This window comes from Priestia sp. P5 (assembly GCF_029522155.1).
Taxonomy (GTDB): domain Bacteria; phylum Bacillota; class Bacilli; order Bacillales; family Bacillaceae_H; genus Priestia; species Priestia megaterium_E.
In genome coordinates this window covers 2,227,845-2,285,515 of the sequence record NZ_JAKWFJ010000001.1, presented here as the reverse complement: position 1 = coordinate 2,285,515, position 57,671 = coordinate 2,227,845, and the positions used below count along the sequence as shown (strand labels likewise).

Below are 57,671 nucleotides of genomic sequence, written 5' to 3'. Positions count from 1 at the left end.
AAAGAAGCGGAACAAGCGGGCGTAGATTTACTTCTATGCGGTCATACTCACAGAGGACAAATGGCACCTAATCATTTGATCACAAAGCGGTTATTTGAAATTGATTGGGGCTACAAGCAAACTAATCAACTGCATACCATTGTCTCTTCAGGATTTGGCTTTTGGGGTCCTCCGCTTCGAATCGGAAGCCGATCAGAAATTATTCAAATTGATATTACATTTGCAAAATAGAGAAAGCCCTAGGGCTTTCTCTATTTTAATGTACGCAGCAGCTTCGGAAGCTCTGCGTAAATAGCCACTACTTCATCTACTTTCATCCGAACGAGTCCGCTTGAAGACGGGGCAACAAAATCCATTATTCCTGATACCATCGATTCCTCTTGTTTGCCCCACTTTACTTGCTTGCGTCTGCTGTACTGCTGATAAACGCCTTTTCCAACAAAACAAACGATTTTAGGCGTGTATGTAGCGATTTTTTTCTTTAAGATTTCTCTGCCTTCCGCATATTCTTCTTTTGTAATCTCATCAGCTGCCTTTGTAGGACGCTCTACAATATTTGTTAAACCGTATCCTAGCTGTAACAACGAGTGATCTTCCTCGGGATGGTATTTACGATCTGTTAAACCTGCTTTATGAAGAATCGTCCAGAAACGATTGGTTGGATTAGCAAAATGATGACCCGTTTCACCGGAACGGATGCTTGGATTAAAACCGACAAATAAAATATCTAAGTTGGGCTGTATATGATCAAAAATAGAGTTCATAGTCATACGCTCCTTACAATGTAAAAAGAAAACATCCAAATTGGATGTTTTCTTTTTACTATACCCTATTAAATACGAACTACGCGTCCGTTGAATTTTTGTTTCCAGTAGCCGCTGCTCATGTTTGCAATTGCAACACCTGTTGAGCTTTGAGCACCAATGAACTTGCCGCCTCCTACATAAATGCCAACGTGGCCGTCTTTTTTATATGTATCGAAGAAAACAAGATCGCCAGGCTGCATTTGACTAGAAGACACTTGTGTTCCAGCATGCTTTAACGTCTCTGTACTTACAGATCCAAGAGGTCCAAGGTTAACGCCTACTTGAGAATATGCCCAGTGTACAAATGACGAGCAGTCAAATAAACCGTGGCTAATATCAGACTGGCTGCGTCCTCCGCCAAATACGTAAGCAGAGTTTCCAATCCAGCGGTTTCCTACTGTTACAACATTGCTAGCTTTTGGAGCCGGAGCGCTTGTAGGTGCCACATCATTGCTGCTTGCTTTTGGTGCTTCTGCCTTAGCAGAAGATGAATCGGCTTTTTCAGCTGGCGCAGCCGCTGCTTTTTGAGCTTGTTCGGCTGCTTTCTTAGCTGCCTCTTTAGCCGCTTGTTCAGCTGCTTTTCTTGCTGCTTCTTCTGCAGCTTTTTGATCTTTAATATTTTGTTCAAGCGTAGACTGTTCATTTGCAAGAGAGCTGTCTTTTGCTTGTAGAGAAGCTTTTAGTTCTTCATTTTTTGCTTCTTTATCTTTTAGTTCTTTTGCCAGTGCATCTTTTTGTTTCTTTTGAGCTGCTAGCTGGACAGTCATTTCATCCAGTTCTGCCTTCATGTCTTCTAAGCTAGCAAGCTTAGATTTAACATCAGCTTGTTTTGTTTTTAATTCGTCTTGCATATTTTTAGTTTCTTTTAAAATACCACGGTCTGCATCTACAATAGTTGAAACAGCTAACGCGCGGTCTACAAAATCACTGAAGCTTGAAGAACCAAGTAGAACTTGTAAATACTCTACGTTACCGCCGCTTTCTTGCAGAGAACGTGCACGATCTTTTAAAATATCGTTTCGCTTTTCAAGTTTTTCTTGAAGCAGCTTAATTTCTTTTTCCAGCTGCTCTACTTGTTTAGACGTTTCTTTAATATCGGCTTCTGTTTTTTGGGCTTTTTTATTGTTTTCTTCTTCTGCTATTGTTAAGCGCTCAAGCTGTGCTTTCATTTGATCTTGCTCTGCTTGAAGGCGTGTTAATTCATCAGAAGCTGCTTTGATGTTAGATTGCACATCTTGACGCTGATTTTGAATTTGAGATTTTTGTGATTCCATATCCTGAATGGTAGAGGCATACGCTGGAGTTGATAAAACTCCTCCCAAGCCTAATAAAACCGTTGTGTTAAGTAAAAGCATTTTCTTTTTCAATATGAATTCCTCCGCTTTCTCGCTCTGTTAAACTAGTAATTTCTAATTATGTATCAATATGTATAAAAGTCTGACAATTTATGTAAAGTTCACTGTATTTGTCGATAAATAGCTAAATATGCTAATGAAAATCTACGAAAATTATACCACGATAAACGTTCAAAAAAAGAATAACAATATTACAATTGTATTTCAGTAATGTAACATTTAACGCTTGTGTATACATTCATCTTTCACCTGCAAAAATATACCTTTATATCCCTATTAAAACAAATAATCCACTGGGCTTTACACAGCACTGTTTTTAACATGATAAAATAGTCAATCAAGATTTTTTAAGATGGTTGGATATAAGTTATTACTAAAAAGAACGTAACAATTTTTTAACATCCACGTCTGTTTTTTACCTTTTTCTACTATTTTTACAATATTTGAAAATGATTTTCTAAAATAGTAACAAATCTATGTTTATCTGTCGTTTGCACGTGTTTAAAAAAAGGGCGATAGGTAATTATCAAACAATATTCGACAACGTTTGGATGAAGTCATACAAAAGACCTTCTCGCGGTGAGGCGAGAAGGTCTTTTGTTAATCATGCTGCTGATAATAATGTTCTAAAGCTACAATTGCACTTCCCATTCTTTCTTGATCAGGAATAACAATACGATCTACTCCTTCTTCTTTTAAAGCAGCAGCGGTTACTTTTCCCACGGATACAGCTACTACAGAGCTTTTAAAGAGTTCTCGAATATGATCGGCTTGTCCGTGTTCTCTTGCAAACGAAAATAAAAATCGGGCTTGGGGAGCACTTGTGAAATTAACTGCATCAACTTTCCCGCTTATTAATTCGTTTATAAGCTGTTCCATGACTTCTGCTTTTGGAGGAATATGCTGATACGGTAAAATCTCTTTAAATTTGGCTTTTTGATTCGAAAGAAAATCAATCAATTTTGGTGCAGGATCTCCGTGAAGCTGAAGCGCTACATGCTTTCCTTCAAAAGAAAACGAATGAAGCGCCCTGACTAGTCCCGCTGTACTTCCATCATCATCTCGAACGGTTGGAGTAACACCGAGTTTTTTTAACATATTTACGGTTTTATACCCGCGCGCAGCAATATTGGCTGCTTGTAAAGAAGAAAGAAATTCATCCGCCAGTCCTAGCTTATCTGCTGTTTTATATAAAATTTCCGTCCCGACGCCTGTTGTAAAAATAAACCAATCATAATTTCCTTTTACCAGTTCTTTAATATCTGCTTCTAAGTGTGTGTCATCTAAAAAGATTGTTCCTTGTGCAGGTCGTACAAGCGGGGTCCCGCCAAGGTTTTCAACAATTTTGCTGATTTCTCCTACTTTACGCTGACCTACGAGTGCGACTGTTTTACCTTCTAATCGTTTCAATGGTCTACCTCCATTTTTCTATGTATGCTACTTTAATGATCCTTGATAACCGAGTTTTTCAGAAATTAGGCTCGCCGCTTCTGTTACTTTTTGAATAATGAACGGCAGTCTGTCCCCTTGAAATCTCGCTTCAATTCCCGCTACGCTAATGCCTGCAACTACTTCATTTTGATGATTTACAATCGGGGCGCTCACGGATGTTGTAAAGTTTTCTAATTCAGAGGTGCTAATGGTATACCCTTTTTCTTTTGCTTCTTTTAATACATTTCTTAGTTTCTTTTGATCTGTAATTGTTCCAATACCTATTGGATTTAGCTCCGTTTGAGTAATATACTCCTCTTGTTCTTTTTCGGGTAAATGCGCCAAGATAATGCGTGAACAAGCTCCTGCATAAAGAGGTGAACGCCTTCCAATTGATGTATAGAGGCGCACTGGATGAAGCGTATCTACTTTTTCAATATACATAGCTTCATTCCCATCTCGTACAATTAAATTAACCGCTTCTTCTACTTCGTCTCGGAGCGTTTCCATTACAGGCTTTGCGATATTTCTAATATCTAAGCGATTAGCCACTAGCTGACCAAATTGCAAGAATAAAAGTCCTAGCGAATAGTATCCTTGCTCATCTTTTGTTAAAAATCCCATTTCTTCAAGCGAACCAACCATCCGGTGCAAAGAAGTTTTTGGAACGCCTGAATATTCCATCATTTCTGTGAAGGTAAGCTTAGGGTGCTTGATAAAAAGCGTGAGAACCTGCATGGATTTAACGACTGTTTTATTGTTAGCTTGCATAAAACCTTCTCCCTTATTTGTGCGAATACATGTGTTTGATAGACGTATAGCTTACTAGCTAATCATATGTTCTTTTTATTATACATGAAGAAAAAAAGGAAAGCACTCCCTTATAAGAGCACTTTCCTTTCTTACACCGTTTCTAGTTCTTTAATTGAAATAGGGTTACTTTCTAGAAATTTGGTTGTAAAATCCCCTTCTTTAAAAGAAGGATGGTTCAGTAATTCTAAATGAAAAGGAATGGTTGTATGAATGCCTATAATAATAAATTCTTCGAGCGCGCGTTTCATTCGTTGAATCGCTTCATTTCGATCTTTCCCCGTTACAATTAATTTCGCCACCATTGAATCATAAAAGGGGGAAATTTCATAGCCTGGGTAAACGGCGCTGTCTACACGAACTCCGTAGCCGCCAGGAGGTAAATACATCTCGACTTTTCCAGGAGAAGGCATAAAGTTTTTAGCCGGATTTTCTGCATTGATCCGACATTCAATTGCCCATCCCTTTAAGTGAATATCCTGCTGAGTAAATGATAGCGGGTAGCCTGCCGCTACTGAAATTTGTTCTTTAATTAAGTCAATGTTTGTTACAAGTTCTGTAACAGGGTGTTCAACTTGAATTCGCGTGTTCATTTCCATAAAGTAAAAATGCCCGTGCTTATCTAACAGAAACTCAACTGTTCCGACACCTGTATAATCAACTGCTTTAGCTGCCGAGACTGCCGCTTTGCCCATTTTAGCACGAAGGTTTTCGTCTACCGCAGGAGATGGAGCTTCTTCTACCAATTTTTGATGACGGCGTTGAATCGAACAATCTCGTTCCCCTAAATGAACCACACTCCCTTCTTCATCAGCAATGATTTGAATTTCGATGTGTTTTGGCTCTTCTAGGTACTTTTCAAGATATACGCCGCCGTTTCCAAAGGCTGTTTCTGCTTCATGCTGAGCTTGACGAATTGCTTTTTCTAGCTCTTCTTCGCTATGAGCTAAACGCATTCCTTTTCCACCCCCGCCCGCTGTAGCTTTCACAATGATTGGATAGCCTATTTCTCGTGCTACTGGAATAGCTGAGCTGCTATCTTTAATCAGCCCTTCTGTTCCAGGTACAATAGGCACGCCTGCTTGTTTCATTGTATCTCGTGCTACAGCTTTTGCTCCCATTTTACGGATGGCTTCCGCTTTTGGACCAATAAAGGTAATATCATAGGATTCACACATCTCAGCAAAATCAGCATTTTCAGCTAAAAATCCATAGCCGGGATGAATAGCGTCTGCCTTGGTTACTTGCGCTACGGTAAGCAAATTACGAATGTTTAAGTAGCTTTCTTTAGAAGACGTTTTGCCAATACAAAATGACTCATCTGCTAGCTTCACGTGAAGTGCATCTTTGTCTGCTTCTGAATAAACCGCCACGGTTGCAATACCCATCTCTTTACAAGCTCGAATGATCCGAACTGCAATCTCACCGCGGTTTGCGATTAACACTTTTTTGAACATAGTGGCTCCTCCTGACAGTATGTATACTTTAGTATGATTTTACGGTAAATAGAGGCTGTCCAAACTCAACAACATCTCCGTCCTTCACAAGAATTTCAAGCACTTCTCCTTCCATTCCTGCATCTACTTCGTTAAACAGCTTCATCGCTTCAATTACACATACAACATCTTTACGTTCAATTGTTTGTCCTACTTGAACAAAAGGATCGGCATCTGCTTCTGGCTTAGCGTAAAAGGTTCCAACCATTGGTGATAAAATTTGCTTTTCAAGATTCTCTGCTGCGTTTACAGACATAGAATCTTGAGGCGCTTGCTCAGCGGCAGCGGCTTTTACTTCCACTGTTTTTACTTCTGTAACAGCTGTGTCTTCTAAAGGAATTCCTGCTTTATCAATGACAACTTTTGTTCCTTCGTGTTCAATATGGAGCTTTTGAATACCAGATTCATTCATTAATGAAACAACTTCTTGCAATTCACGTACGTTTATCATTTCTTGTCACTCCCGTTTTGTGTTATTTAGTTGACGCAAGGTTAATAGCAATCTTCAATTCTTGAAGCAGCTGTTCTTTTTCTAAATAGATTTTTTCTGCTTCATGAAGCGAAATATGAGAAAAGTAAATGGATTCTCCAGGTTTTACTTGAGCTAAAAGCGGTAAATCTGCTGTGATGACTTGAGCGATTTTAGGATATCCTCCTGTAGTTTGACGGTCTGCTAACAGGATAATGGGATTTCCATCTGGCGGGACTTGAACAGAACCTTGTGAGACGGCTTCAGACAATAGCTCTTTTTTTTCTTGAAGCTGAAGAGAAGGTCCATCTATTCGATAGCCCATTCGATCTGATTGATTTGATACTTTAAAGGGCTCTTTCATAAAATGACTTTTGCTTTCCGCTGTAAATAAATCAAATTGACTGCCATTCATAACACGGACACTTGGTTTCTTTGTAAAATGAACAAATTCTTTATAATTTACGGACCATGAAGAAGTATATACTCCGTTTATCAGTTCATTTGAAAGAAAAGCAGGCTTTGAAGCAGCAGGAACAGATAGAGGTAAAACGTCCTCTGTTTGTAATGCTCTTCCTTTATAGCCACCAATTTCGCCTCTCAAATACGTGCTTTTACTATTTAACACTTCATCAATAGAAAATCCTCCAGCTACAGATAGATAGGAACGACAACCGGTTCTACAAGGACCAAATGCTAAAGTGCTTCCTTTTGGAATAAATAAAGGTTTCCACATAGGTACTGGCTTTCCGTTGACCGAAGGAGTTAAATCTCCCCCTGTGATCGCTACTAAACAATCGCTTTCTATTTCAAGGGTAGGCCCCATTAGCGTAACTTCAAGTCCCGCTTCTTTTTCATCGTTACCAACTAGTAAATTAGCAATTCGGAGGGAATAAGAGTCCATTGCTCCGCTTACAATCACACCGTGCTGCTGAAATCCTCTTCTTCCTAAATCTTGAATGCTCGTTAATAAGCCGGCTTTACTTACTCGCATACTCATTTCCCCTCCTCCTTTGCTTTCATTTCTTGATACTCTTCTTTAGAGATAGGTTCGAATTTCACAATATCTCCAGCCTGCAGCAAACTTGGAGGATTTTGCTCCGGCAAAAACAATTTAACGGGCGTTTGACCAATTAACTGCCATCCTCCGGGAGTGGAAATAGGGTACACTCCTGTTTGCATTCCCGCAATACCAACCGAGCCGGCAGGAATAGAGGTGCGAGGAGACGACCGGCGAGGAGTAGCAATCTTTTCAGATAACCCTCCGAGAAATGGAAATCCAGGAGCAAATCCAATCATGTACGCTAAGTATTCGCCTTCAGAATGAATACTTATTACCTCTTCAGGTGTTAAGTTATGGTGACGAGCGACATATTCAAGGTCAGGTCCATACTCTCCTCCGTAGCAAACTGGAATGGAGACCGTACGATGGTTTAACTCTTTTTCTGTCTGTTCGTTTTCTAGTTTACGTTGAATGATAGAAGACACTACTTCAAAAGGAGAAACAAATTCCTTCTTCTGCTTTTTTTCCACGGCTGCTACAACTTCAAGAGGGTTATAGAAAATTGTAAGATTTGTAAATGCCGGCACGCACTCAACAAATCCAGGGAAAGGGTTTAATTCTATCGAATCTTTACACGTTTTAATTTGTTTATGAATGTCGTACTGAATACTATCTCCAAACGTTATTACAAGCGCTGAATCACCAAGCGGAGAAATAACAGCCGATGCTTTTGTTGCAGTTTGATTCATATCTACACCTCTTTCTTTTATAAAACACCTAGTTTTTCATCTCGAATATCTGTGATAAACATATGCCCCGGAGCATGTGTAATCATAATAGAAGGTTTTGTTTCCATTGCTACTGCTTGAGGAGTTACACCACAAGCCCAAAATACGGGCACTTCCCCTTCCTTAATCGAAACAGCATCACCAAAATCCGGAGAGTGAAGGTCTTGGATCCCTATTGCAGCGGGATTTCCAATGTGAATAGGTCCTCCGTGCACAGCTGGAAAACGTGAAGTTACTTGGGCTGCCCGTACTACATCTTGCTGAGGAATTGGACGCATACTAACCACCGTTGAGCCGTGAAATATTCCTGCTTCAGCGCATGAAATATTTGTTTTATACATAGGAACATTACAATTTTCTTCAATGTGACGAACAGGTATATCGTTGTTTAAAAGCGCGTGCTCAAATGTAAAGCTGCAGCCAATAAGAAAAGCAACCATATTTTCTGTCCAGTAATCTGTGATATCGGTTACTTCTTTTACTAGTTCCCCATTTTCATAGATTCGATACTTTGGAATGTCTGTACGAATATCTCCAGATGGAGCTGCAAATTTTGGTATCGGGGATCCAGCGTCTGTGACATCTAAAAGAGGACACGATTTAGGGTTACGCTGACAGAACAATAGAAAGTCAAAAGCTTGTTGCTTTGGTAAAATAGCTAAATTAGCTTGAGCATAGCCGTTTGCCATGCCTGCTGTTGGTTGAATAAGCTGATTGTTACGGATTTGCTGACGAAGTTCAGCTGGAGTTAGTTGTGAAAGGGTTATCATGTTTCCATCTCCCATCATTGCCCGCACGCAACTTACGTGCGGGCACATTGTTTTATTTAAATAATTGAGGAAGTTGATCCATTAACGTATAGCCACCCATTAAAGCCATTACAATAACGACAAGCACACCAGAAATGGTAAGCCATAAAGGGTGTTTATACTCGCCAACGATGCTTTTTTTGTATGCAGCAACCAGTAACGTCCCAAGAGCGATCGGCAGAATTAATCCATTGATTGCTCCAACTAAAAGAAGAACTTTTACAGGTTTTCCAATTAAGACAAACGATAGAGTTGAAATAATAATAAATCCAATAATAATCCAGTTTGAGTTTTTATTAAGTTTTTCACTAAACGTTTGAATAAAGGAAACAGATGTATAAGCAGCTCCTACCACAGATGTAATAGCGGCAGACCACATAACAATACCAAAGATTTTATAACCGACGTTTCCTGCTGCGAGCTGAAACACGGATGCCGGAGGATTGGCTGGATCAATTTGTAAACCTTTAGACACAACGCCAAGTACAGCTAAAAACAAAGCGATTCGCATAACAGAAGTGATGAGAATTCCTGTTACAGAACTTTTGGTTACTTGAGGTAAAGAATCGATACCTTTTACGCCGGCATCTAAAAGACGATGTCCACCAGCAAAGGTGATATAACCACCGACTGTTCCTCCAACAAGCGTAACGATTGCAATAATGTCAATTTTGTCAGGAGCAAAAGTTTTCACTACAGCTTCTCCAACGGGAGGTGAAGTGGTAGCAGCTACATATAGCATCAGCCCAATCATGATAAAACCTGCAATTTGCGTGAAGCGATCCATTGCTTTTCCCGCTTCTTTTACAACAAAGATTAGCACGGCAATAACTGCACTAATTGCAGCTCCGGCTGTTGGAGAAATACCCGTAATCGCATTTAATCCAAGCCCGGCACCGGCAATATTTCCAATATTGAAAGCAAGTCCGCCAATAACAATTAAAATAGCGAGCACGTACCCTAATCCCGGAAATACCATGTTGGCGATTTCTTGTCCTCGTTTTTCAGAAACGGCAATAATTCTCCATACGTTGGTTTGAGCAAAGATATCAAGAATAATTGAAATTAAAATAACGAATCCGAAGCTTGCAGCTAAATTTTGTGTAAATACGGTAGTTTGAGTTAAAAATCCTGGTCCAATAGCCGATGTGGCCATTAAAAAAGCGGCTCCAAGCATTAACGTCCAGTTTACTTTAGGCGCAGCCGAAAGCTTTTGCTGAGGTGTTGATTTTTTAATTGGCTCCAATATCATCTTCCTCCTGATTATATGTAGTTTTTATTTTGAAATAGCCTTAACTACCACTTCTGATGCTCGTAAAGAACGGTTGACATGACGGGCAAATTCAAGTGCGTGAGCTCCGTCTCCATGGATGCAAATCGTATCTGCCTGCAATTCTACATCCTTGCCCTGCTGAGATTTTACCTTCCCTTCTTTCACCATTGTAATAACTTGAGAAACAGCTTCGTCATCATTTTCAATTAAAGCATTTGGTTCTGTGCGAGCAGTGAGAGAACCGTCTAACTGATAGGTACGGTCTGCAAATACTTCGTTAGCCGTTTTTAAACCAATTTTGTTACCTGCTTGAATCAGCTCACTTCCAGATAACCCAAACAAAATCAGCTCAGGATTTACGTTGTAAACAGCTTTTGCTATTGCTTCAGACAACGCTTTGTTTTTAGCAGCCATGTTATATAGTGCACCGTGAGGTTTTACATGCTGCATCGATAGCCCTTCTGCTTGCAAAAAACCGTTTAATGCCCCAATTTGATAGACCACAATATCGTAGGCTTCCTGAGGTGAAATATTCATGTTTCTGCGACCAAAACCAATAAGGTCCTGCAGACCAGGATGAGCCCCAATTTGCACTTTTTTTTCAGCGGCCAATTTTACCGTTTTTCTCATGACGCTCGGATCCCCTGCATGAAATCCACAGGCTACGTTCACAGACGTCACGTGCTCTAAAATGGATTCATCATTGCCAATACGATAAGCACCAAAGCTTTCCCCTAAATCACAGTTTAAATCTACTTTACTCAATGCATTCTTCCCCCTTAACCCCTTTAATGTAAGCGTAATCATTTGCAGATAGTAAATAAAATTCAATCTTTATTATCTGCATCAATACTTTAAGTTCCGTTTTTCGGAACCACAGTACCGTTTTTCAGTTATATTTGGATTTTAGCACGAGATGATGAATTGAACAACAACATTGTCAGAATATTTGACATAGTCATTATTTTCACTTGGATAATAATCCCTTATTTTATTGCTATCTTCTATCTATTGCCTTAATATAACGCAGCCGCTCAATGTCATTAGACGCAGTAAACAAACAGGTTGTCAGAAAAATTACTAGTTCAAAATAATCAAAATGAAATTTTCGTTGTAATCGTTTTCAAATAGGTGCTATATTTCAATTGTAGTCAATTTATGCAAACGATTGCAAAAAAAGGGGATGAAACGATGAAAGGTAAAAAATGGACAGCTTTAGCTCTAACACTGCCGCTGGCTGCTAGCTTATCAACAGGTGTTCACGCCGAAACCGTACATAAAGGTAAAGCTCCAACAGCAGATAAAAACGGTGTCTTTTATGAGGTGTATGTAAACTCTTTTTACGATGCAAATAAAGATGGACATGGTGATTTAAAAGGTCTTACACAAAAGCTGGACTATTTAAATGACGGAAATTCTCATACAAAGAATGATCTTCAAGTAAACGGGATTTGGATGATGCCAGTCAACCCTTCTCCTAGCTATCATAAATATGATGTAACGGACTATTATAACATTGATCCGCAGTACGGAAATCTGCAAGATTTTCGCAAGCTGATGAAAGAAGCAGACAAACGAGACGTCAAAGTCATTATGGACCTTGTTGTGAATCATACGAGCAGCGAACACCCTTGGTTTCAAGCTGCGTTGAAAGATAAAAACAGCAAGTACAGAGATTACTATATTTGGGCTGATAAAAATACCGACTTGAATGAAAAAGGATCTTGGGGACAACAAGTATGGCATAAAGCTCCAAACGGAGAGTATTTTTACGGAACGTTCTGGGAAGGAATGCCTGACTTAAATTACGATAACCCTGAAGTAAGAAAAGAAATGATTAACGTCGGAAAGTTTTGGCTAAAGCAAGGCGTTGACGGGTTCCGCTTAGATGCTGCCCTCCATATCTTTAAAGGTCAAACACCTGAAGGCGCTAAGAAAAATCTCCTGTGGTGGAATGAGTTTAGAGATGCAATGAAAAAAGAAAACCCTAACGTATATCTAACGGGTGAAGTATGGGATCAGCCGGAAGTAGTAGCCCCTTACTATCAATCGCTTGATTCTTTATTTAACTTTGATTTAGCAGGGAAAATTGTCAACTCTGTAAAAGCAGGAAATGATCAAGGAATTGCCACTGCAGCAGCGGCAACGGATGAGCTTTTTAAATCATACAATCCAAATAAAATTGACGGCATTTTCTTAACCAACCATGACCAAAACCGCGTCATGAGTGAGCTGAGCGGCGATGTGAACAAAGCAAAATCAGCTGCTTCTATATTACTTACGCTTCCTGGAAATCCGTATATTTATTACGGTGAAGAAATTGGCATGACTGGTGAAAAGCCTGATGAGTTAATCCGTGAACCGTTCCGCTGGTACGAAGGAAACGGACTTGGACAAACTAGCTGGGAAACACCTGTATACAATAAAGGCGGCAACGGTGTGTCTGTAGAAGCACAAACCAAACAAAAGGACTCTTTGTTAAATCATTACCGTGAAATGATTCGCGTGCGCCAGCAGCATGAAGAGTTAGTAAAAGGAACGCTTCAATCTATTTCAGTAGACAGTAAAGAAGTTGTTGCTTATAGCCGCACATATAAAGGCAACTCCATTAGTGTGTATCACAATATTTCAAATCAACCTGTAAAAGTATCTGTAGCAGCGAAAGGTAAATTGATTTTTGCTAGTGAAAAAGGTGCTAAGAAAGTCAAAAATCAGCTTGTGATTCCGGCGAATACAACGGTTTTGATAAAATAATAGAAAACACCTTCAAGTGATTACCTGGTAATCACTTGAAGGTGTTTTTTCATAAAAAGTTAGCATGAGAACATCATCAGAAATTAGTGTAAACATAATTTCTACTGCTAATCTAATTAGTTCATAAATCTTCATAAATAATCTCTTTCTTTTCTTTATCATGAGGAAAAGGCAACGCAACATACATCGTTATCTTTTCTTTCTCACTTTCTGCCCATATTTCTCCTTGATGAAGTTCAACAATTCGTTTGGCAATGGAAAGACCAATGCCCGATCCTGCCACTTCGCTAGAACGTGCTTTATCCATTCGATAAAACTTATCAAACAGATGGCTTAATTCCTCAGAAGCAATTTGATCAGTTGTATTAGAAATACGTGCAATGACTTGTTTTTCGTTAGTATAGAGGACTATCTCAATATCTCCACTTTCATGACTGTATTTTTCAGCATTCGAAAGTAAATTATCGAAAACGCGAATCATTTTCTCAATATCTATGGAGATAAAAACAGCCTTATCAGGAATCTCTACTTTTACGGAAAGCCCACGATTTTCAAACATAGGGGTATACTCTCCTACAAGCTGATATAGGACTCCACCTAAGTCAACTTCTTGAAATTGCATGTCTACGTCAGGTAAAGACAACTTTGTATATTCGAATAGTTCATCCAATAAATTTTTCAATTTGAATGAAATGCCGTAGGTAGTCTGAATGTATCTTTCCAGCTCCTCACTATTTTTATACTGTTTATCTTTCACGAGTGTCAGATATCCAATAATGGAGGTCAGTGGAGTTCGTAAATCATGCGAGAGATTCGTAATTAATTCATTTTTTGCTTGTTCAACTTTACGTTCTTTTTCAAACCTTTTCCGCATTTGTTGTGTCATCCAATTGATGTTTTTAGCTAAGAATGACAGTTCATTTTTACCTTTCACGGGAATGGAATACGTCCAATCTTTGTTCACAATCCTGTTGATTCCTTCTTCAATCTGCTTAATGTACCGTGTAATAGGCCTTGTCCATAATAAAAACAAGACAAAAAAGATGAGCACACTACCTCCAAGTCCCATATAGACTTGATAAATATATCTATTCGGACTGAAAATAGGATCAAAAGAAGGTCCCTCAATAATGAGGTATCCGATATCATCTTGAAGTGAAAGGAGCGATATAAAAGAAGAATAATGTGCATTAAATGATTGATTACCCGTAGATTCAGCTGCAAGCTTTTGTTTGAGTAAATACTTTATATTGGTACTTTTTATTTTTTTGTTATTTGAATGAAAAAGAACGTCTCCTTTGGCATTTGCTACTAAGAACCCTAAATTAGGATGAGCATCCGTTATAGGATTTAGCATTGAAGCAATGTTATCTATATCATCTAAGCTCATGCGCTTCTCTTCCAAGGAATGAGTGAGTTGGGCAAGGAGCTTTCTAATGGTCTCTTCCTCTTTTTGTTGCTCTATTTGTTGGTTACGAATATCCCCAAATTGAGGATTGATAAAGATAAAAAGAAAAAAGCTAAAAATAGATATGACCAAGGAGAGAATAAAGATAAGGAATAACTTTGTGTTCAAATTGACTGATGGGCGTCCAATCTTATCTGCATTATTTTTTGTTTTCATGCTTTATAGCCTACGCCCCATACTGTCTGAATATAGATTGGTTTTTTAGGATTCTCTTCTATCTTGTCTCTGATTTTTGTCATATGGACCATAATCGTATTATCCGACTTATAAAAGGGTTCTTTCCATACAGTTTCATAAATCTGTTGAATACTAAATACTTGTCCTTGATGCTGAAGTAACAAAGAGAGAATTTGAAATTCTTTAGGAGTTAGACGCACCTCCCGATCTCTTACAAACACTTCATTTGTTCTTCCATCTACTTTTAAGTCTCCCTTTTCTAAGAAGTTGGAAGAAACCTCTCTTTCAGGGGGCATATAGTATCGACGAAGTTGAGATTTTACACGCGCCATCAGTTCTAATGGGTTAAAGGGCTTTGTAACATAGTCTTCTGCTCCACTGGCCAGACCATGAATTTTATCCATGTCTTCTGATTTAGCTGATAAAAAAATAATGGGCATGGTATATTCTTCTCTGATTTTCAAGCAAGTATCTATCCCATTCATCCCTGGCATCATCACATCTAGAATAATCAGGTCAATTTTTTGTTTTTTTAACATATCCATAGCTGTTGCAGCATCCGGTACATCTACTACTTGATATCCTTCATTTTTTAAATAAATGGACATAAGATTTCTGATTTCGTCTTCATCGTCCACAATAAGGATGGTTCTTTCTGACATGTTTCTTCACTCTTTCTATTCTTAAATTCAATATAAACTAGAGAACAGGAGTAGGATTAGTTATTACATACGAATACATAAGCTGGTGGAACATTTCTATACACTTTTTCATACTGAATCGTAGTAAAAAAGGATTCAAAGAAAGAGCGTTTTACTTTCGAATATTGGAATGTAATGAATTTGCCTTCTGGTCCCAGCAAAGATCCTGTCTCATTTAAAATCTGTGTAGAAATAGTTCCAGGTAAGCTTGTAAAAGGCAATCCAGATACGATATAGTCTACTTTTTCAATGCCATATTGTTTTAAATAGTCACTTATATTCTCAGCAGAGTCATGAATAATGTACACATTCTCGATATGTCCATATTTCTTCTCTAATATGTTATAGAATGTTTCATTGGCTTCTATCGCTAAGAAAATGGTGTCTTTCCGTTTATTTTGAACAATTTCTTCTGTAAATACGCCTGTTCCTGGACCATATTCAATGATACACGTTATTTCCTCAAATGGTATAGGCTTCATCATTTTCTTAGCTAATGATTTAGAGCTCGGCATAATAGCTCCAACTGCACGCGGGTGTCTCATATATTCTTGAATGAAATGCATGGCATTCATCTATTTCTCCTCGTTTCTTCAGGTGATAGGTTATAAACAGTAGTTTAATGCTAAAATCTTAATACGATACGAGGAAAAACCTTAACAATTCTTAAGAAATACTTATGAAAAGATAACTTTTATAAAGAATCTAAAAATAAGCGTGATATGCTGTTCTTAAGAACGGGATACCATTGGCTCTTTTCTTTTAAGAACTAACGGTACCCCTTTTTTGATTTTATAACTGTTAACATAAAACATTTTATCGGAAATCTAAATATAAAAATAAAGCCTCTTCTAGAAGTAGAGGCTTATTAAGCTTACCTTTAAAACTGTATACATTAAATCTGATTAGGTTTTAGAACCTTTGCATAAATACAGGTGTCTCTCAAGTCTAACCCAGTAGCTGATACATCATCATTTTCTAAAATACCTTCTAGCCTAAACCCTAGTCTTTCAGGTATAGCACGACTTTTAATATTACTTGAGTCACATTTAATTTCTAACCTTTTGGCCCCTAATTCTTTTAGAGCAAAATTCATAATTCCTTCAACAGCTTCAGTCATGTATCCTTTCTTACTAAAGCGAGAATTAATCCAGTAACCAATTTCAAATTTAGGAACATTCCAATTTATACGATGTAAACCAGAAGATCCAACGAAGTCACCCGTCTCTTTGAGAAAAATTAAAAGCCTTAAGTCTTCTCTTTGTAAAAACTCTGTATGAGATTTTCGAATACTTATTTCTGCTTCTTCTACGGTTTGCTTATTTTTAGCAAAAGGCAGCCATGGTTTTAATTCTTCAATAGATTCATTTATTGCTTGAGATACAACTTTTCCATCCCCAGGAAGAGGCAGTCTTATAAAGAGCCTTTCAGTATAAAACTTCGTAGGGAAATCTAATAACAGTGGATTCACTTAAACACTCCCCAACTTTTCTTCATTTATTAAAATAAGTCTATATTATTAATAAAAAAATGCAAAGAAAGCATATATATGATGTGCATTGCTAGTTTACATAGTCACAGTTATCCGTAGAAAAAGTACTTGAATTAATTCAAGTACTTTACAAATAGAATCTTATCTTGATTTGGTTTATTCCCCTGTTCAATTTCAAAACCCATTTTAGTATGATAAGCAATTGAAGCTTTATTCACAGGAGAAGTCACACAGCGAACAATATTGCGGCCATTTTGTTTAATTACATCGAAAAATTGATTATATAATTGTTTCCCAATACCTTTTCCCCTGTACTCCGGATCGATTCCAACAAAGTGAATATATGCTTCATTCGAGTAGGATTGAGATAAGAATCCAATTAAAAAACCTATGATTTTACCTTCTTCTTCAACAATAAAGCTAGTATTTTTAAAATGATCAAAAAAAAGCTTTGGCAACAAGTCAGACATTTGTCTTCCATTCCACCAATCGTTAATTAACGGAGATATTATATAATAATCTGATCCTTTCACTAAACGAATTGTCATTGTGATCTCTCCCTAATTTATTTATGAATTCACTTAAATTGATGCTATCACAGGAAGAAAATGTTATGTTGTTCTTTCTCTTTTTTTTTAATAAATTCCAATGTGAAAAGTGAATAGAATATACAAAATCAGTTTACATAATGTTTTTTTATGGGCAGCAATAAAGAGCTTGGATCAATTGATCCAAGCTCTTTACCAGTTATACCAAATAAAAATTCCGACTATAATTAAAGGCACACAGGCCATTAAGACTCCATAAAGCGAGAACTCGAATTTCTCTGGGTTACCCATATAAGATCTTATCCCTGCTCTATCTAGGCTAGGCTTTTCAATTTCCGATTCCTCTTTCTCTTTATCAGACATACTAATCCACTCCTCCATCAGGAAATAAAATTCCAGTTAAAATAATTACTAATCTAGAAATCATGTATTCTATACATATTTTTAATGTTGTAAGCAACTTTTTATAACTGTCCGGCTACTGATAACAGTAAAATTAAAAGAATCACAAATACTAATAAAATTGAGCCTCCTATTATTAGCAAAGTCTTTTTGGTGTTTAAGTTGTAAGCTTTTCGTAGGAATAATCCAAGAAAAGTTATCGCTAAAAACATGGACCAAAACCCTAGCCACTCTAGATGTATATATTCTAAAATTGAAAAATTAAATATAAATGGCATAAAAAGAAATTCGTGCAAAAAAAGAAATGTAAAAAATATAAATAAAAAAAGGTATGTAACAGATGACAAGCTTTTAAACAAGTTTATTTCCTCTTTCCTAAACAACATTAGAAGTTATATAAACTAGATAATATTGCTTTATTATTTCTCTTCCTTTCTAATTAATTTTACCATAAAAGGTATTTAGAGGTAATTTATTAGTGTATATACCGTGCATTTTTAGTTACCATAATCCATATTACAGGAACCAAAAAGCTGAAAGAGCCCAATAGTTGGTCTTTCAGCTTTTACTTTTATTAATTAAGTTAACCTCCAAGGAACGTAACATATAAATACCATTTCTTCTAATTCTGGTCGTACAGTAGCTTCTTCATGAAAAAAATAGCCATGTTTATATACTAAGCCTATCCTTTTCTCGCTTAAAAAATTAAGTATTCCATCTGCTTCTTTATTTCTCCAAAGTTGTAATTCCTCATTTTTTAAATAATTGACCATTAAATTATTAGAAATATCTTCTTCAGAAAATAAAATAACTGTATCCGAACTTTCGTTAAATAGATCAAGAGTGAATTGTTCCTCATCATACTTAGTTAAGTTTTTATAAAAGTATTTAATAGTTCGAATCTCTTCTGATACAAAAGGTGTGTAATCCTTTTCGTCTTTCACATAAGAATAGTTTAACTCTTTAAATCCCTTCTTTTGAAGGTTTCTTTCGCATAACAGTTTTTGTATTTTACTGTGGCCCTCAATAGGCTTCAAAATATAAAAATAGTGACCTTTATTATTCAAAAACGAGAATAGCTTATTTTTGTTAATTAGATATCTATTTATTAGTCGCATTGCCTCAATGTTATTATCAAATTTGTAGTCCCACTTATAAGCCCCCACGTTGGATACAGGTTCATATTTAGCTAAAAACCATTTATTATTTGCAATCATCTCTACATTTCCCTTTACAAGCTTTATATTTCGCCATCTAAATAGACTAAATGACAGGTTTATTCTCTTTTAATTATATATCAAAACTGAGTTAGAAAACTTGAATATTCTATACATTTCTAGTTAACATAATCACTATTTCCGGAAGACAACACAAAAAAGAACCCTTGTCGCAGAACGGTTCCGCCGAGGGTTCTTTTTCCGGAGTATGCAGCTTTTTATACATCCTTGATAGACCAACGTTTTTTCAGTAAGCGATTAGTGAAAGAATGTATAAAAAGTGCACCTTTTATTCATATGCTTGTACGGTAAAATATAGTCTATATGGAGACTGAACCCCAAAAAGAATTGATATTTAACATAAGTTTCATTAAAAGAAATACTTACTCATGCCATTTTTAAATATAGGTAGGGTCTTAGTCACTAGCTCTTCTGGTGAAATAGGTCTTCCATCCTTATTCCATGAGTATGTAGCTCCGTATATACTCCAACTCAGTATAGTAGATAGGGTCGTTACCAATTGTTTGTCCTCTAATACAATAGTATTTTTAGTGCCTTTTAGCACAAGATCAGCTATTAGCTTTTGTAACTCTTCTTTAATTTTACTTTCTATAATAGTTCCTAAAGAATTGTAACCTTTAGGACATAAGTCACTTAACTCTTTATGGTGATCACACATGGCTAGAAAAACATTTGCAATGACTTCTTCATTGAATCCCCCGTGACCATTCAGTCCTTTTTTCAATTTGTCTGTAAAAGTATTCGTGATAGTGGAATGTAATAAATCAAATTTATCGTCAAAGTGCGCATAAAATGTAGCGCGGTTAATAGTAGCCTTTTCAGTGATATCACGTACCGTTATATTGTTGAAATCTTTTTCACTAGCTAACGAGATAAAAGAGTCTACAATCAATTGTCTTGTACGAAGTATTCTCGGATCTTTTTTTTGCATAATCAGTTTTTTCTTCTCCTTTTTAGGCTACACAATGGTGTTTAAAAACGACAATTCAATAGAAGTGTTGTGTAAACAACATATTAGCCATTTTGGTGGTTGTTAATAGTTCTTTTTCATCTTATCATCAATTATACAACGCGCGTTGCTTAAATAACACATGTTTTTGTGGAAGGTTTTCGATCAAGTAAATTGTTGTGATCATTCAGAATCACACCCAAAAGATTGAAAATGCGATTGGTTCTTAATAAATAAAGTAGTACCTATCGTAACAAATGAACTCTCTTAGAAAAAAGAATTAGCTAAGAAGTTATGGAGGGAATTATATTATGAAAAATATTGTAATTGTTGGGGCAGGACCAGGATTAGGAATGTCTATTGCGAAGAAGTTCGGAAAAAACGGATTTCGTGTAGCGCTTATAGCCCGTAATGAAGAAAAGTTGAATCAACTGGTTATTGAACTAGAACAATTAGGCATTGAAGCAGCATCATTTCAAGCTGATATATTAAATAAAGACCAAATTAGTTTAGCTTTCGCAACGATCAAAGAGAAATACGGATTTATTGACGTGGTTGAATACAGTCCAACTCCAAGTATCGATACAGTAACAAACGCATTAGATGTAACAGAAGAAAATGCGCTATACCAATTTCAATTCAACGTTTTAGGTGCGATATCGAGCATTCGAGAAGTGCTTCCGGATATGTTGGATAAACAAAGTGGAGCTCTGTTATTTACGACAGGTGGAGCCGCAGTCAATCCAGTACCAATGATGGGCAATGTCGGAATTGCAGTTTCCGGTCTTCGTAATTATATCTTCAATTTGAATAGTGAATTAAAGGACAAAGGTATTTATGCAGGGCACATTTCGATTGGAATCTGGATGCAGCCGAATTCGGGAGTTCAAGACAAAATCGCCGACATTTGGTACGACATGTACACCAAAAGAGATCGAGTCGAAGAATTTATTACGGGAGATAAAGTATGAATCGGGTAGATTAAAAATCAATCATCTCGGGTATAAATCTGGCATCGATCACCAAAAAGGTAGCCGTTTTTGATGTGAGAAACGGCTACGCTGATCCAGGAACAGAAATGGGTGGATTAACCCCAACTCTACATGTAGAGTTGGGGTTAATCCGTTTTTATATGTCCGTACATGTATTTTATTTGCTATGATAATTACTTTAACGTCTTGTAATAGAATTTAATATATCGTTCGCAAAAGAATACCTTTACGAACGATTAGTTTGTATAAAAAAATTATTATTCTCAGCGTTCGTTTAAATTCGAAAACAGTTTACGAACGTTCTTTAAAATACATGTAGTTTTACGAACGTTTATAACAAGGTAATAGCTTGAAAAGTCTACTTCCTATAATCAAACTTATGGTGCGACAAGAAGTCGCTTTCTTACAGTGTAGCTAATGCTACTCATCTAGACGCAAAGATGATCTCCATCCGAAACGGCATTCTTGGTAACGAGTCTGTCGGTTGCATGAGGAAATGCGGAAACAGAGGACAAATGCATGGTCCAGAATACTGCTAGGAGATGATAGGTATGGTAAACGAAAGTGAAGGTTTGTAAGCTTCGTCAAGATTAGCTCAAGATAATGCATAGACTAGCTTGGGTCTTGGCAAGAGGAAAAATAGAATCATAAGGCTATTCTGATGCGTCCCGCACCTTGCCCGGAGTAAAGAACCTACCTAACCCCATCGAATCTGAAGGAAGTGAAACTTGGTAAGCCCTATGTCATCTGCACTAGCAGTAGGATGACTGCAAAGTCAAACGATGTGGCAGAGGGTATGGGATACGAGAAAAAGCGAAAGCCGTTACTCTGAAAAGGGACAGGAAAGCAGAAACATTGTATAACTGGACGGATACTGTCGTCTTTATGGACAATGACAGGCTCGAAAGAGCGCCTACTTCTCGTTGGTCTTCAACACGAAAATAAATTTGTGGCTATCTTCTAACGAAAAGGAGCGTGCTGTTATGAATACCTCTCCGCGAGCGTCGGCGCACGTCTCGCATAAAGATTGGTACTCTATTGATTGGAGTATTATACAAAAATATGTAACGAAGTTACGACAAAGAATTTATCGTGCCGAACAACAAAATCAGCAAAGAAAAGTAAGGAAGCTACAACGCTTACTCCTTCGGAGTAAAGCAAATCTACTGCTTTCTATTCGCAGAGTAACACAACAAAATAACGGTAAGCGAACACCTGGTGTAGACGGCTATATAGCCTCAAAACCAAGCGAACGTATCAAACTTTATCACCAATTAGTCAAATGTAATGTATTTCGACACTGTCCAAAGCCAGCAAAAAGAACGTTTATCCCGAAGAAAAACGGAAAGCTAAGACCCCTGGGCATCCCTACGATACGAGATCGAGTTTATCAAAACGTAGTCAAGAATGCACTCGAACCGCAATGGGAGGTCAAGTTTGAACCTACTTCCTACGGTTTTCGTCCTAAACGAAGCACACACGATGCGATAAGTAATCTTTTTAATAAGCTCAACACAAACAGTAAGAAGAAGTGGGTATTTGAGGGAGATTTTCTAGGATGCTTTGACCATCTTAATCATAAGTGGATAATTGAACAAACATCTATGTTTCCAGGAAACACTCTCATCAAAAGATGGCTTAAAATGGGCTACATAGAGCAGGATATGCTTCGTGCGACAACAGAAGGAACCCCTCAAGGGGGGATCGCGTCTCCCCTTCTAGCTAATATCGCTTTATGCGGTATGGAAGAAGAGATTGGTATTGTTTATAAAAAGACATACAAACCAAACGGAGGATATAAAATCGACCCCAAATGTAAGATAGGACGTGTTCTCTACGCAGATGACTTCGTCATCGTAACGGAAACGAAGGAAAGCGCGGAAAGCATGTATCGAAACCTCGCTCCTTACTTACAAAAACGAGGAATTACACTTAGTATGGATAAAACTAGGGTTACACATATTGAGGACGGGTTTGATTTTCTTGGCTTCTCGCTGCGTCAATATAATACGGGACAAGGAAAGAAATTATTTATCAAACCTAGCAGAGACAGCATTAAAAAGGCTAAAAACAAGATAAAGGATACGTTCTCTGTGATGAGAGGACGACCAGTAAAAGAAATAATACGTGTTTTAAACCCGATTATTCGTGGCTACGGACAGTATTGGAAACATGTCGTATCCAAAAAGACTTACAGCTACATGGACAATTATATTTTCCTAAAAGTGAGAAAGCATTTGAAACAATTGCATCCAAAGAAGTCGAGAAAATGGATTAGCCAGCGTTATTTTAAGAAGCCCCACCACGGTGGGAATAATAAATGGATTCTCACATGTCCAGTTACTAACATTCAATTGTTAAAGATGTCCTGGATTAAGATAGAACGGCATGTCATGGTAGCCTATAAAAACAGCCCAGATGATCCAAGTCTAAGAGAGTATTGGGAAAAAAGAGACCGTAAGGTCTTTAATAGCGAAAATACTTTAGATAGGATGAAACTCGCAAGAAAACAAGGATATCGTTGTGCGTTGTGTAAACAAACTCTACAAAATGGAGAAAAAGTTACAGTACGAAACCTAGAGGTTTCTACAGGTAAATTTGCTAAATTAGTACATGTACCGTGTATTAGATAAGTTGTTCGGATAAAAAGAAGGCTTGAGCCGTATGACGGGAAATCTGTCACGTACGGTTCTTAGGGGGGCGGGCGCTTGTGAGAGTGCCTGCCTACCCGACTTAACTCGAAAAGAAGAAGCCTGTATCTAAGGAGATACAGGCTTCTTCCCATACTGTTTAAGAATTTGTTTATTTGCCCTTGTTTAGGCCCTTTCGTTACGTATATCGGTTCATAACCAAAGTGCCTTGTGTGAGATACAAATATCTACTTTCAATTTGAGGCAATACGTTTGTTGAAGTCGCTGTTAATTCTTTCAAAACTAATCAGTCCCTTCATAAATTAAGTATTTACCTTCTCACAACAACCAACAATAATATTAGCGCTGTACTATATGTGTACCACATGTTTTAAAGCTAAAACGTTAATTCAACAGATTTTTTATAGGTTTCTCCTTCATATACTAATTAAAGAATCAAACAGATGATAGTAGTGAATTTCATTTCATATTAAAACCTGTTTATTCCCTATCAAAAAGGGAGTTTCCAGCAATCCCTGGATTAGTCATTTCAAAAGGATTTAAAATAAGATCCAATTCTTCTTCTGTTAAAACATCATACCTTAAGCATAATTCACGTACGGATTCACCTTTTAGTATTGCTTCTCGTGCGATTCTAGCAGTCACTTCATATCCAATATGAGGATTAATAGCCGTAATAATACCTACACTTTTCTCTACGTATTCTTTTAAATGTTCTTCATTCGCCTCAATCCCTTGCAGGCAATAATCCGTAAATGTTTGAAAAGCATTATTCATGATGCTAATGGATTGAAGTAAATTAAAAACAAGAACAGGTTCCATGACATTAAGCTCAAGTTGACCTGCTTCAGAAGCTAAGCAAATTGTATGATCATTACCGATAACTTGAAAGGCAACCTGATTAATCATCTCTGGCATGACAGGGTTAACTTTTCCAGGCATAATCGAAGATCCTGGCTGACGAGCTGGCAAAGTGATTTCTGCTAGGCCTGCACGAGGCCCAGATGCCATTAGACGTAAGTCATTCGCTATTTTCGACATATTTACCATACAAATCTTTAATGCTGCAGAAACTTCTGTATAAGCATCTGTATTTTGAGTCGCGTCTACAAGATGATTGGCCTTCTTAAGTGGTAAACCACTGATATTTGCTAGATATCTTACAACATTTTCGATATAACGTGGATCTGCATTTAAACCCGTTCCAACTGCAGTTGCTCCCATATTAACCTCATATAAATGTCCATAGGATTGCTTAATACGTTTCATATCGCGCTCAAGAACACGACTATATGATTCAAATTCTTGACCAAGACGGATTGGAACCGCATCCTGTAGGTGAGTGCGTCCCATCTTTATAATAGAATCAAATTGTTCTGCCTTTTTCTGAAATACATTGTGCATATAATTCATTGTTTTCAGTAACTTATTTAACAGATTAAGCGTTGCAATATGGATAGCAGTTGGGAATACGTCGTTTGTTGATTGTGACATGTTTACATGACTATTAGGGCTTAAATCGGAATAAGAACCTTTCTTGTGACCAAGTAACTCTAAAGCTCTATTTGCAATAACCTCATTTGCATTCATATTCATTGAGGTCCCCGCACCACCCTGTATTGGATCAACAATAAATTGATTGTTTCTTTTCCCTTCAATAACCTCGTCTGCTGCTTCAATAATTGCATTACCCAACCCATCATATAACCTTTTTGTTTCCATATTAGCAAGAGCAGCAGCCTTTTTAACGATTCCTAATGCTTTAATAAGCTCTGGGTGAATTTGATATCCTGTTATTGGAAAGTTTTCAACTGCACGTAAAGTTTGAATCCCATAATAAGCATAAGTAGGAACTTCTTTTGTTCCTAGGAAATCTTTTTCAATTCTTACATTTTGTTTTTCTGGTATTTCTATATTTGTCATAACATTGATCTCCTTCTTTACATAAAAAGAAATTTTTTTATGCTACGTCCGATTTTCTAATAGAATCTGTATAATGCTTTGCTTTTTCTTTGTCGAATCCGCCTTCCCACTTAGACATCACAATAGCAGCTAATGCGTTACCTACTACGTTGACAGATGTACGAAGCATATCTAAAATACGATCAATACCAGCAATGAATGCCATACCTTCTAGAGGTAATCCCATTGATCCCAGTGTTGTTAATACAACAACAAATGAGGCTCCCGCAACTCCTGCCATTCCCTTAGAAGTCAACATCAACACAAGTAAAAGTGTAATTTGTTCTACGAAAGATAAATGAATGCCATACATTTGTGCAATAAAAAGGGCAGCAATGGCTTGGTAAATGGATGATCCATCAAGGTTAAAGGTATATCCTGTCGGAATAACAAATGATGTGACAGCTTTCGGACAACCAAAGTTCTCCATTTTAGTCATTAACCTTGGCAATACTGCTTCAGAGCTTGCGGTTGTAAACGCTAAAATTAACTCATCTTTTAAGATTTTTATAAGGACTAAAACATTAGTTCCAGCCATCTTTGCAATAATACCTAATACTACAAAAACAAAGAAAATCATGGTCAGATATATAACGAGTACTAACTTTCCTAAAGGAATCAATGAACCGATTCCAAACTTCGCCACATTCAAACCAATTAAAGCAAATACGCCAAATGGAGCAAATTTCATTACCAAATTTGTCATCCAAAACATGGATTCTAATACACCCTCAAAGAAATTCAAAACAGGTTTACCCTTTTCTCCAATTGCTGCAACTCCTAAGCCAAATAAGACTGAGAAAAAGATAATCGCTAATAAATTCCCCTCACTTAGAGATTGAAAGATATTAGTTGGGATAATATGAACGATTTGATCTCCTATTCCTGTACTCTCCGTTGTTTTAGATGTTTCTTCATATTTGGATATATCACCTTTCTCAAGGTTCCCCATATCTATACCAGTACCTGGATGAAATATATTTGCAGCTAATAAACCAATAGCAAGTGCAATTGTGGTAACGATTTCAAAATAAAGAATCGTTTTTCCACCTAGCTTGCCGAGCTTTTTAATATCACCTACGCCAGCTATAGATACGATGAGTGCGGATACAACGATAGGAATGACAATCATTTTAATGAGGTGAAGAAAAATATCCCCTAAAGGTTGAAGTATGGCCATCGCTGTACTATTTCCATAAAAAACAGCACCTACCGCAACCCCAAACGCAAGACCAATAAAAATCTGTGTAGCTAATCCGAATTTTTTCATGATGTAACCCCTTTCATTTCCTATTACATTAAAACAAGATATTCATTTTTTGTTGTAATGTAAGGTTAAGCCTAGTCTATAATATCGTCTACAAAATACAACAGAAATCTACGGAAACACACAAAAGATAAATAAAGTATTTATAAGATTTAATATTTTTTTGGACTATGCATAGCCAACTTTTACGTCATAGTTGCAAGGTGTTCCAAGATGGAAGAGACGTGTATAAGTGGGCATGTTACCCCCTCTCTTAGACATATCAAGTTTATTAGAACAAGCAAACTACAAAAAAACGAAGTGAATCGGTTTTCTATACACAGTGCTAACTTGAAAATGATCGTATCTATGTGTGAGAGGTTAGATTTTTTACCTCCTTCTGTATATTAATCTATAAAAATAACTAAACTAATAGCATGTTCCCCTATTTCAATAAATTTGAAAATCCTTTGCTACTTATAGCAAAGGACTCTTTTTTGCTTATTAATATTCATTAAAATATTCTTGTATTTTTTTAGGATCTTTTGTTTTAGTTAGAGCAAGCATTAAGAGAATACGCGCTTTCTGAGGATTCAACGAATCAGACGTGACAAACTTATTTTTATCATCTGAAGCTTCATGAGTCACAGTCCCATTACCAGCACGGCTAGATCTAGTAATGATTACCCCCTTTTTAACAGCATCTTTAGCTCCTGATAAAGCTGCATCAGACATTGACCCATTTCCGGATCCTGCTACTACTATTCCTTTTGCCCCTGCTTTTACAGCAGCATCATAAAGGTATCTATTATCATTTTGGTATGTATAAAGAATGTCTACTTGAGGAAGTTTATCAAGTTTTGAAACATTAAAAATTGATTTTGTCGTATGTTTACGAGTGGGTTCATTATAAAACAATACCTTACCCCCAGCAACTTCTCCAACATATCCTTGTTCAGGAGATTTAAACGTATCTGTTGCTGTTGTATTTGTTTTTGTTATGTAGCGAGCTGCACCAATTCGGTCATTCAGAGTTACTAAAACCCCTTTATTTTGGGCTTCTTTACTAGAAGCAATCTCCACTGCATTGTATAAGTTTAACGGACCGTCTGCGCTTATAGCCGTAGCTGGTCTCATTGAACCAACAATAACAACAGGTTTTTCACTTTTTACTACAAGATTTAGAAAGTAGGCCGTCTCTTCCAAAGTGTCTGTTCCATGTGTCACTACAATTCCATCAACATCCTTAGATGCTAATAAAGTATTAATTCGTTTTGCTAACTTTAATAAAGTTGAATTATCCATATTTTCACTTCCGATATTTGCAATCTGTTCTCCACTAACATCTGCTAGTTTTTTCATCTGAGGAACAGCCTTTATTAACGTTTCAACACCAAGAGCTCCTGCCTTATATCCAGTTGTAGCTGTATCACTATCAGAAGAACCTGCAATTGTACCACCAGTAGCTAAAATTTTTATATTAGGCAAATCTTTTTTTTCCGAATGGTTTACGACTGTTTTGGCATTATTGGTTGTTGCATCAGCAGATAGGCCAATTCCTGAAAATAATAATGCAGCAGATAAAATGGTTATTCCTAAGTTTTTTTTTAGTTTCATAGTTAGTTGTCTCCTTTATGTAGAAAATTTGTAAGTAATATAATACTAATAATATGGAATCAATTTTTTCTCTATAGTTAGTTGTCCATTAGAAATTCCTCCATCAGAGTATAATTAATAAAAATATAGATACAATTAAGCGTTTTCATTTTCTTCTAACAAGAACATAGCTTTAATCTATAATAGGAACTACATAATCATACAGAAAACAACAAAAAAATTATAAATTTCTAAAATCAAATTTGATAATTTATGTAAAATAGAGTGAGAAAATCATTAAAAGTTTAACAAAATGAGGTTAAGTGAGCTAATTGATGTTCGTTTTACATAAAATAATTTCACCTTCACTTTTTGTGGTAATCTAATAAAAGTCAACTAGAAAAGAATGATCAACATGGAAGAAAAACAGCAGCAAGAAATAGATCTTGATAAAGTGTATGACTATGCTGAATTTCCGGATAAGGTCAGTGGAAGATGCTACAACTGCAATTCATCTTACCTCAAAAGTTCTGTAAAAGGCGGCGTTTTCTTACGTGAATGCCGAGAATGTGGCATGAAGAAGAGTATCTAAGTATAGAGGATTATATAGTAAAAGGAGAAGGGTTTTTACCCTTCTCCTTTTTATGTAAATGTAGTTGTGTTTACTTATCTTTATCTATGGAGGATGGAAGCATCCATGCGATGAAATTAGCTCAGCTCCTGATATATGGATAGTAGAAACCCTCCTTGTTATCATTAAAAATCATTTAAGATTTCGCCAGAAAAAATTATACGTATCTCATTTATGTTTTTGAGGACTGTTTGATCCCTGTTTTTTCTTTGTGTATTATTTGCACACGCATATTAGAATAAAAAGAGAAGTTACCCCTGGTAACTTCTCTTTTTATTTGGAATATCTAAAAGATTATTAATTATGATTATAATCAAACTACTCTATTTGTTTATCTCGATTTTCTTATTGGACATTTCATTTTCTAGAGATGTTTTCAGTTGTTCTTTGCTCATTATTAGAGCGGCCACAAATGCAAGCACCGTAGGAATAAGCGCCCACATAAAGGTATGGGCGATAGAAGAAGAAAGAACTCCTACAATTTTATCTAACACAGGTGCTGGGATATGAGCACGAGCCTCCGGCGCAAGAATTACGCGAGGATCGTTAAATGTTGGATTGTTGACCATTTGATCTTGTCCTGCAAAAATCTCCTTAAGTTTAGAAGAGAACTCGTCTCGTTGAATGATTCCAAAAATGGTAATACCAAGCGTCATGCCTAATGAGCGAATAAAAGAAAAAGTCGAATTCACAGACCCTCTTTGTGCCGGCTCAAAATGATGAATTGCTGCGTTACTGAGAACTGAGAATGTTGCTCCAATTCCTAGTCCTGTAAGAATCATATAGATTGTAACTAAGAAACGACTTGTATCAGGACTCAACGTTGTTAGTAAGAATACACCTGCTCCTAGAATAATTGTAACGACAATCATAATGCTACGATACCTTAATTTATTCATTAGAAAACCGCCGGTTGTGGCTGAAACGACAGAGCCTAACATCATCGGAAGCAGTACAAGACCTGAGTTAGTAGCTGTTCCTCCAAGCACACCTTGGATATAGATAGGGATATAAACTGAAGCCGTGATGAATGCCATCCCACTAAAAAGACCCAAGAGGTTACTTGTAGTAAATAAACGAACTTTGAACATTTGAAAAGATATAATAGGATCTTTTACTTTTCTTTCAATTAAAATAAAAGCAATAAATAATACGACAAAAGCAATGAATAAACCTAAGATTTCTCCAGAACTCCACTCATATTTATTACCGCCAAGCTCTAAGGCAAACATTAAGCTGACAATAGAGCCAACCAGAGTTACAGCACCCCACCAATCAATTTTTTGTTTGGTATGCACGGGTGATTCCTTGTAGAAAAATACGATAAATGATAATGCTAGAAGTCCCAAAGGAATATTCACATAAAATACCCAGTGCCAGTTGATGTAATCTGTAATATAAGCACCTAACAAGGGCCCGAAAATACTCGATAAACCAAAAACTGCTCCAAATAAACCACCTAGTTTACCACGCTGCTCAACAGGCACCGTATCAAACATAATAGTAAAAGCAATTGGGATAAGTGCTCCACCGCCAATCCCTTGAATTGCTCGGTAGATACTAAGTTGTATAATACTTTCTGCCGTACCACAAAGAATTGATCCAACTAGAAAGACGATGAGTCCAAAAATAAAAAACATTTTACGTCCAAACATATCGGAAAGCTTACCGAATATTGGCATACCTGCCATTTCAGCAACCATATAAGCTGATGTAACCCATACAAACTTATCAAGACCGCCAAGCTCTCCGACTATAGTTCCCATAGCAGTAGCGACAATCGTGTTGTCCATAGACGCCATTAAAATTGCTAGCAAAAGACCTGCCAGCACTAGCTTTAAATTACCTTGTTTTGCATTCATATTTAATCATTTTTCTCCTTTTGTACCATAATAAATTCTGAAATTGTGTAAATTATAAATAATTCAATAAGCATTAGGAAGGGTTAGTCCATTGATTCTTCTTTAGAGGTAAGATATAACGATATCTCGCGTAACCATTCCCAATCCCATTTTAATTTTTCTCCTTGTATATCGTTGATAGTAGCTTGGATCCATTTTAACTCAGCAAGTGACATAGTTCGCTGATATTCCACCTCAAGTAAAAACAAACGTGGAATGCCCCTACTTGTCGCTATTTCCATCTGCTTATCTACGTAAGCTAATGTTTTCTCTAAAGCAAGCACTCTTTTTTGTAGTTGCTCTTTTACGTCTTCCGGTGTTAAAAGAGCAAGAAAGGAAATAGCAGCTGGAAATTCTAAGAATTCCTTTTTGGGGGTAGAAAGCATTTCTCTTATCCACTCGTACGCAGCTTCTCTCCCTTCTTCCGTTACTTCATAAACAATTAAATCTGGTCTCCCTTCGTTCTGCTTTTTCTCTTGAATGACAATCGCTCTATCGCGATGCAAACGATCAATGGTCTGATAGATGCTATTTCGATAACGAACGTTAATAACTTCATCCTTTCCTCTCTCTTTGATAAGCTGTTGCATACGATATGGATGCATAGGCTCTTCAATGAGGAGGCAAAGTATAGCTAGAGCAAGAGGTGATTTTTTAATTTTATTTTCCATAGTTATAATATTACTATTAACAATATGACTAAAACAAGAGGAAAACAAATCCAACAGTTACAGAGATAAATCGATCAGTTTCTAAAATCTACTCCTAACTAATTCACTTAATATCTTCTTATTTCCAATAGAATGAGGATGTGCTTAATCCTCAAGTCCTTTCACTTCTTTCATAACAAATAAAATTTGCTTTGTTACATATCCAATTTATTTAATATAGGAATATTTTGATCAGTTTATTTTGCTTTTCGCTTTTTTTAATCGATTTTTCATTTTGCTTAATTCAAAGGCAATTATCTATATGGTAAAAATAGAAGAAAACAAAAGCTTCGCCATCAATAAATATAAAAAAGCCGTATCTTTTAGATACGGCTCTTTTTTCAAACATGGCAAATGTTTAATTTTCATGACAAGGAAATGATACATCTAATCCCACTTTTTAAAGTGTCATTTGTTTCTACGAATTAGTATAGGAAGCAGTTAAGGGAATGATACATCCTTTATTTACCATGAATGCACTCCTCCTATAATAGGAAACTTAAAAGAAACAAGGAGGTGACACAACATGGCAAACAGCAAAAGCAGCAACAACAACGAATTATTAGTATACGGTGCTGAACAAGCAATCGATCAAATGAAATATGAAATCGCGAGCGAATTTGGTGTAAACCTTGGTGCTGACACAACTGCACGTGCAAACGGATCAGTAGGTGGCGAAATCACTAAGCGTCTTGTACAAATGGCTGAGCAACAACTTGGCGGCGGGCGTTTCTAATACAATTTTATAAAATGATGGCTGAAGGAAGAATGGATATCCATTCTTCTTTTTCCTTTTTAAAATTGGATATATATACTTATATTTTGAAATGAAGATTTTGTTAAGTGGAGTATCTCATAAGAATAAAAGGAATTGATTTAATCTTTATTATGTATTGGAAAAGTAACATAACGCTGAGTTAAGAATATGGAAACTCTATAACGTTAAATAAATAGTAAACAATTCCCTTATAATAAGTTGTACATTTGTACAATTTGTAGAAAAAGCTCATATTTGTCTTAATTAATTCTAATTTCTCTCTTTGAACCATCTCTCAGAGTGAATACCCTAAACCAATCTCTCATTTAATAATATCTCCTTAAAAACGAAAAGAGCAACCATCATATAATGGCTACTCTCTCCTAGCAAAAATGCACTTACACAAATGTGTATGTGAACGTATTAGTGTTATACTATATCAGTAATAAAAAAAGGAATAATTTCTATTTACCTTGATACATTATTAATCGCTCTTTTGCTAAATTAATTAATTCCTTTAACTCTCTAACGGACTGCTTGTTATTACAATCACTTAATAAATCTATTGTGTCTTGCAAAAACTGTTCTCTTCTTTTTACTCTTTTATATTCAGCTCTATATTCTTCTGCCATCCTTGCTATTCGAGTAGAACCCTCACGAGGAGTCGCAACTCTTTCAAAATTTGAGGTGCGAGGCTTTGTTCCTTTTTCATCAAACGTAGCGTTGTCTGGATTGCTATTCCTCAATCCTGATTGACCCAAAATACTCCGTGCCGCCCGTTCTCTTCCAGTGGCCATTATCATTTCCCCTCTCTGCAATTGAGATTTGAAATAAACCGTCCTGTATAGATTCAATAACAGTATAATAAATCCTTCTTTAAATATTTAGTTGCAGTTAAATAAAATCTTTATTATTTTTTGAGTGGATAGGCTAGCTTACTGCAGTAGCTACATAGTATCTAAAGAATTTCGACTTAGTTACCTAATCAGTAGCTAATTCAGTAACATTACCGCGTTAATACAAGCTTTATATGCGTAATGACGCCCTTCAAGTACCTTCTTTTTTATATAGCTATGTTTGTTTTTAAAGATCTGGAATTTAGAATCCCTGACTAATAAAAGAAAGCGTTGACATTTTCTTATTTCATAAACTATAATAAGCGAAAGAAACCGGTTCCAAGTTACCTTCTTATTTAACGAAATTGGCTCCTATGAAAGGAAACATTTAATTATATATATGCTGTTTTTTTAGTTTTTTGGAACCGGTTCCTATTTGTTTGGGCTATATCTTTTATAGATAGCAAGAAATATAGTCACGATCGAATCAGAAATATTAGTTTTTTTCTTATTACAGTTTCATTATATTATCATCACCAAAGGGGTGTTATCATCAAGTGGAAAATGGTTACAAAGACATAGCTAGCAAAGTAGTTGAGGCAATAGGTGGAAGAGAAAATATTTCATCATTTGCTCACTGTGCAACAAGATTGCGTATTATGGTACATGATCAAACAAAAGTAAATCAAGAAGCAGTCGAAAATATAGAGAAAGTAAAAGGTGCATTTTATAATTCCGGACAATACCAAATTATTTTTGGTACAGGAACTGTTAATAAAGTATATGAAGCAGTGAATGAGTTGGGTATTAAAGGCACGTCTACATCTGAAGTAAAAGCAGAAGCTAAGAAACAAGGAAACGCTTTTCAACGAGCTATCCGAACCTTTGGTGACGTTTTCGTTCCAATTATTCCAGTTCTTGTTGCAACCGGATTATTTATGGGTTTACGTGGGGTACTAACTCAAGAAGCAGTGTTAAATTGGTTGGGTTATACACCCAATGATATCCCTGAAAACTTCATAATGTTTACACAAGTTGTTACAGATACAGCTTTTGCATTCTTACCAGCATTAATTGCATGGTCAGCCTTTAAAGTATTTGGTGGAAGCCCTGTTCTAGGAATTGTCTTGGGATTAATGTTAGTAAATCCAGCACTTCCAAACGCATATGCAGTAGGTTCAGGAGACGCACATCCTATTCACTTCTTTGGATTTATTCCAGTTGTAGGGTATCAGGGTTCTGTTTTACCAGCTTTCTTTGTAGGTCTTTTAGGGGCAAAATTAGAGCGTTGGATTCGTAAAAAAGTGCCCGATTCAATTGATTTAATACTCACGCCATTTCTAACATTATTGATCATGATTACATTAGGTCTCTTCGCTATCGGACCAGTCTTTCATTCATTAGAAAACATAATTCTAACAGGCACAAAAGCAATTTTAGATTTACCGTTTGGTTTAGCTGGTATTATTATTGGTGGCCTACAACAAGTTGTTGTAATTACTGGCGTTCATCATATATTTAATTTACTTGAAATTCAATTATTAGCTGATACAAAATTTAATCCATTCAATCCATTAATTACTAGCGCAATCGTAGCTCAAGGGGCTGCAACGCTAGCAGTTGGATTGAAATCTAAAAATAAAAAAGTGAAAGCATTAGCATTCCCATCAGCATTTTCAGCCTTTTTAGGAATTACAGAACCGGCTATATTTGGAGTAAACCTAAGGTTCTTTAAACCCTTTATAATGGGCCTTATAGGAGGAGCAGTAGGGGGATTCTTAGCCTCGATTTTTCATCTAAAAGCAACAGGAATGTCTGTTACAGCTATTCCAGGATTATTATTGTACTTGAATAATCAGATTTTTATCTATATTTTCGTTAATTTGATTGCCTTTGCTGTATCATTTATTCTGACATGGCTGTTTGGTTATAACGACAAGATGCTTAAGAATCGGTAATTATATATAAATTATAAATTGTAATTAATAAACTACAATGAATGACATTAGAAAAAGCCTTATATCTTGATCCAGTATAAGGCCTTTTTAGCAAAGCTCAATCATTGATGTTGTAGGAAAAGAGAAGATTAAAGCCCTTCTCTTTTTTATATAATTTTATTTACTTATTTTTAAAATCTGAAATATACAATCCTTCACGCTGCCACTGTTGCTCATTATGTTTTACTTTAGAAGGTATATGTTAACTTTCTCGTATGGTATATAATGACATTTCCGTCATGCAAATGACCTTCTACCGGAAAGGAGTACAAGGTTTTTTGTTATCAATTATCATCAACATCTATACTAATTGCTAAATTAACTACATTATTTATAGTAGTTTTATTTTTACTGTCTAACTTATTGCGCAAACGAAATAATATGTAGCTTTGTTGATTTTTCAATCTCCATCATTATTTCAGCCTTATTAATCAGGGTTACATGTTATTTTTCCATACCTCAATGCATCGTAAATAGCACGTCCATCGCTTGAAGTTGTTTCTGTAAATTTAATAGGCAATAGCGAGAATACAATATAATAAACAGAAAAATAGACAAACTGGTAAGAAAAGAGACTTGTTGAAAGGATGTCATCCATAACTAAACCATTTATAAGGAAAATAGAAGCTAAATTAGCAATGGCACCTCCAGCATAGACACAAGCATGGGTAAATCGGTTGTCATATTTTAGTTTTTCATATACACAAAAGGAATCCAAAAAGTAAACGGATTTTATTTTAACTTTCTTCCATTTGAAAATCGTTTTTCCTTTTCCAATGGTAAAATCCACTCTCCCTCCGAAAAAGATCGCCATGATAGAATGCCCCAATTGGTGAACAAGAGATACAAGTGGTAGTACAAGTAAGAAAGAAAACAAGAACTTAGGCATATCACTGAATCCAAACACACTTCCATCTCCTTTATTATAAAATGATTTACTAAATGGTTAGCTTATCAAGGTAGATAAATTCTATTTGATAGTGGACAGGTATGCCCCAACAGGGGATGTGTCTTTTTTAATCATATGTACACCCCTTCGTTTGGCACTTCGAAAGGACTTTAATCAACGTATAGGACCAATTGTTTTTTACTAAAGCCGTAGTTAAAGTGATTAATACCCTTTGAGCCTTTCCTATGAATAATAATACCTTAAACATTCTTCATAACAATAAACGACCCTATGTATCGTAACCAAAGTTACTAAGGTCGCTTATGTTATATTGTGATTTATTATTCTTTTCTTTTTTTTTTTATAATAAAATATTTGGTTTGTCATTAAGTTTCTAACAGAATTTCGTTATCATGATTAATTTGATCGAACAAATAAGTAATGTAAGATTCTAATTCAAATTGATCGTCTTCAACAAAACCAGCTAACACATACTTACTTTCCTCTCTCATCTTTAGTCCCTCCACTTTATATTTGTTACGTTATTTTGCATGACGGCCATGATTTTTGTTTTGGCCCATTTTTCGCAAAATGAAGCTTACAATAAGTACTAAAACGACAGATCCGATAATTGCTGGGATGATGGCAAAACCACCGATAACAGGTCCCCAACTTCCTAAAATAAGACCACCTAACCATGAACCGATAAAACCAGCGATAATATTACCAATAATCCCTCCAGGAATGTCGCGCCCTGTAATTAAACCAGCAAGCCATCCAATAATTCCACCTACAATTAGTGTCCATAGAATGCTCATACATCATTCTCTCCCTTTGAAATAGTTAGTTGACTTTACCCCCAACTAAGGACCACTAATCCTGTTACTTTTTTCCTTGCTGAATTTTTTCTTCAAATGGAATAGGGTTATATAGCTATGCTACTGCTTTATTTTATTCTTTTAGACACCTTCCAAACACCTTCCAAACAGCCAATTTGATCACTGGACTTAGCTATCCTATCTAAAAGGTAAGTGCCCCAGAATTGTGTATACAATATAGCATAGCCATAGATTATTGAGCATTCATTCAACTTATTTTTAACATAGTTTCGAATGTAAAAGTTATATAGCTATAAAGCTTTCAAGCTAATGTAATTAAACTTACAGATAAACAATTTTAATTCACTTGACAATCTCCCTGACATTACAAAAGATACGTAAAAGAAAGTTAAACAACTGGAATTTTTGAAACTAGGCAAGATCTCTATCTTACTCCCCAACCGTTATTGTATATGATTAAATCCTATTCCTTTCAGATTGTTGAACGAATTGATTTGTTTTTTTATCCATCTGGATTATATCTGTTGTTACATCTATCGCGAGCTGGATTTTTCTTGCCTCTAATGGTTTTAAGTACTTTTTTGGACGTGCCAATCACGCTGGGTTTCTTCCATATACTGCGGGGATTGTTTTCATAATCACTCTTCTTCCTAGAAATGAAACTGACCTTCAAAAATTCAATAAGATTTTAGAACCAGCACACTTAGGATTTATCGTGGTCATACCACTATTTTTATTCTTATTTTCGTTTTTCTTTGCTAAAAAAAGACCAGGAGATCGCAGTGTATGAAGGTTAAAACATTAGTTACAATCAGTGTATGTTTACTGTTAACAACAGGGTGCTGGGATCAAAATTTAATGAAAAATGCTATCCTAATACAAACTATAACTTTTGATCGGACTGATGAAGACAAATTTTTATTTGGAATTTCAATACCCGATATTTATAGCAACTCATTGACATCAGGGCAAGAGACCATAGCTAGTAATAGTCAAACTTTGTCTACAATTGCCAATACGCCTAGAGAAGGACGTATGAAATTAAATACAGAAATACCTGGTAATTTAGATGCTTCGAAAAATAAGCTTATATTATTCGGTGAACAATTTGCAAAAGGTGATATTTATCCATCTTTAGATGTAATTTTGCGTGATCCACGTAGTTCTATGAGTGCCAAATTGGCAGTAGTAAAAGGAGCAGCAGTAGATATACTCAATATTAAACCTCAATTAGAGTCGAGTATTAGCCAAAACATCTTAAATTTAATACAAAGTACTGAAACAAATACAACCATTCCTGATGAAACCATACAGACCCTCGCTTCAGAGATACTTGATCCAGGTGAAGATATTGCTCTTCCCTTATTAAAAATAGGCAATAATGGTACAACTATTGACGTGGAAGGTCTAGCATTATTTAATGACAGAAAATTAACAGGAACTCTATCCCAAGGAGAATACACACTTTTTCTTTTATTAAATAATAAGAGAGGAAAATACGCACGTTTTACAAAAAATATAAATAATAATAAGTCTAAGATGACAAATTTTATTTCTCTGAATGTTAATAATATGAAACGAAAACTAAATGTCTCTATGGACAAAGATGGAAATGTTTTTGTTAATCTAAACCTACATTTAGAATTAGCAGTAGAAGAATTTCCTATAGGAAATGTACCTAAGAAACTTAATCAACTAAATAAAGAACTATCAAAAAAATTCACTAATGAAGCAGAAGAAGTAGTCCACAAATTGCAAGAAGCTAATTGTGATGCTTTTGGGAGACTAATTGCTTTTCACCATGGGTCCTGGTTAAAAAAAGATAAAGCAAGCTATTTTAGAAACGTAAAATTTGAATCAAAAGTAGAAGTAGAAATTGTTCGGTACGGTATCGTTAAATAAAGTAATACAATCAAGAGAATAACGATGTAACACTGATATGAATATATTGTATTATCATTCACCCATTTTCTAATGCAGTAGGATTTCTTTTTTATTTTTCGATTGGACAGGTAAGCTCCCAACAGTACCTACACAGTATCTAAAGAATTGTTACTCTGTTACCTAAGCAGTATAAAGATTTTGTTACGTGGAGTATCTTATAAGAATAAAAGGCATTGGTTTAATCTTTATCATGTATTGAAAAAGTAACATAACGCTGAGTTAAAAATAAAGAACAAATAAAGAATAGCTCAAAGATGTTTATTATAGCTGTACTTGGAAGGTTAATGGGTATAGCACTTCCTACAACCATAAGAGCTACTCCAATCATCATTATACTCCATCGTGTTTTGCGGTAGAGAGAAACTCCAACAACAAGTAAAATGAATGCCACGATAATAACCATCAAAGGTGGGCCAGAGGCTCCTACAAAAGTATATCGAACAATGCCATACTCGCGTAGTATCTCCGGATTTTTATTAATCGTTTGTATAATCTCATAACTAATAAGAGCAAGTGTACTCATTAGGAAGATAATTTTAAATATAAATTTGTTAGCCCATTGAAGGCTAGATTGTTTAGCTACTCCATAAGCAAAAAGTAAAAGAGTAGGCGTGAATAAAGCATGGAACCAAAAGCGAAACATACTAAGAAGAAGGAGTACATTACCTTCCCCAATAAATGATCCCAGAGAAATAATGATATTATCGTAAATCAAACCAACTATTACAAGAGGTAGAAATACCATATAAAAGGATACATTTCTTTTTTTAATAAGCTTTATGCTTAAAATCAGCAACGTTAAATAGCAAATACTAAACAGAAAATAGAGTATTGTATCAATCACTTTTTTCCCCCTTAATTATTTAAACGAACACTTAGAGCTCAGTCTCATAATTTATTTTGATGTCACATTCAACCATTGATTTTGTTCATCGAGTAATCGGCAACTCTTCCACTCATCGCGCGTACTATTTTTCACTTTTACCTTTTGAACTGGAATGTTTTTTGCTCTTAAGGCTTTGATTAAAAGATCTATTGAACTCATAAAAGTCACCCTTCAATAAAATTTTCTTATAAAAAACCGTTAATTAGTTAATATTTTCTTTTAGCCATGTTGAAGTAACACTAACCATTTCGTCCTGTTGTTTCTTTACAGATATAGATGGTTTAGAGTCACCCTTCTGTGCTCCATAAATGCCAAATTGACCATGGTTACCACCTTTTATTTCATGCATGGTTGTTTTTTGGGATAATAAGTGCTTTGTATCTTCAATTTTTTCTACAGTTGATAAACCATCTTTTTCACCATAAATTGAAAGTATAGGAAGGTTCTTATTTGAGAAATCAGTTCCTTCATCTGGATAAGAACCTAAAAAGAACACCCCATCAATTTCTTTAGGGTGATTATAAGCAAACTTAGATGCAGTAACTCCTCCTAATGAATGACCACCTACGACCCATTTTTGGATAGAGGAGTGGGTATTTATTATCTCCTGTGCTTTGTTAGAGTCAAATAATGCAAAGTTAAAGTTCACATTAGGTATAGCCACTAAATAACCTTGCTTTGCTAATTGTTTACCGAAGTAGCTGTACGCTTCCGGTTCTACTTTTGCCCCAGGATACAAAACAATTCCCACTTGATTATTATTTTTTGAGTTGAAAATAACCCAATCTTTTTCATACTTAATGTCCTTTTTATTCATGAGTGTATAAAGCTTTTGAGATGGTTCATACGTTTGTTGTGACCATGTAAAGAAACCAAGAAAACTTACCATGATTATTGCAACGAGACCAATGAAAAAATAAGTCACTTTTTTCTTCATAGATGTATCCCCTTTCTTACTCCGCTGAATTTTTACAATTGATTATCTTTGTTATTAATGTCTTTCTATCGACTTAGTTAAGTATAACTTAACCCTTTATAGAGGCTAATTAGCATTCTTTAATTAATTATATATACTGGAAGGTTAATTAATCAACTAGTTTAATCATGGAAATATATTGAATTAAAATGAGGGAAGATGAAAATTTTAGCAAAATCCTTTTATCCGGATGTACTTGTGTTAGTCTAATAAAAGCCAAATAGAAAAGAGTGATTAACTTGGAAGAAATAAAGGAGCAAGAAATCGATTTTGATAAAGTTTATGACTATGCTGAATTTCCGGATAAGGTTAGTGGCCGGTGCGATAACTGCAACTCAGCTTGCTTCAAAAGCTCTGTAAAAAGTGGCGTTTTCTTACGAGAATGTCACGATTATGGAATGAAAAAGAGTATTTAGGTGGTCTTTAGACTATAAAAGAAAGCAGGACTTGAATCGCAGTTGTATTTATTTGTTGCATGATTTTGGTAGGGTTTTTTATTATTTATGCGGGATGGAAACGTCCATATGATGAAAGATGAAATTAGTTCGCCTCTTGACATATGGATACTTGAACTCGTCTTTGTTATCATTGAAAAACTATTTAAGATTTCAGCAGAAAAACGTATGCGGGTCTCATTCATGGTTTTTGGGACTGTTTGGTCCCTGCTATTCCTTGTAATATTAATTACATACGCATATTAAAATAAAAAAGAAGTTAAGGGGTAACTTCTTTTTTATTTTGAAGGAAGAATGGAGTCCATTCTTCCTTTTTCTATGAGGGATTTTTTGTACTATTTCATAGAAAGTAGCCCTTTTGTGCAACTATAAGTACAAGATTAAAAAATAAATTTTACTGTTCCTTTAAATTTTCCTTCACCTGTATGCTAATTTTAGTAAGGTATTCTTCTTCGTTAATAGTTTTCATTGAATCGTACAAGTACTCTTCATACGCGTCACCTACAATAGAATAGCCTTCTGTCTTAATAAAATTAGTTAGATAGAGGTAAGAAGACACAATATTTTTATAAGGTCCTTGATGATAATAAATGGCATAAAGACCTTCTGGCCTGGATTGTCTTGTATCCAACTCACTATAAGAAAATAAATAATCAACCCTGTCAAACCTCTCTTGAATTAGGGTATCTTTTGTTAGTAAAGATCCAATAGGAACGGGAACTTGCAAACCTATCTGTTTTCCAAAATGATTATATTGCTGTGACCATTCTTCTACAGTATTCATGCCCTCATTTGAAGTTTCATTACTTAGAAGAATGTACTTTTTCTCAGTTTTTTGGACATAAACTTTTTCAAATTCGACACCTTTTAGTTCCTCTTCCGTTGAAATAATCTGCTTAAAGAAACGTTGAATTTGAAGCAGTTTTTCAATTTCTTTTTCTACTATAACGGTTTGCTGATTTGCCATTTGAATAAATTTATGGGTGTTTTGGGAACTAAGGTATTCTTTTAACTCTTCAATTGACACACCCATTTTCCGAAGAGACTGGAGTGTAGAGAATGATTTGATTTGATCATAGGTATAATAGCGATAACCATTTGAAAGTTTACCTGCAGGTTTGAAAAGATTAATTTTATCATAATAAAATAATGTATCTTTTTTCACTCCCACATAGCTAGCAAATTCCCCTGTAGTTAAAGTTTTAGTATTTTTTCTCTCCAAGTTAAAAACTCCTCTTGACTATAGACTAACTCCATACTTCATACTATCATAAGCAAACGCTTTATCATATGGCACGGAAAGTACGTCGAGCTATATAAGCTTTTGCATAGCAAATTATATAAACGGAGGTTTACATATGAGTAAGACAAGAAGAAGTACGCTGTATCTCTTACTTATAAACATATTTATTGTTTTCTTAGGAATTGGCTTAGTAATACCTGTATTACCGAGCATTATGAATGAATTAAGCATTAGTGGTACAACAGTTGGCTACTTAACAGCAGTATTTGCCTTAACACAATTAATTATTTCACCATTTGCAGGGAAAGCAGCTGATAAATTCGGTCGTAAAATCATGATAGTAATAGGGTTATTTATTTTCAGTGTATCAGAATTATTATTTGGAATGGGGAAAACAATTGAGTTATTATTCATATCGCGGATTTTAGGTGGTGTCAGTGGCGCTTGTATTATGCCTGCTGTGACAGCTTTTATTGCAGATATAACAACATTGGAAACACGTCCAAAGATGCTAGGATATATGTCGGCAGCTATTACCACTGGGCTAATTATCGGGCCAGGCGTCGGTGGCTTCTTAGCTGAGATTGGCACGCGAGTACCCTTTTACTCAGCTTCAGTTCTTGGATTTGTTGCTGCAATCTTATCTGTTATGCTTTTAAAAGAACCAGTGTCTTCTCAAGAGGAAGTAGAAGTTGAGCGACTAATAGAGAAGAAGCGTGGCTTGAAAAAGATATTCATGCCTATGTTCTTTATTGCTTTTGTAGTCATTTTTGTATCGACATTTGGGTTAACAGCATTTGAGTCATTCTTTAGTTTATACGTTGATCATAAATTCGCGTTTAGTCCATTGGACATTGCTATTTCAATCACAGGCGGTGCCATTATAGGTGCAATATTTCAGGTTGTATTATTCGAACCGTTAGTAAAGCATCTGGGTGAAATTAATATGGTTCGTTGGTCATTGGTATTATCTGCGATTTTAGTTTTTACAATGACATTAGTGAGCTCGTACTGGACGGTTATGATAGTCACCTTTACCGTATTTATAGGTGCGGATCTCATTCGCCCAGCCGTAACAATGTACTTATCACGCATCGCGGGCAACGAACAAGGTTTTGTTGGAGGAATGAACTCTTTTTTCACTTCCCTAGCCAACGTATTTAGCCCCATCTTAGGTGGCATTTTATTTGATATTAATATTAATTATCCCTACTATTTCAGTACGGTTGTCATTATCATTGGTTTAGCCATCACTATACTATGGAAAAAACCTAAAACTGAAGAGTTAAACCTATCTAAAAAGAGTAACTAAGATGCTCCATTATAGATATGAAGCCATTCACCCTCATATTGAAAAAATAGAGCTCCGAGTCTGCGTTGGTCAAGATATCTATGGAAACCCCGTGTCATGGGATTTTGCCAATTTAGAAATCCTATTGATATCGGGCGAAATTGGAGCCGGAAAAAGTTCTATGTTAACTAAACAAGTATAGAAATATATAGCTATAAGACAGAACAACCTACTGCTCCTGTACAGTAGATTGTTCTGTTGGAAAATATGGTTTTAGTAGCAGATACCTCACAGCGTCTTGGGTAGTTTGCACAATTTAAAATTTCGAATACTAAAGAGCGTATTGCTTTTATAGTTTACATAAGATAAATTAACGGCATCCACCACAAAAAAAGAACCCTTGTCGCAGAACGGGAGTCAGTCCCCCCCGGTTCCACCGAGGGTTCTTTTTACGGAGTATGCAGCTTTTTATACACCCTTGATTTCTTAATGTTTTTTTAAGTGCATTAGCAAAATATATGAATAAAGTAATTTTCGACCTACATTTAAAGTTACTTATATATAAGGAATTGTTACAATTTCATAGGCAACGAACGCATTGAAGACATAAATTTCTATGACAATCAGTTAGGTTACTTCAAGTCGCGTCAAATAGAAGGCTTACGTTGTCTTCAACAGGAGCATAAGGCTCCGATAATAATAAATTAGTTACTATATTTTTTTCTTTCGAACGTTTAATGCACAGTAAAAAATCCGCGGATAAACCCACGGATTTTTTTTACAATTCTTTTTCTAAGCAGTTCACTTGATTATGATGCAGCGGCTTAGTGGCATACTGTGTAAAACCAAGGTGCTCCCAAAACAGCTTGGCTCTAGGGTTTTGAGACAGAACGCCAAGGCGAAGAACGGAAACTCCTTCTTCTTTTAGCTTGTCTTCAAATGCTAGATACGCCTGCGTTCCGAAACTAAAATTGTGATAAGCGCTATGAATGATAAAAGCTCCGATCCATGGATGGTCATCGTTAGGATTCTGTTTCATGTAATCGATAACCCCTACGTATGTATCGTCGGCTTTTATAAAGTAACTGTCCGTTTTTTCATTCATATATTCTTTAAAAAGCTCTTCTTCACTCCGCTCTTTTTTGCCGTTCTCTAACACATTATAGGCTTCGTTTGAATTAATAACCTCTGAAACAATATACATGGTGTCAGCTGTAATGGGTTCAAATGAAATCATATGTCTTCCCTTCTTTCTCTGTAAAGTAGCTGTATATCGTTGCTTTGTCAATTTTACCATTTTTCATTCGCGGAAAGGACTTTAAAATTCTCCATACGCGCGGGATTTTATAAGCAGATACTCGTTTTGTCAGCGCTTGTCTCACATCAGAAAGAGAAATGTTCTCTAAAACAATTGCTGCACCTACGACTTCTGAACGTTCAGTATCTACTACGCTAAAAACGGCTGCTTCGCTAACGCCCGGTATTTGTAAAAGCAACTCTTCGATTTCTTCAGCATACACTAAGCTCCCGCTGCTTTTAATCACGTTTTTGTCTCTTCCTACTATGGTAATGCTTCCGTCTTGAAGCTGAACCGCAATATCGTGCGACGTAACATATCCATTAAAAAATGAGCGGTTCGTTTCTTCGCTGTCATTAACAAACCCTTCAAATGCTTGATTTGTTTTTACAAATAGTGTCCCTTTGTCTCCTTTTTCTACTTCTTTTCCACGCTTATTCAGGATTAAAACGTCTACACTGTTAACAGGATAGCCTACCGTATTAGGCATCGTTTCAGCTGTATGTGGTGAAAGCACCGTAACAAATCCCATTTCGGAAGATCCGTAATATTCATAAAGAGAGGCAACAGGAAACGCTTGTGAAAATTTCTTTCGAACGGAAGGCGATAATTTATTGCCTACTGAAATCACGGTCTTTGGCATAAGTCGTTTCTCTTTCGGTCTGCTTTGTACGTAACGAAGCAAAGGAGAAATTAATGCTGGTGTAACAGACATGCAGCTAGCTTCCTTCTTAAAAACAGCAGAAGGTGTAAACGCTTCTAAAATAACAGCGTGCATGCCGCTGCAAAGCGCATGTAAAACTGGGTAAAGCTGCGCGGAATACGAGATATGTAAAGGAACAAGCACTTTGTCGTGTTGCTTTAAAGAAAATATGTCTGACCATTCTTGAAACGATGAAGACCAAGAATGATGCGATTTTACAAACCCTTTAGGCCTTCCTGTTGACCCGGAGGTAAATCCAAATAAAAATAGATCGGACAGTGCATTCCCTTGCCTTACGGGCAGCAGAGGTCTTTCTTTTGTTATGTTAGTTAAAGAAGAAGTTTCCCATAGCCAATTCGGAGATTGAATCGAAAAATAAGTATCGATTTCAGCGTCTGTTAACTCATTGTGTAAAAGCATCACCACTCCGCCGGCTTTTAAAATCGCTAAAAACGACACAATAGCTTCTACATTGTTTGGCATGCTTAACGCAACGAGCTCTCCTTCTTTCATCCCTTTTTCTTGCAGCTGTTTTTCAGCTTTGCATACACAATCCCACATTTGACTGTAGCTTAGCTTACTAATAGAATCCGATAGTGCCAGTCCATCAGGCGTTTGTTGGCACTGATTAAAAATTAGTTCTTCAATTCGTTTCATTACTTCGTAAACTCCCTTTTTATTTTACTTTTAGTGTACCGTAAATGTAGATTTGAGAAAAGAAAAATGTAAACTTATAAAAATATAAAGTTGACTAATTTAAGTTTAATAAGATAAGATAATCATGTTTTATCATACATAAAGGAGGTTTACGATGAAAACAAAAGATATGACATACGTTGCTTTATTTACGGCTGTAATGGGAGCGCTAGGGCTTGTTCCTCCTATTTTCCTATCATTTACTCCCGTTCCTATTACTCTTCAAACGATGGGAGTTATGCTGGCAGGAGGTATTCTTGGGGCTAGGTTAGGCGCATTAAGCCAATTTATTTTTTTATGTTTAGTAGCTGTAGGAGTCCCTTTGCTTTCTGGAGGGCGCGGTGGTATGAGCGTATTTTTTAGTCCAAGTGCTGGCTATTTAATCAGCTATATATTTGCAGCTTTCTTTATAGGATGGACACTATCCAAGTTGAAAAACCTTACGTTTACAAAGGTATTCATAACAAATGTCCTGTTTGGAATTTTGCTAGTTTACGCTTTTGGCATTCCTGTACAAGCGATGCTACTTCACATACCGTTCTGGAAATCTCTTCAATTAAGTTTAGTCTATATTCCCGGTGACTGCATAAAAGCAATCATAGCAGCTTATTTAATTACAAAAGTCCGAAAAGTAGTAACCGTAACTGGTCGTTCCAATACGGCTTCTATGTAAGGAAGTGATGACTATCTACCAGGCAGCAGTTGTAAAAGCGAAGCGTACAGTGATTGGAAAAGAAAACGGCGCACTTAAAAACTTTCACGTTCAAGAGCTAGCAGCTCCTTTATTAAAACAGCTTAGCGCTGGAATTGAATATGAAATTGATGACATTATTTTAGGAAATGTTGTAGGTCCAGGAGGAAACGTAGCTAGACTATCCGCTTTAGAAGCAGACCTCCCTTTTTCTATCCCGGGAATGACCATTGATCGTCAGTGCGGAGCTGGCTTAGAAGCGATTCGAATGGCCAGCTATTTGATAAAAGCAGGCGCTGGAACGTGTTATTTAGCTGGAGGCGTTGAAAGTACAAGTACTTCTCCTTTTGAAAAAAGAGCACGTTTTTCTCCTGATAAAATTGGTGACCCTGACATGGGGATCGCAGCAGAAAACGTAGCTCAGCGATACAATATATCTAAAGATCAGCAGGACAGATATGCTCTTTTAAGTCATGAAAGAAGCTGGGAGTCTTTTAAAAAGAGATTGTTTGAAGAAGAAACGCTTCATCTTCCAAACGTGATGCAAGATGAAGCATTTATGAAAAAACGAAACCTAACAAAGCTGCTGCAAAAAGCCAGCCCCGTCTTTTTAAAAAATGAAGGCACCGTCACCGCAGCCAACAGCTGTGGAATTAACGATGGAGCCTGCATTGCGCTTGTGATGGAAGAGCAAAAAGCACGCGCTTTAGGCTTTCAGCCCGTTTTACGTTTTATTGACGCTGATATTTCAGGAGTGTCACCTCTTTACCCTGCTATTGCGCCCGTTTCTGCGATTAAAAATATCTTGAAGCGAAATTCTCTTACGGTAGATGATATTGACTTATTTGAAATCAATGAAGCCTTTGCCGTTAAAGTTGTTGCTTGTATGCAAGAACTGGGGATATCAGAAGAAAAAGTAAATATTCGCGGAGGAGCGTTGACGCTAGGACACCCTTACGGAGCATCGGGAGCTATTTTAGCTACGCGTCTTTTTTATGAAAGCAAGCGCCGTGACGTGCGATATGTCATAGCGTCTTTAGGAAGCGGAGGAGGAATAGGAACAGCGGTATTATTTGAAGTAATCAAATAATACCGCTGTTTTTATCTTTTTCTTATCACGTTGTGTTGTATTAAATATTGCTCAATATCTTCAAATGTCTCAACCGGAACAAATGAAACGTTTTGTTCGCGCAGTAAATCTTGCAAAGAATCTTTTGCAAATGTGACGTCTGCATATTTTGCCGGATGCGAATCCGGCTCGCTGTCTCCAGCAAAATAAATCGTTTCGTATGTCTCTTTTAGTTCTTTAATAACAGCCGATTTATCAATGCCGTAGCGTTCTGAATGCCATCTGTGAGCAGGGTCTAGATGCAAGTGAACGTTGTTTTGATGGAAATAGCCTTCATTCGAATAAACTTCCACTTTTTCAACACCGTATTTATCTAAAATCGGTTTAATATAGTACGTTGTTCCAGCACTTAAAATATAAAAATCTCCGCCGTTTTCCTGAACAGCTTTAATAAAAGCGGGCACGTACTCATCAATTGGAATATTCGCTACTTCTTCTAAAATTTTCGGTTCTTCTTGGTGAATGGATTGAAAGACAGTAGATAAAAAATCAATATCTTTCATTTCTCCTGCTTTCCATCGGTGGAAAAGTTCTTCACCTTCTGGAAAATACTTTTCAATCACAATCCAGTAAAAATCTTTTTTTGAAATTGTTCCATCAAAATCTGATACAAACGCCCATTTTTTCATTCCTTACACATCCTTTGCTACATACTAAGCAGTTCTCGAAGCTCTTCTTCTGTCAAACTAGAAAGCATTGTTTCTCCCGGTTGAATAACCTGTTCGATGAGTTCTTTTTTCTTTTGCTGCAAGCCGTAAATTTTTTCTTCGATGGTTCCTTGAGAAATAAGCTTGATGACCTGCACCACATTTTTTTGTCCAATGCGGTGTGCACGCCCTGCCGCTTGTTCTTCAATCGCCGGGTTCCACCATAAGTCATATAAAATAACCGTATCGGCTCCGGTTAAATTTAAACCCGTGCCTCCGGCTTTTAATGAAATTAAGAAAATGTCTTGTTCTCCATTATTAAACCGATCCGCCATTTCCACTCGTTCTTTTGATGGCGTTTGACCGTCTAAATAAAAGTATGAGAGATTTTCTTTTTGAAGCTCTTCTCGAATAATGTGAAGCATGCTTGTAAACTGAGAAAAGATTAACAAACGTTTTCCATTGGCAACCGCATTTCTTGTAATCTCAAGCAGCTGCTCTAATTTGCTTGAATCCCCTTCGTAATTTTCAACGAATAAAGACGGATGACAGCAAATCTGGCGAAGTCTTGTTAATCCCGCCAAGATCTTCATTCGGTTTTTGTTAAAATCTTCACCGGCTAAAGATGATTTTAATTGCTCTAAATAGCCTACATATAACTCTTTTTGTTCTTTAGTCAGCTCAGATAAATGAGTTGTTTCAATTTTATCAGGCAGTTCTTTTAACACATCCTTTTTTACTCGTCGCAGTAAAAATGGTCTTACAATTCGGCCGACCTGCTCCGATGACATGTTTTTAAACTGGCGAAGCCCTGGAAATAAGCCAGGAAGAATGGTCTGGAAAATTGACCAAAGCTCGTCAAGTGAGTTTTCAATAGGCGTACCGCTAAGCGCAAAACGTTTTTTAGCTGAAATAGTCCTAACAGCTACTGCTGTCTTCGTTGTATGATTTTTAATACTTTGAGCCTCATCTAGAATTAAAGCATGAAAATGAAGATGCTGATACAAATCGATATCTTGACGCAGCGTTGGGTAAGATGTAATCCATACGTCAGCTGTGCGTTTTAGCTTCTCCTCACGCTCGCTCGGCGTTCCTGTAATGGTTTGAACCGTTAAATTCGGTGCGAATTTCTCCAATTCGTTGCGCCAGTTATAAATCAAGGAAGCCGGCACAACAATTAAAAAGGCACTGCTGTCTTCATCAAGCTCTTTTTCAGATAAGATATAGGCAATGCTTTGAAGCGTTTTTCCAAGCCCCATATCATCAGCCAGTACGCCTCCTAAAGAGTAGTGAGACAGAGATTTAAACCACTTAAATCCATTACGCTGATAATCACGCAGGGATGCCTGTAAGGATTCCGGTACTTCCCAATCCATCTCCTCTGGAGATTTGAGCTGTGTAAGTAATGTTTTAAATGCTGAGCCAAACTTAGCCGCTGATTTATCACCTGCACTCATAATTTCTTCCACTTGCATTCCTCTGTATAAAGGTACTTGCAATGAGTTATCCTTTAAATCTTTTTCCGTTACGTTCAGCTCACGAAACAGATTTTGAATATGTTCAAAGCCCTCATTTTCAAGAGGGATAAACGCACCGTTATCTAGACGATGATAGCTTTTCTTTTCTAAAACAGATTTTAAAACATCTTGAACGGTCTGATGATCAATGCCTCCTAAGTCAAAATTGATCTCTAATAACCCATTACTGTTTTTGATGTCAACCGTTGTTACCGGATCCGAAAAATCCGTATAGGCATAGTCTTTCATCTCATCCGTAATATACACATCTGCTATTTCATCAAGCTTTGGAACAATATGAAACAAAAATTCATATAGAGAGTATTCGTCTTGATTTAAATACAGCTGGTTTTTATAAATGTTTAAAGGAGCTGTTTCAATTAAGTCCATGACGCGATCTTCTTTTTCTAAATCTCGTATTAAGATTTTATCGTACTTTTCAGGTTGAGGTGAAAATGGATTAATTGAAATCTCTCCGTAATTGTACCGAAGCGTCACAAACAGCTGTTCATCCTCACGGTCAATAAATACTTTTGCTTTTAGTTCAGGTGCAATAATCTGATGAGATACTTCCTTTGCGATATCTACTTTCCCCACTTTTTTTAGTCCTGGAACGACGTGAGATAAAAAATTGCCCATCTGCTCTTCTGCTATAGGTACGACTGGCTTTAAAGGCGCCGTTTTTCGAAGTCCTTCAAGAAGCATTCGCTGATCTTGAGATAGCTCATAAAACGTCCCGTTTAAAAATAACCATCCATATCGATCAAAAAATGAAGCTTGATGAAGTTCCGTAAAGTCTAGTTCAAATCCAGCTGCCGGGTGCTTATTTAACTGAAATGAAAAAGGAGCTGAGCTTTCAGCAAAGATAATATTTTCATATGAGTGCTCTTCATGAATAAATGTAAAGTTCCGATCTTTGAGCAATTGAAATAACTCTTTGGCTATGATGGAGGGAATGATTAGTTCTCTGTTATTTGCAGACGAACGATACATGGAATAAGAATTTTTATAAAATGATTCATTTGTCATAATATCCATCAGCAACTCAATGATTTTTCTATCTTCTTCTATAAAAAAATGTTCCGCCGGGTCATATTCGAAGCGCTTGGTAAATTCATGAGTTTGGAATTCTTTAACGTCTGTTAAAAATTCTTGAATGTTTTTTACTACATACGTCCGGTCGACGCCCACTTTCATTTCAAGCGCTACGTACATTCCTTCTGAACGTAAAAATTCTTCTGAGTAAGACTTGCAAATAAATTCTACTTTCAACGGATCTTTATCGGCATATTTCCTATGGTCACTTATGGTTTGCTGATAGCTTGAAAATAAGTCGATAAAGTGATTTACATTCTCGTATTCTTTGCTTTGGCGAAAAGGCTTCGTTTTAATTGGCTGGGGCTTTGCTCGCTCATCGCAAATGGTTAATAAAACAGCTACTTCGTGTTTGCATTCTGAAAACTCGTGATAAGCAGGACAATCGCAGAATGAATAAAAAGAATTTCCTTTTTGTTCAACCATTACTGTATACATTTCCGCACCTCGAACGGATGCTGTCCACGTAGTGGTCTGTTCATTGTATTCCAAATCAAGCACACGTCCCTGCTTGTAATACGTGTGCCCTCTATAGTACGTTCTGCTTGAGTACGAATCTTTTAATTGTTCTTTGTTTAATGTTTTATTTATCATCGCTTCACAATCTTCCAATCGCATAACAGTCAATGCTGTTTCTGTTTAATTTCTATTCAGAACAAATAATGTTCAACGTCATAAACGTTGAACATTATTTGTCAATTCTTCTATTATAACATGCAACAGACATTATAAAACACTCTTAAGCAATGCAGACTGTTTTCGCTGTTTTCTTTTGTAGAGTATCCAGCCCGCTCCAGCCGATGATAATAAAAGCAGACTAAGCCCTAAAAAAGCCAGTCCTATACGATCGTTAGCCGTAACGTACGTAAAGAAGAAAATCAGTAAAATCCGAATTCCTAACGTAATAAAGCGAAAACAGCTGTCGACTCTTCCCACGATGATATTTGGTATTTTTTGCATCATAAACGTATTTCGAGCTACTCTTGTCCCTGCATTTGCAAAAGCAAGAAGAAACACAATAGAAAAATAAATGGGCAAAAGCTTCATAAAGAAGATGATAGATATTCCGAGTGCAAAAAGGCTTATATTCAGCATAATCGCTAGCTCTGTGCCTGTTCTTTTCATAATAGATACGATAAATACCCCTGCCGTTAACGCCCCGAAACCATATACAGCACTTTCAATCCCATATGCTGCTGGACTTGCGTTTAATTCTTGAGTCAGATAAATAGGAAATAAATAGTTCGTCATCATCACAGCGATGAAAGGCATAAAAGAAAGCAGTAAAAAAAGAGAGACCGAGCGATTTTCTTTTATAAATGTTAAACCTTCTTTCATAGCAGTGCGTTTCTTGTCGCTTCGTTCCCTGCTTTGTTTATATGGAATACTCAATAGACAAAGGAATGCAGCTATATACGTAGCTGCATCGACTGTTAAAATCCATTGAAGCGACCAACGAGTAATGACTAGACTCGCCAAAGCTCCTGCAAGCATACTCGATAGCTGACCTTGTATTTCCATGATACTGTTTAATAAGTGAAACGCATCTTTTGAAAAAACTTCTTGATTTAACGCAAAAATCGTTGGATAAAAAAACGTGTAGTAAAGGTTTCCGGTTCCGTACAAAATGACGTAGTGAATCGTTGAATAATCTGTAACAAAACCGACGATTACAAATAACATGACCATGATAAAACCTATCAATTCTACGGTTAGCAGCATTTTCTTTCGTGACACTCGATCAATAAGAACACCTATATACGGAGTAGCCACAAAGCTAATCACCGTCATAATCAGCATAATCGTGCCAAATAATCTATTTCCATCTGGAGATGCAACTAACAGTAAAGGAATGGCAAGCATCGTAATACCGGAACCAATAGAGGACAAAATATTAGCAGCAACTATGGCTTGAAAGCGACGGTCTTTATAAAGCACCTTCATTAAACATTTTGCTTAGCTTCTAAAATTTGCTTAGACACTTGTGTATACAGAGTCAGCTCATTAACTAATTCATGAATTCCGTCAGCTGTGTTTTTTCGTAAAGTCCCTTTTTCCACGATGTCTGCAGGGTCTAATACCAGCTGCTTAGATAGAACATTCGCGTACAAAGCGCGTGTAACGGTTCTAAGGTTATTTAAAGCGTTAATGCCTCCTTTCCCTCCTCCTGATACTGCTAAAAGTGCTACGGGCTTATGCGCAAAATAAGCACTGTTTAAGAAGTCCAACGCGTTTTTTAACGCTCCGCTCATAGCTCCGTGGTACTCGGGTGTCGCAAGTAAAATACCATCTGCCTTTTCTATTTTTTCAATCAGCTCTTGTACTTCTTCTGTTTCATACTGATGAGGTTCACCTGTGAATATAGGAAGTGATAATTGGCTTAAATCTAGAAAAGAACTTTGATAACTGTTGTGAAGCTCTCTCGTCACTTGTGTTGTTCGGCCTGTTTCTCTAGGACTTCCGTTAATAATAAGTATATTCATATTTATCTACCCCTCTGTCGTTTGGTTATATGTATAGTATAGGGATGATTGAACTTTTTTTCGTCATGCTATTGATAGAAAGAAAGCTACCAATATAGACTGAGGTGAATAAAGAAAAACCTACAACTAAAGTCGTAGGTTAGGAAATTCCATGCTGAACAGCATATAGAGCAGCTTGCGTGCGGTCTTGAACCCCAAGCTTCGATAAAATATTAGACACATGTGTTTTTACTGTTTTTTCTGTAATATGTAAGGCAGCACCAATTTCTTTGTTGCTTTTACCTTTTGCAATTTCTTTTAATACGTCTTTTTCTCGTTTTGTTAAGTGGTCAATAAAATTGACTTTCTTTTCACTGCTTTTGGTTAACCGTGTTAGCAAGTGCGTAGTGACTTTGGGATGAAGCTGATTTTCTCCGTTCATTAGCTTTCGAATAGCCGCTACAAGTTCATCTGGATCGCTTTCTTTTAGCTGATAGCCTGAAGCTCCTGCTTCTAATGCCGGTATCACGTGATCTTGATCTGAAAAGCTTGTTAGAATCATGACTTGTATATGTGGCGCTTGTTTTTTTAGTTCTTTTGTTGCTTCGATTCCATCGAGAACCGGCATCGATAAATCCATTAAAACAATATGGGGCTCTAGAGATGTCGCTAACTTTATAGCTTCTTCCCCGTTAGAAGCTTCTCCTACAACTTCTAAATCAGGCTGCGTTTGTAAGAAAAAGACAAGTCCTTTTCGGACGACATGGTGATCATCTGCGATTAAAATCTTTATTTTCATGTGCGCTCCTTTCCGTTATGAAAGAGGAATAGATACTTCCACAACCGTTCCGTTTCCTATGCTGCTTGTAACAGATAGTTTTCCATTTAATCTTTTTATTCGCTCGTGCATAGTTTTTAGCCCAAGCGTCGGCAATTCTGCTGAATCACTATACATAAACCCATTGCCGCTATCTCGGACTTTCATGATCACTTGTTCTTTGCTTATATTTACGTTTAGATGTACCTCTGCCGTACCTGCATGCTTTCGACAATTATTAAAAGCTTCTTGTCCGACTCTCCACAGTGTCTCTTCAATCACAGCAGGCAAAACGGACACTCCTTTAATTTGTTCTTTTACGTTAAGCCCTAGCATTTGACCATAGCTTTTTAACGCGCTGACAATGCCGTTTTCTAATCCTTGGGGACGAAGCTGCCAAATTAATGCTTTCATTTCTACTTGAGCATGCTGAGCGGTTTCTTGGATTAAGGAAAAAGTCTCTTTTAACTGCACATCTTTCGCTAAGCTGCTTCCGGCTTTGGCTGTGACATTAATCGAAAACAACAGCTGATTAACAGAATCGTGAAGATCTTTGGCCAGTCTGTTTCTTTCTTCAATAAGTTTTACTTCCTGCTGAGATTGAGTCAGCTTAATCCGCTTGATAGCCGTGCCAATTTGAAGAGCGACAGATCCTAATAAATCAAGCTCTCGCTGTTCAAAATGAATTTTATGAGGGGCAGCTACATTTAATAATCCAAAGCGCTCATCCCCCGCTTGTAAAGGAACCGTTGCGTGATGAGTAATGTCGTGTGTATCTCCCCACTCATGAATGACGGAATCTTCAAGTCTCTTGCACTCCATAATATTAGACGCTTTTTGAAGCCGGCCATCCATATACCGATCAACACACCAGCAGCTTCCGTTACACATAGGCTGAGCGGTTTTATTTAGTAAAGCCGGCGGCAAATGCTGAGCGGCAATCATCTCATGTTTTCCATTTTCGTCAATAAAAAAGATCCATCCTGTTTGTAAATCTGTTATTTGCAGCAGTTTTAAAAGAGCATCGTGAAGCATTGTATGTAAGTTAGTGCCTTCATTTAAAATCTCGGCAATGTCTTTTAAAATCTTAAGCTCTGAAATATGATCTTTTTCCATAGCCTCTCTCCTATATGATGTATTTTCCATTTTTTATTTTATCACAATTAAAGACGATTCCGGCTCATAGGACGTTATTTTTAAGGTGTTTCCGCTTAGGTATGTAAGAGTTTTTGACATCAATAATAAAAATCACAAAAAGTATGTCAGGTAGTTTAACAATTAGCTAGAGTCTTTACGTAAAACGAACTATACTACAGATAATTCACGTAAGAAAAGAAAAAACGAAAGGAAATGAGAAGAAAAAATATTAAAATTAATGCATTGAAAACGCTTCCAAATATGAAGACATAGTGCTATTATATAATTATTAACAGAATAGGGATGTGAGAAAGATGAATAAATTATTTTTAGAAGAGTTACGATACATTATCTTGTGTGAAGTGCCTATGACAAAGTACAGAGTAGAGCAGCTTCAAGACAAATTTGATCAAAGCCCATACTTAATTAATGAACTTTATCAACTCCTATTCGAAAAGCGTCACATTTTAGCTTTTGTTGATGATATTGAATCATCTCTGTATGACTATATTGTGAACAAAGAAATGATGGATGCTAAAACGTATTACGGAGCTATTGCACATGCAGCAAATCTTTTCGGCGAAACGCCTACATATATAAAATGCAAAATAAAAAAATATAGACAGTCTTCGATTTCAAGTATCAGTGCCTAAAAGTTGCGCACAGCTGATTCAAATAAAAAGCAAAAAAGAAATCCTAGTACAAGGGTTTCTTTTTTGTACCACTAACATATAGGGAGGAAAATAAGATGAAGACATTTTTTATCACAAATCGCTATTCGTTTCTTGAAACGCAAGTAAATGAATATATGCAATCGTTACTGGTAAAAACGCCTGAACAAGTTATTTTATATTTCGAAAGACAAATTCGAAAGTATAAAGTGTATTTACAGAAAAAACATCATTACCCAGAGTGTATGGTTCAATCTATCCACCGTTTGATTGAAGAATATTCATTAAGTATCATTAAAGTAAAAAAATATATTAGCTATCAAAACAAGCTGATGAATAAACAGCTATTAGAGCCGCAGTAAAACGAATCATTTTTTATGGTTCGTTTTACTGCGGCTCTGCCGCTTTATTGCGCATATTTTACCAGTAGATGCAGCACAGCGGGACGTTCTTCGAGATTTTTGTATGAGTGTGTGTGACTTCCTTCAAATTTGACCGAATCAAATTGTTTTAACTCGTATACCTCTTCTTCGATCTTTATTTCAACTCTTCCTTCCATTACCGTTGCTACTTCAATTAATCCTTTGTGATGCGGTTCGGGACAGTATGTAGCGAGAGGAGAAAGAAATGCTCGGTACATTTCAATCGTCGAATCCATTTGGTTTTGAAATATAAATTCGATTTTCCAAGCTTCATCTGGTCCTTTGAGAGAAAAACCTTCTCCGCACTTAGATAGAGATACTGAAGGTTCCACTGATACTAATTTGGTTAAAGGAATATTTAAACCTGTGGTTATTTTCCACATCACCCCTAAAGTAGGATTGGTCTCTCCTCTTTCAATTTTTCCTAATGTGAGTTTGCTGACTCCTGTCTTTTCAGCCAGTTCATCCAGCGTCAAATGATTTTGCATCCTGATTTTCCGTAATTCACTGCCTACTTTTTTAATCATCTCTTTCGTATGCATTTCTTCCTTCCTTTCTGATATATATTATGATAAACTTTTTTTAGTAATTAACATATTATAATATATTTAATAAG

General features: G+C 36.3%; 56 protein-coding genes (1 of these 56 only partly in view). 15 read left to right on the top strand and 41 right to left on the bottom strand.

Features of this window, described 5'->3' with window-relative positions; translation table 11 throughout:
- A protein-coding gene (locus MMB69_RS12325) for a metallophosphoesterase (protein WP_221783369.1) crosses the window boundary here: on the top strand, positions 1-231 show its end. Its footprint begins 879 nt before the window's first position; 231 of the gene's 1,110 nt are visible here — the last part of the coding sequence; the start codon falls outside the window, past its left edge; its stop codon occupies positions 229-231.
- 20 nt (positions 232-251) lie between these two features.
- Here MMB69_RS12325 and mug read toward each other — a convergent pair whose 3' ends face one another.
- From mug to pxpA, 11 genes are all read right to left on the bottom strand, one after another.
- Positions 252-764, bottom strand: coding sequence for a G/U mismatch-specific DNA glycosylase (gene mug, locus MMB69_RS12320; protein WP_251393571.1), 513 nt, complete (start codon positions 762-764; stop codon positions 252-254).
- A gap of 68 nt (positions 765-832) precedes the next feature.
- Positions 833-2,173 carry a coiled-coil domain-containing protein gene (locus MMB69_RS12315; RefSeq protein WP_277447797.1) on the bottom strand — a complete coding sequence of 447 codons (1,341 nt, stop codon included), beginning with the start codon at positions 2,171-2,173 and terminating at the stop codon, positions 833-835.
- Positions 2,174-2,761: 588 nt separating this feature from the next.
- Positions 2,762-3,571 carry a uroporphyrinogen-III synthase gene (locus MMB69_RS12310; protein ID WP_277447796.1) on the bottom strand — a complete coding sequence of 270 codons (810 nt, stop codon included), beginning with the start codon at positions 3,569-3,571 and terminating at the stop codon, positions 2,762-2,764.
- 27 nt (positions 3,572-3,598) lie between these two features.
- Entirely contained in the window at positions 3,599-4,363 is a 765-nt protein-coding gene (locus tag MMB69_RS12305) for an IclR family transcriptional regulator (protein WP_221783374.1), read from the bottom strand.
- 131 nt (positions 4,364-4,494) lie between these two features.
- A complete protein-coding gene (gene accC / locus MMB69_RS12300) occupies positions 4,495-5,859 on the bottom strand; it encodes an acetyl-CoA carboxylase biotin carboxylase subunit (RefSeq protein ID WP_221783375.1) in 1,365 nt (454 codons plus the stop codon).
- Between the two features lie 28 nt (positions 5,860-5,887).
- Positions 5,888-6,349 carry an acetyl-CoA carboxylase biotin carboxyl carrier protein gene (accB, locus tag MMB69_RS12295; protein ID WP_221783377.1) on the bottom strand — a complete coding sequence of 154 codons (462 nt, stop codon included), beginning with the start codon at positions 6,347-6,349 and terminating at the stop codon, positions 5,888-5,890.
- A gap of 22 nt (positions 6,350-6,371) precedes the next feature.
- Positions 6,372-7,367: a 5-oxoprolinase subunit C family protein gene (locus MMB69_RS12290; protein ID WP_277447795.1), complete on the bottom strand. Its 996-nt coding sequence runs from the start codon at positions 7,365-7,367 to the stop codon at positions 6,372-6,374.
- Entirely contained in the window at positions 7,364-8,119 is a 756-nt protein-coding gene (gene pxpB, locus MMB69_RS12285) for a 5-oxoprolinase subunit PxpB (protein ID WP_277447794.1), read from the bottom strand. The genes MMB69_RS12290 and pxpB overlap by 4 nt, the downstream gene beginning before the upstream one ends.
- A 17-nt stretch (positions 8,120-8,136) precedes the next feature.
- A complete protein-coding gene (locus MMB69_RS12280; protein WP_277447793.1) occupies positions 8,137-8,928 on the bottom strand; it encodes a putative hydro-lyase in 792 nt (263 codons plus the stop codon).
- A 52-nt stretch (positions 8,929-8,980) separates the two neighbouring features.
- Positions 8,981-10,219 carry an NRAMP family divalent metal transporter gene (locus MMB69_RS12275; RefSeq protein WP_277447792.1) on the bottom strand — a complete coding sequence of 413 codons (1,239 nt, stop codon included), beginning with the start codon at positions 10,217-10,219 and terminating at the stop codon, positions 8,981-8,983.
- A 24-nt stretch (positions 10,220-10,243) separates the two neighbouring features.
- On the bottom strand, positions 10,244-11,005 hold the full coding sequence (gene pxpA / locus MMB69_RS12270; protein ID WP_277447791.1) for a 5-oxoprolinase subunit PxpA: 762 nt from the start codon (positions 11,003-11,005) through the stop codon (positions 10,244-10,246).
- A 393-nt stretch (positions 11,006-11,398) separates the two neighbouring features.
- Between pxpA and MMB69_RS12265 the strand changes: the two genes are divergently transcribed.
- Entirely contained in the window at positions 11,399-12,994 is a 1,596-nt protein-coding gene (locus tag MMB69_RS12265) for an alpha-amylase family glycosyl hydrolase (protein WP_346843251.1), read from the top strand.
- Between the two features lie 121 nt (positions 12,995-13,115).
- On the opposite strand, the gene MMB69_RS12260 is transcribed toward MMB69_RS12265, so the two are convergent.
- The 8 genes from MMB69_RS12260 to MMB69_RS12225 all read right to left on the bottom strand — a co-directional run bounded on the left by MMB69_RS12260 (position 13,116) and on the right by MMB69_RS12225 (position 19,951).
- A complete protein-coding gene (locus tag MMB69_RS12260; protein ID WP_277447789.1) occupies positions 13,116-14,618 on the bottom strand; it encodes a sensor histidine kinase in 1,503 nt (500 codons plus the stop codon).
- Entirely contained in the window at positions 14,615-15,301 is a 687-nt protein-coding gene (locus MMB69_RS12255; protein WP_277447788.1) for a response regulator transcription factor, read from the bottom strand. Before MMB69_RS12255 ends, MMB69_RS12260 begins: the two co-directional genes overlap by 4 nt.
- A 56-nt stretch (positions 15,302-15,357) precedes the next feature.
- Positions 15,358-15,915, bottom strand: coding sequence for a class I SAM-dependent methyltransferase (locus MMB69_RS12250; RefSeq protein WP_221783392.1), 558 nt, complete (start codon positions 15,913-15,915; stop codon positions 15,358-15,360).
- A gap of 320 nt (positions 15,916-16,235) precedes the next feature.
- Positions 16,236-16,811, bottom strand: coding sequence for a GNAT family N-acetyltransferase (locus MMB69_RS12245; protein WP_221783394.1), 576 nt, complete (start codon positions 16,809-16,811; stop codon positions 16,236-16,238).
- 134 nt (positions 16,812-16,945) lie between these two features.
- Positions 16,946-17,380 carry a GNAT family N-acetyltransferase gene (locus MMB69_RS12240; protein ID WP_221783396.1) on the bottom strand — a complete coding sequence of 145 codons (435 nt, stop codon included), beginning with the start codon at positions 17,378-17,380 and terminating at the stop codon, positions 16,946-16,948.
- A 192-nt stretch (positions 17,381-17,572) separates the two neighbouring features.
- On the bottom strand, positions 17,573-17,743 hold the full coding sequence (locus MMB69_RS12235; RefSeq protein WP_157862161.1) for a hypothetical protein: 171 nt from the start codon (positions 17,741-17,743) through the stop codon (positions 17,573-17,575).
- Between the two features lie 617 nt (positions 17,744-18,360).
- The gene (locus MMB69_RS12230; RefSeq protein WP_221812808.1) at positions 18,361-18,999 is read right to left on the bottom strand and encodes a hypothetical protein; all 639 of its coding nucleotides are present in this window, start codon (positions 18,997-18,999) and stop codon (positions 18,361-18,363) included.
- Positions 19,000-19,369: 370 nt separating this feature from the next.
- The gene (locus MMB69_RS12225; protein WP_221783398.1) at positions 19,370-19,951 is read right to left on the bottom strand and encodes a TetR/AcrR family transcriptional regulator; all 582 of its coding nucleotides are present in this window, start codon (positions 19,949-19,951) and stop codon (positions 19,370-19,372) included.
- A 329-nt stretch (positions 19,952-20,280) separates the two neighbouring features.
- Here MMB69_RS12225 and MMB69_RS12220 point away from each other — a divergent pair, with 329 nt between their 5' ends.
- Positions 20,281-20,940: an SDR family NAD(P)-dependent oxidoreductase gene (locus tag MMB69_RS12220; protein WP_221780054.1), complete on the top strand. Its 660-nt coding sequence runs from the start codon at positions 20,281-20,283 to the stop codon at positions 20,938-20,940.
- A gap of 1,004 nt (positions 20,941-21,944) precedes the next feature.
- A complete protein-coding gene (gene ltrA / locus MMB69_RS12215) occupies positions 21,945-23,594 on the top strand; it encodes a group II intron reverse transcriptase/maturase (protein WP_277447787.1) in 1,650 nt (549 codons plus the stop codon).
- Positions 23,595-24,092: 498 nt separating this feature from the next.
- On the opposite strand, the gene aspA is transcribed toward ltrA, so the two are convergent.
- From aspA to MMB69_RS12200, 3 genes are all read right to left on the bottom strand, one after another.
- Positions 24,093-25,535 (bottom strand): aspartate ammonia-lyase, encoded by a 1,443-nt coding sequence (aspA, locus tag MMB69_RS12210; RefSeq protein ID WP_221785106.1) that lies wholly within the window; start codon positions 25,533-25,535, stop codon positions 24,093-24,095.
- Between the two features lie 37 nt (positions 25,536-25,572).
- Positions 25,573-26,844, bottom strand: a complete 1,272-nt coding sequence (locus MMB69_RS12205) for a cation:dicarboxylate symporter family transporter (protein WP_221785105.1) — start codon at positions 26,842-26,844, stop codon at positions 25,573-25,575.
- A 480-nt stretch (positions 26,845-27,324) separates the two neighbouring features.
- On the bottom strand, positions 27,325-28,437 hold the full coding sequence (locus MMB69_RS12200) for a type II asparaginase (RefSeq protein WP_221785104.1): 1,113 nt from the start codon (positions 28,435-28,437) through the stop codon (positions 27,325-27,327).
- Between the two features lie 394 nt (positions 28,438-28,831).
- On the opposite strand from MMB69_RS12200, the gene MMB69_RS12195 reads away from it, so the two are divergent.
- Positions 28,832-29,008 (top strand): DUF8096 family protein, encoded by a 177-nt coding sequence (locus MMB69_RS12195; RefSeq protein WP_221785103.1) that lies wholly within the window; start codon positions 28,832-28,834, stop codon positions 29,006-29,008.
- 362 nt (positions 29,009-29,370) lie between these two features.
- On the opposite strand, the gene MMB69_RS12190 is transcribed toward MMB69_RS12195, so the two are convergent.
- Together MMB69_RS12190 and MMB69_RS12185 are read right to left on the bottom strand one after the other, a co-directional pair.
- A complete protein-coding gene (locus tag MMB69_RS12190; protein WP_277447786.1) occupies positions 29,371-30,909 on the bottom strand; it encodes an MDR family MFS transporter in 1,539 nt (512 codons plus the stop codon).
- Between the two features lie 83 nt (positions 30,910-30,992).
- Positions 30,993-31,619 carry a PadR family transcriptional regulator gene (locus tag MMB69_RS12185; protein ID WP_221785101.1) on the bottom strand — a complete coding sequence of 209 codons (627 nt, stop codon included), beginning with the start codon at positions 31,617-31,619 and terminating at the stop codon, positions 30,993-30,995.
- A gap of 565 nt (positions 31,620-32,184) precedes the next feature.
- Here MMB69_RS12185 and MMB69_RS12180 point away from each other — a divergent pair.
- Positions 32,185-32,394 (top strand): alpha/beta-type small acid-soluble spore protein, encoded by a 210-nt coding sequence (locus MMB69_RS12180; RefSeq protein WP_221785100.1) that lies wholly within the window; start codon positions 32,185-32,187, stop codon positions 32,392-32,394.
- A gap of 485 nt (positions 32,395-32,879) precedes the next feature.
- Here the strand turns inward: MMB69_RS12180 and MMB69_RS12175 are convergent, their stop codons facing one another.
- Positions 32,880-33,212, bottom strand: coding sequence for a hypothetical protein (locus MMB69_RS12175; protein WP_221813291.1), 333 nt, complete (start codon positions 33,210-33,212; stop codon positions 32,880-32,882).
- Between the two features lie 596 nt (positions 33,213-33,808).
- Here MMB69_RS12175 and MMB69_RS12170 point away from each other — a divergent pair.
- Positions 33,809-35,209, top strand: coding sequence for a sucrose-specific PTS transporter subunit IIBC (locus MMB69_RS12170; protein WP_075419223.1), 1,401 nt, complete (start codon positions 33,809-33,811; stop codon positions 35,207-35,209).
- Between the two features lie 466 nt (positions 35,210-35,675).
- Here MMB69_RS12170 and MMB69_RS12165 read toward each other — a convergent pair whose 3' ends face one another.
- From MMB69_RS12165 to MMB69_RS12155, 3 genes are all read right to left on the bottom strand, one after another.
- Positions 35,676-36,155: a site-2 protease family protein gene (locus MMB69_RS12165; RefSeq protein WP_221785098.1), complete on the bottom strand. Its 480-nt coding sequence runs from the start codon at positions 36,153-36,155 to the stop codon at positions 35,676-35,678.
- Between the two features lie 368 nt (positions 36,156-36,523).
- On the bottom strand, positions 36,524-36,649 hold the full coding sequence (locus MMB69_RS12160) for a hypothetical protein (protein WP_260506831.1): 126 nt from the start codon (positions 36,647-36,649) through the stop codon (positions 36,524-36,526).
- Between the two features lie 30 nt (positions 36,650-36,679).
- Complete coding sequence (locus tag MMB69_RS12155) at positions 36,680-36,955, bottom strand: GlsB/YeaQ/YmgE family stress response membrane protein (RefSeq protein ID WP_221785097.1); 276 nt, start codon at positions 36,953-36,955, stop codon at positions 36,680-36,682.
- A gap of 807 nt (positions 36,956-37,762) precedes the next feature.
- Between MMB69_RS12155 and MMB69_RS12150 the strand changes: the two genes are divergently transcribed.
- A complete protein-coding gene (locus MMB69_RS12150; RefSeq protein WP_277447785.1) occupies positions 37,763-38,878 on the top strand; it encodes a Ger(x)C family spore germination protein in 1,116 nt (371 codons plus the stop codon).
- Positions 38,879-39,098: 220 nt separating this feature from the next.
- On the opposite strand, the gene MMB69_RS12145 is transcribed toward MMB69_RS12150, so the two are convergent.
- The 3 genes from MMB69_RS12145 to MMB69_RS12135 are packed head-to-tail and all read right to left on the bottom strand — an operon-like array spanning position 39,099 to position 40,743.
- Positions 39,099-39,764 carry a hypothetical protein gene (locus MMB69_RS12145; RefSeq protein ID WP_269870750.1) on the bottom strand — a complete coding sequence of 222 codons (666 nt, stop codon included), beginning with the start codon at positions 39,762-39,764 and terminating at the stop codon, positions 39,099-39,101.
- 51 nt (positions 39,765-39,815) lie between these two features.
- Positions 39,816-39,965 (bottom strand): hypothetical protein, encoded by a 150-nt coding sequence (locus MMB69_RS12140; protein WP_277447784.1) that lies wholly within the window; start codon positions 39,963-39,965, stop codon positions 39,816-39,818.
- A 43-nt stretch (positions 39,966-40,008) separates the two neighbouring features.
- Positions 40,009-40,743, bottom strand: coding sequence for an alpha/beta fold hydrolase (locus MMB69_RS12135; RefSeq protein ID WP_277447783.1), 735 nt, complete (start codon positions 40,741-40,743; stop codon positions 40,009-40,011).
- Between the two features lie 278 nt (positions 40,744-41,021).
- On the opposite strand from MMB69_RS12135, the gene MMB69_RS27270 reads away from it, so the two are divergent.
- Positions 41,022-41,198 carry a DUF8096 family protein gene (locus MMB69_RS27270; protein WP_481861870.1) on the top strand — a complete coding sequence of 59 codons (177 nt, stop codon included), beginning with the start codon at positions 41,022-41,024 and terminating at the stop codon, positions 41,196-41,198.
- Between the two features lie 433 nt (positions 41,199-41,631).
- Here MMB69_RS27270 and MMB69_RS12130 read toward each other — a convergent pair whose 3' ends face one another.
- Positions 41,632-42,459 (bottom strand): MerR family transcriptional regulator, encoded by an 828-nt coding sequence (locus MMB69_RS12130; protein WP_221785093.1) that lies wholly within the window; start codon positions 42,457-42,459, stop codon positions 41,632-41,634.
- A gap of 136 nt (positions 42,460-42,595) precedes the next feature.
- On the opposite strand from MMB69_RS12130, the gene norA reads away from it, so the two are divergent.
- Together norA and MMB69_RS12120 are read left to right on the top strand one after the other, a co-directional pair.
- Entirely contained in the window at positions 42,596-43,792 is a 1,197-nt protein-coding gene (norA, locus tag MMB69_RS12125) for a multidrug efflux MFS transporter NorA (RefSeq protein ID WP_221785092.1), read from the top strand.
- A 1-nt stretch (position 43,793) separates the two neighbouring features.
- Entirely contained in the window at positions 43,794-43,973 is a 180-nt protein-coding gene (locus MMB69_RS12120; RefSeq protein ID WP_269870752.1) for a hypothetical protein, read from the top strand.
- A gap of 576 nt (positions 43,974-44,549) precedes the next feature.
- On the opposite strand, the gene MMB69_RS12115 is transcribed toward MMB69_RS12120, so the two are convergent.
- Positions 44,550-45,008, bottom strand: a complete 459-nt coding sequence (locus tag MMB69_RS12115; RefSeq protein WP_277447782.1) for a GNAT family N-acetyltransferase — start codon at positions 45,006-45,008, stop codon at positions 44,550-44,552.
- Positions 44,995-46,428, bottom strand: a complete 1,434-nt coding sequence (locus tag MMB69_RS12110) for a class I adenylate-forming enzyme family protein (protein ID WP_277447781.1) — start codon at positions 46,426-46,428, stop codon at positions 44,995-44,997. The genes MMB69_RS12115 and MMB69_RS12110 overlap by 14 nt, the downstream gene beginning before the upstream one ends.
- A 154-nt stretch (positions 46,429-46,582) precedes the next feature.
- Between MMB69_RS12110 and MMB69_RS12105 the strand changes: the two genes are divergently transcribed.
- Both MMB69_RS12105 and MMB69_RS12100 read left to right on the top strand, forming a co-directional pair.
- Positions 46,583-47,140: a biotin transporter BioY gene (locus MMB69_RS12105; RefSeq protein ID WP_045294461.1), complete on the top strand. Its 558-nt coding sequence runs from the start codon at positions 46,583-46,585 to the stop codon at positions 47,138-47,140.
- 13 nt (positions 47,141-47,153) lie between these two features.
- Positions 47,154-48,248, top strand: a complete 1,095-nt coding sequence (locus tag MMB69_RS12100) for an acetyl-CoA C-acyltransferase (protein ID WP_277448054.1) — start codon at positions 47,154-47,156, stop codon at positions 48,246-48,248.
- 11 nt (positions 48,249-48,259) lie between these two features.
- On the opposite strand, the gene MMB69_RS12095 is transcribed toward MMB69_RS12100, so the two are convergent.
- The 6 genes from MMB69_RS12095 to MMB69_RS12070 all read right to left on the bottom strand — a co-directional run bounded on the left by MMB69_RS12095 (position 48,260) and on the right by MMB69_RS12070 (position 55,941).
- Entirely contained in the window at positions 48,260-48,916 is a 657-nt protein-coding gene (locus MMB69_RS12095; protein ID WP_269870755.1) for an MtnX-like HAD-IB family phosphatase, read from the bottom strand.
- 17 nt (positions 48,917-48,933) lie between these two features.
- Positions 48,934-52,140: a DEAD/DEAH box helicase gene (locus MMB69_RS12090; RefSeq protein ID WP_277447780.1), complete on the bottom strand. Its 3,207-nt coding sequence runs from the start codon at positions 52,138-52,140 to the stop codon at positions 48,934-48,936.
- A gap of 132 nt (positions 52,141-52,272) precedes the next feature.
- A complete protein-coding gene (locus MMB69_RS12085; protein WP_277447779.1) occupies positions 52,273-53,490 on the bottom strand; it encodes an MFS transporter in 1,218 nt (405 codons plus the stop codon).
- Complete coding sequence (locus tag MMB69_RS12080; protein ID WP_098967620.1) at positions 53,490-54,029, bottom strand: NADPH-dependent FMN reductase; 540 nt, start codon at positions 54,027-54,029, stop codon at positions 53,490-53,492. Before MMB69_RS12080 ends, MMB69_RS12085 begins: the two co-directional genes overlap by 1 nt.
- A gap of 139 nt (positions 54,030-54,168) precedes the next feature.
- Positions 54,169-54,807, bottom strand: a complete 639-nt coding sequence (locus MMB69_RS12075; RefSeq protein WP_033579092.1) for a response regulator — start codon at positions 54,805-54,807, stop codon at positions 54,169-54,171.
- Between the two features lie 15 nt (positions 54,808-54,822).
- Entirely contained in the window at positions 54,823-55,941 is a 1,119-nt protein-coding gene (locus MMB69_RS12070; RefSeq protein ID WP_277447778.1) for a GAF domain-containing sensor histidine kinase, read from the bottom strand.
- A gap of 335 nt (positions 55,942-56,276) precedes the next feature.
- On the opposite strand from MMB69_RS12070, the gene MMB69_RS12065 reads away from it, so the two are divergent.
- Both MMB69_RS12065 and MMB69_RS12060 read left to right on the top strand, forming a co-directional pair.
- On the top strand, positions 56,277-56,615 hold the full coding sequence (locus MMB69_RS12065) for a hypothetical protein (protein ID WP_033579093.1): 339 nt from the start codon (positions 56,277-56,279) through the stop codon (positions 56,613-56,615).
- Between the two features lie 95 nt (positions 56,616-56,710).
- A complete protein-coding gene (locus MMB69_RS12060; RefSeq protein WP_028408390.1) occupies positions 56,711-56,995 on the top strand; it encodes a hypothetical protein in 285 nt (94 codons plus the stop codon).
- 44 nt (positions 56,996-57,039) lie between these two features.
- On the opposite strand, the gene MMB69_RS12055 is transcribed toward MMB69_RS12060, so the two are convergent.
- Positions 57,040-57,597, bottom strand: coding sequence for a helix-turn-helix domain-containing protein (locus tag MMB69_RS12055; protein ID WP_277447777.1), 558 nt, complete (start codon positions 57,595-57,597; stop codon positions 57,040-57,042).
- Positions 57,598-57,671 lie beyond the last annotated feature (74 nt).

What these genes read in the sequence shown, in the direction of transcription:
- MMB69_RS12135 (WP_277447783.1), bottom strand. Translation starts at nt 40,743, where the DNA reads ATGAAGAAAAAAGTGACTTATTTTTTCATTGGTCTCGTTGCAATAATC.
- MMB69_RS12095 (WP_269870755.1), bottom strand. Translation starts at nt 48,916, where the DNA reads ATGAAAAAATGGGCGTTTGTATCAGATTTTGATGGAACAATTTCAAAA.
- MMB69_RS12305 (WP_221783374.1), bottom strand. Translation starts at nt 4,363, where the DNA reads ATGCAAGCTAACAATAAAACAGTCGTTAAATCCATGCAGGTTCTCACG.
- MMB69_RS12070 (WP_277447778.1), bottom strand. Translation starts at nt 55,941, where the DNA reads ATGGAAAAAGATCATATTTCAGAGCTTAAGATTTTAAAAGACATTGCC.
- MMB69_RS12265 (WP_346843251.1), top strand. Translation starts at nt 11,399, where the DNA reads ATGCAAACGATTGCAAAAAAAGGGGATGAAACGATGAAAGGTAAAAAA.
- MMB69_RS12195 (WP_221785103.1), top strand. Translation starts at nt 28,832, where the DNA reads ATGGAAGAAAAACAGCAGCAAGAAATAGATCTTGATAAAGTGTATGAC.
- MMB69_RS12110 (WP_277447781.1), bottom strand. Translation starts at nt 46,428, where the DNA reads ATGAAACGAATTGAAGAACTAATTTTTAATCAGTGCCAACAAACGCCT.
- MMB69_RS12280 (WP_277447793.1), bottom strand. Translation starts at nt 8,928, where the DNA reads ATGATAACCCTTTCACAACTAACTCCAGCTGAACTTCGTCAGCAAATC.
- MMB69_RS12120 (WP_269870752.1), top strand. Translation starts at nt 43,794, where the DNA reads ATGCTCCATTATAGATATGAAGCCATTCACCCTCATATTGAAAAAATA.
- MMB69_RS12180 (WP_221785100.1), top strand. Translation starts at nt 32,185, where the DNA reads ATGGCAAACAGCAAAAGCAGCAACAACAACGAATTATTAGTATACGGT.
- MMB69_RS12255 (WP_277447788.1), bottom strand. Translation starts at nt 15,301, where the DNA reads ATGTCAGAAAGAACCATCCTTATTGTGGACGATGAAGACGAAATCAGA.
- MMB69_RS12240 (WP_221783396.1), bottom strand. Translation starts at nt 17,380, where the DNA reads ATGACAATTCGTTTAGTGAAAGGATCAGATTATTATATAATATCTCCG.
- MMB69_RS12235 (WP_157862161.1), bottom strand. Translation starts at nt 17,743, where the DNA reads ATGTCTGATAAAGAGAAAGAGGAATCGGAAATTGAAAAGCCTAGCCTA.
- MMB69_RS12185 (WP_221785101.1), bottom strand. Translation starts at nt 31,619, where the DNA reads ATGGAAAATAAAATTAAAAAATCACCTCTTGCTCTAGCTATACTTTGC.
- MMB69_RS12225 (WP_221783398.1), bottom strand. Translation starts at nt 19,951, where the DNA reads ATGCAAAAAAAAGATCCGAGAATACTTCGTACAAGACAATTGATTGTA.
- ltrA (WP_277447787.1), top strand. Translation starts at nt 21,945, where the DNA reads ATGAATACCTCTCCGCGAGCGTCGGCGCACGTCTCGCATAAAGATTGG.
- MMB69_RS12090 (WP_277447780.1), bottom strand. Translation starts at nt 52,140, where the DNA reads ATGATAAATAAAACATTAAACAAAGAACAATTAAAAGATTCGTACTCA.
- MMB69_RS12105 (WP_045294461.1), top strand. Translation starts at nt 46,583, where the DNA reads ATGAAAACAAAAGATATGACATACGTTGCTTTATTTACGGCTGTAATG.
- MMB69_RS12085 (WP_277447779.1), bottom strand. Translation starts at nt 53,490, where the DNA reads ATGAAGGTGCTTTATAAAGACCGTCGCTTTCAAGCCATAGTTGCTGCT.
- pxpB (WP_277447794.1), bottom strand. Translation starts at nt 8,119, where the DNA reads ATGAATCAAACTGCAACAAAAGCATCGGCTGTTATTTCTCCGCTTGGT.
- MMB69_RS12200 (WP_221785104.1), bottom strand. Translation starts at nt 28,437, where the DNA reads ATGAAACTAAAAAAAAACTTAGGAATAACCATTTTATCTGCTGCATTA.
- MMB69_RS12080 (WP_098967620.1), bottom strand. Translation starts at nt 54,029, where the DNA reads ATGAATATACTTATTATTAACGGAAGTCCTAGAGAAACAGGCCGAACA.
- MMB69_RS12175 (WP_221813291.1), bottom strand. Translation starts at nt 33,212, where the DNA reads ATGGCCACTGGAAGAGAACGGGCGGCACGGAGTATTTTGGGTCAATCA.
- MMB69_RS12065 (WP_033579093.1), top strand. Translation starts at nt 56,277, where the DNA reads ATGAATAAATTATTTTTAGAAGAGTTACGATACATTATCTTGTGTGAA.
- MMB69_RS12155 (WP_221785097.1), bottom strand. Translation starts at nt 36,955, where the DNA reads ATGAGCATTCTATGGACACTAATTGTAGGTGGAATTATTGGATGGCTT.
- accB (WP_221783377.1), bottom strand. Translation starts at nt 6,349, where the DNA reads ATGATAAACGTACGTGAATTGCAAGAAGTTGTTTCATTAATGAATGAA.
- accC (WP_221783375.1), bottom strand. Translation starts at nt 5,859, where the DNA reads ATGTTCAAAAAAGTGTTAATCGCAAACCGCGGTGAGATTGCAGTTCGG.
- MMB69_RS12275 (WP_277447792.1), bottom strand. Translation starts at nt 10,219, where the DNA reads ATGATATTGGAGCCAATTAAAAAATCAACACCTCAGCAAAAGCTTTCG.
- MMB69_RS12260 (WP_277447789.1), bottom strand. Translation starts at nt 14,618, where the DNA reads ATGAAAACAAAAAATAATGCAGATAAGATTGGACGCCCATCAGTCAAT.
- MMB69_RS12115 (WP_277447782.1), bottom strand. Translation starts at nt 45,008, where the DNA reads ATGATTTCATTTGAACCCATTACAGCTGACACCATGTATATTGTTTCA.
- MMB69_RS12220 (WP_221780054.1), top strand. Translation starts at nt 20,281, where the DNA reads ATGAAAAATATTGTAATTGTTGGGGCAGGACCAGGATTAGGAATGTCT.
- norA (WP_221785092.1), top strand. Translation starts at nt 42,596, where the DNA reads ATGAGTAAGACAAGAAGAAGTACGCTGTATCTCTTACTTATAAACATA.
- MMB69_RS12140 (WP_277447784.1), bottom strand. Translation starts at nt 39,965, where the DNA reads ATGAGTTCAATAGATCTTTTAATCAAAGCCTTAAGAGCAAAAAACATT.
- MMB69_RS12230 (WP_221812808.1), bottom strand. Translation starts at nt 18,999, where the DNA reads ATGATTGCAAATAATAAATGGTTTTTAGCTAAATATGAACCTGTATCC.
- MMB69_RS12160 (WP_260506831.1), bottom strand. Translation starts at nt 36,649, where the DNA reads ATGAGAGAGGAAAGTAAGTATGTGTTAGCTGGTTTTGTTGAAGACGAT.
- MMB69_RS12150 (WP_277447785.1), top strand. Translation starts at nt 37,763, where the DNA reads ATGAAGGTTAAAACATTAGTTACAATCAGTGTATGTTTACTGTTAACA.
- MMB69_RS12055 (WP_277447777.1), bottom strand. Translation starts at nt 57,597, where the DNA reads ATGCATACGAAAGAGATGATTAAAAAAGTAGGCAGTGAATTACGGAAA.
- MMB69_RS12060 (WP_028408390.1), top strand. Translation starts at nt 56,711, where the DNA reads ATGAAGACATTTTTTATCACAAATCGCTATTCGTTTCTTGAAACGCAA.
- MMB69_RS12290 (WP_277447795.1), bottom strand. Translation starts at nt 7,367, where the DNA reads ATGAGTATGCGAGTAAGTAAAGCCGGCTTATTAACGAGCATTCAAGAT.
- MMB69_RS12205 (WP_221785105.1), bottom strand. Translation starts at nt 26,844, where the DNA reads ATGAAAAAATTCGGATTAGCTACACAGATTTTTATTGGTCTTGCGTTT.
- MMB69_RS12075 (WP_033579092.1), bottom strand. Translation starts at nt 54,807, where the DNA reads ATGAAAATAAAGATTTTAATCGCAGATGATCACCATGTCGTCCGAAAA.
- aspA (WP_221785106.1), bottom strand. Translation starts at nt 25,535, where the DNA reads ATGACAAATATAGAAATACCAGAAAAACAAAATGTAAGAATTGAAAAA.
- MMB69_RS12250 (WP_221783392.1), bottom strand. Translation starts at nt 15,915, where the DNA reads ATGAATGCCATGCATTTCATTCAAGAATATATGAGACACCCGCGTGCA.
- MMB69_RS12190 (WP_277447786.1), bottom strand. Translation starts at nt 30,909, where the DNA reads ATGAATGCAAAACAAGGTAATTTAAAGCTAGTGCTGGCAGGTCTTTTG.
- mug (WP_251393571.1), bottom strand. Translation starts at nt 764, where the DNA reads ATGAACTCTATTTTTGATCATATACAGCCCAACTTAGATATTTTATTT.